Source organism: Bacillus sp. SYZHCR11 (genome assembly GCF_057196865.1).
Window position 1 is genome coordinate 458,186 of sequence record NZ_JBXUND010000003.1, and the last position, 55,579, is coordinate 513,764.

Annotated in this window: 68 protein-coding genes and 1 riboswitch (2 of these 69 cut by a window edge); of the genes, 53 read left to right on the plus strand and 15 right to left on the minus strand. The window is 46.7% G+C overall.

The annotated features are described in order from the left end of the window. Positions 1-753 carry the 3' portion of an STAS domain-containing protein gene (locus tag AC2CGA_RS14165; protein ID WP_032856863.1) on the plus strand. Its footprint begins 78 nt before the window's first position, so only the last 753 of its 831 coding nucleotides appear in the window; the start codon falls outside the window, past its left edge; its stop codon occupies positions 751-753. A 37-nt stretch (positions 754-790) separates the two neighbouring features. Here the strand turns inward: AC2CGA_RS14165 and AC2CGA_RS14170 are convergent, their stop codons facing one another. Next, positions 791-2,092 carry a hemolysin family protein gene (locus AC2CGA_RS14170; protein WP_043867288.1) on the minus strand — a complete coding sequence of 434 codons (1,302 nt, stop codon included), beginning with the start codon at positions 2,090-2,092 and terminating at the stop codon, positions 791-793. A 145-nt stretch (positions 2,093-2,237) separates the two neighbouring features. Here AC2CGA_RS14170 and AC2CGA_RS14175 point away from each other — a divergent pair, with 145 nt between their 5' ends. The 9 genes from AC2CGA_RS14175 to AC2CGA_RS14215 all read left to right on the plus strand — a co-directional run bounded on the left by AC2CGA_RS14175 (position 2,238) and on the right by AC2CGA_RS14215 (position 7,541). Continuing rightward, positions 2,238-3,188, plus strand: coding sequence for a magnesium transporter CorA family protein (locus AC2CGA_RS14175; RefSeq protein ID WP_003153082.1), 951 nt, complete (start codon positions 2,238-2,240; stop codon positions 3,186-3,188). Between the two features lie 197 nt (positions 3,189-3,385). Continuing rightward, on the plus strand, positions 3,386-4,456 hold the full coding sequence (comGA, locus tag AC2CGA_RS14180) for a competence type IV pilus ATPase ComGA (protein ID WP_043867287.1): 1,071 nt from the start codon (positions 3,386-3,388) through the stop codon (positions 4,454-4,456). Then, positions 4,443-5,480, plus strand: coding sequence for a competence type IV pilus assembly protein ComGB (gene comGB, locus AC2CGA_RS14185; RefSeq protein ID WP_043867286.1), 1,038 nt, complete (start codon positions 4,443-4,445; stop codon positions 5,478-5,480). The genes comGA and comGB overlap by 14 nt, the downstream gene beginning before the upstream one ends. Positions 5,481-5,484: 4 nt before the next feature. Further along, a complete protein-coding gene (gene comGC, locus AC2CGA_RS14190) occupies positions 5,485-5,793 on the plus strand; it encodes a competence type IV pilus major pilin ComGC (protein ID WP_003153087.1) in 309 nt (102 codons plus the stop codon). Next, entirely contained in the window at positions 5,783-6,220 is a 438-nt protein-coding gene (comGD, locus tag AC2CGA_RS14195; RefSeq protein ID WP_043867285.1) for a competence type IV pilus minor pilin ComGD, read from the plus strand. The genes comGC and comGD overlap by 11 nt, the downstream gene beginning before the upstream one ends. Then, a complete protein-coding gene (gene comGE / locus AC2CGA_RS14200; RefSeq protein ID WP_015388003.1) occupies positions 6,204-6,518 on the plus strand; it encodes a competence type IV pilus minor pilin ComGE in 315 nt (104 codons plus the stop codon). Before comGD ends, comGE begins: the two co-directional genes overlap by 17 nt. Positions 6,519-6,531: 13 nt before the next feature. After that, positions 6,532-6,927, plus strand: a complete 396-nt coding sequence (gene comGF / locus AC2CGA_RS14205; protein ID WP_015388004.1) for a competence type IV pilus minor pilin ComGF — start codon at positions 6,532-6,534, stop codon at positions 6,925-6,927. Beyond that, entirely contained in the window at positions 6,928-7,305 is a 378-nt protein-coding gene (comGG, locus tag AC2CGA_RS14210; RefSeq protein ID WP_015388005.1) for a competence type IV pilus minor pilin ComGG, read from the plus strand. It abuts the gene before it with no gap. A 56-nt stretch (positions 7,306-7,361) separates the two neighbouring features. After that, a complete protein-coding gene (locus tag AC2CGA_RS14215; RefSeq protein WP_003153093.1) occupies positions 7,362-7,541 on the plus strand; it encodes a YqzE family protein in 180 nt (59 codons plus the stop codon). Between the two features lie 39 nt (positions 7,542-7,580). On the opposite strand, the gene AC2CGA_RS14220 is transcribed toward AC2CGA_RS14215, so the two are convergent. After that, positions 7,581-7,910 carry a DUF3889 domain-containing protein gene (locus tag AC2CGA_RS14220; RefSeq protein WP_003153097.1) on the minus strand — a complete coding sequence of 110 codons (330 nt, stop codon included), beginning with the start codon at positions 7,908-7,910 and terminating at the stop codon, positions 7,581-7,583. A gap of 258 nt (positions 7,911-8,168) precedes the next feature. Here AC2CGA_RS14220 and tapA point away from each other — a divergent pair, with 258 nt between their 5' ends. The 3 genes from tapA (at position 8,169) to tasA (ending at position 10,245) form a co-directional block, all read left to right on the plus strand. Then, positions 8,169-8,840, plus strand: a complete 672-nt coding sequence (gene tapA / locus AC2CGA_RS14225) for an amyloid fiber anchoring/assembly protein TapA (protein WP_003153099.1) — start codon at positions 8,169-8,171, stop codon at positions 8,838-8,840. Next, on the plus strand, positions 8,812-9,396 hold the full coding sequence (gene sipW, locus AC2CGA_RS14230) for a signal peptidase I SipW (RefSeq protein ID WP_012117977.1): 585 nt from the start codon (positions 8,812-8,814) through the stop codon (positions 9,394-9,396). The genes tapA and sipW overlap by 29 nt, the downstream gene beginning before the upstream one ends. Before the next feature lie 63 nt (positions 9,397-9,459). After that, positions 9,460-10,245, plus strand: a complete 786-nt coding sequence (gene tasA / locus AC2CGA_RS14235) for a biofilm matrix protein TasA (RefSeq protein ID WP_003153102.1) — start codon at positions 9,460-9,462, stop codon at positions 10,243-10,245. Between the two features lie 47 nt (positions 10,246-10,292). On the opposite strand, the gene sinR is transcribed toward tasA, so the two are convergent. The 4 genes from sinR to AC2CGA_RS14255 all read right to left on the minus strand — a co-directional run bounded on the left by sinR (position 10,293) and on the right by AC2CGA_RS14255 (position 13,494). Beyond that, positions 10,293-10,628, minus strand: a complete 336-nt coding sequence (sinR, locus tag AC2CGA_RS14240) for a transcriptional regulator SinR (RefSeq protein WP_003153104.1) — start codon at positions 10,626-10,628, stop codon at positions 10,293-10,295. 33 nt (positions 10,629-10,661) lie between these two features. Beyond that, positions 10,662-10,835, minus strand: coding sequence for an anti-repressor SinI (gene sinI / locus AC2CGA_RS14245; RefSeq protein WP_003153105.1), 174 nt, complete (start codon positions 10,833-10,835; stop codon positions 10,662-10,664). 176 nt (positions 10,836-11,011) lie between these two features. Beyond that, entirely contained in the window at positions 11,012-11,806 is a 795-nt protein-coding gene (locus tag AC2CGA_RS14250; protein ID WP_003153106.1) for a YqhG family protein, read from the minus strand. 17 nt (positions 11,807-11,823) lie between these two features. Continuing rightward, complete coding sequence (locus tag AC2CGA_RS14255; protein WP_003153107.1) at positions 11,824-13,494, minus strand: DEAD/DEAH box helicase; 1,671 nt, start codon at positions 13,492-13,494, stop codon at positions 11,824-11,826. 144 nt (positions 13,495-13,638) lie between these two features. Further along, positions 13,639-13,739, plus strand: a riboswitch (glycine riboswitch). A 177-nt stretch (positions 13,740-13,916) separates the two neighbouring features. Here AC2CGA_RS14255 and gcvT point away from each other — a divergent pair. Genes gcvT through gcvPB form a run of 3 tightly spaced genes read left to right on the plus strand, consistent with a single transcriptional unit; the run spans position 13,917 to position 17,846 of the window. Then, positions 13,917-15,017, plus strand: coding sequence for a glycine cleavage system aminomethyltransferase GcvT (gcvT, locus tag AC2CGA_RS14260; protein ID WP_044053463.1), 1,101 nt, complete (start codon positions 13,917-13,919; stop codon positions 15,015-15,017). 14 nt (positions 15,018-15,031) lie between these two features. After that, positions 15,032-16,378: an aminomethyl-transferring glycine dehydrogenase subunit GcvPA gene (gene gcvPA, locus AC2CGA_RS14265; protein ID WP_032856854.1), complete on the plus strand. Its 1,347-nt coding sequence runs from the start codon at positions 15,032-15,034 to the stop codon at positions 16,376-16,378. Beyond that, positions 16,371-17,846 (plus strand): aminomethyl-transferring glycine dehydrogenase subunit GcvPB, encoded by a 1,476-nt coding sequence (gene gcvPB / locus AC2CGA_RS14270; RefSeq protein ID WP_014305403.1) that lies wholly within the window; start codon positions 16,371-16,373, stop codon positions 17,844-17,846. Before gcvPA ends, gcvPB begins: the two co-directional genes overlap by 8 nt. 52 nt (positions 17,847-17,898) lie before the next feature. Here the strand turns inward: gcvPB and AC2CGA_RS14275 are convergent, their stop codons facing one another. Continuing rightward, complete coding sequence (locus AC2CGA_RS14275; protein ID WP_007408335.1) at positions 17,899-18,279, minus strand: rhodanese-like domain-containing protein; 381 nt, start codon at positions 18,277-18,279, stop codon at positions 17,899-17,901. 193 nt (positions 18,280-18,472) lie between these two features. On the opposite strand from AC2CGA_RS14275, the gene AC2CGA_RS14280 reads away from it, so the two are divergent. The 3 genes from AC2CGA_RS14280 to AC2CGA_RS14290 all read left to right on the plus strand — a co-directional run bounded on the left by AC2CGA_RS14280 (position 18,473) and on the right by AC2CGA_RS14290 (position 20,827). After that, entirely contained in the window at positions 18,473-19,309 is an 837-nt protein-coding gene (locus tag AC2CGA_RS14280; protein WP_003153114.1) for a lipoate--protein ligase family protein, read from the plus strand. 99 nt (positions 19,310-19,408) lie between these two features. Further along, the gene (gene mntR / locus AC2CGA_RS14285; protein WP_007408338.1) at positions 19,409-19,837 is read left to right on the plus strand and encodes a transcriptional regulator MntR; all 429 of its coding nucleotides are present in this window, start codon (positions 19,409-19,411) and stop codon (positions 19,835-19,837) included. A gap of 114 nt (positions 19,838-19,951) precedes the next feature. Next, complete coding sequence (locus AC2CGA_RS14290) at positions 19,952-20,827, plus strand: patatin-like phospholipase family protein (RefSeq protein WP_003153118.1); 876 nt, start codon at positions 19,952-19,954, stop codon at positions 20,825-20,827. On the opposite strand, the gene AC2CGA_RS14295 is transcribed toward AC2CGA_RS14290, so the two are convergent. Together AC2CGA_RS14295 and AC2CGA_RS14300 are read right to left on the minus strand one after the other, a co-directional pair. Further along, positions 20,824-21,219 (minus strand): SA1362 family protein, encoded by a 396-nt coding sequence (locus AC2CGA_RS14295; RefSeq protein WP_003153119.1) that lies wholly within the window; start codon positions 21,217-21,219, stop codon positions 20,824-20,826. The two genes, AC2CGA_RS14290 and AC2CGA_RS14295, sit on opposite strands and share 4 nt — an antisense overlap. A 34-nt stretch (positions 21,220-21,253) precedes the next feature. Further along, on the minus strand, positions 21,254-22,210 hold the full coding sequence (locus AC2CGA_RS14300) for a DUF1385 domain-containing protein (protein WP_003153120.1): 957 nt from the start codon (positions 22,208-22,210) through the stop codon (positions 21,254-21,256). A gap of 221 nt (positions 22,211-22,431) precedes the next feature. Between AC2CGA_RS14300 and AC2CGA_RS14305 the strand changes: the two genes are divergently transcribed. The 26 genes from AC2CGA_RS14305 to spo0A all read left to right on the plus strand — a co-directional run bounded on the left by AC2CGA_RS14305 (position 22,432) and on the right by spo0A (position 44,793). Next, complete coding sequence (locus AC2CGA_RS14305) at positions 22,432-22,962, plus strand: YqhR family membrane protein (RefSeq protein ID WP_044053460.1); 531 nt, start codon at positions 22,432-22,434, stop codon at positions 22,960-22,962. Between the two features lie 131 nt (positions 22,963-23,093). Next, the gene (locus tag AC2CGA_RS14310) at positions 23,094-24,155 is read left to right on the plus strand and encodes a M24 family metallopeptidase (protein WP_139885315.1); all 1,062 of its coding nucleotides are present in this window, start codon (positions 23,094-23,096) and stop codon (positions 24,153-24,155) included. A 24-nt stretch (positions 24,156-24,179) separates the two neighbouring features. Continuing rightward, positions 24,180-24,737 carry an elongation factor P gene (gene efp / locus AC2CGA_RS14315; RefSeq protein WP_003153123.1) on the plus strand — a complete coding sequence of 186 codons (558 nt, stop codon included), beginning with the start codon at positions 24,180-24,182 and terminating at the stop codon, positions 24,735-24,737. 147 nt (positions 24,738-24,884) lie between these two features. Beyond that, complete coding sequence (locus AC2CGA_RS14320) at positions 24,885-25,166, plus strand: YqhV family protein (protein WP_003153124.1); 282 nt, start codon at positions 24,885-24,887, stop codon at positions 25,164-25,166. A 76-nt stretch (positions 25,167-25,242) separates the two neighbouring features. Continuing rightward, positions 25,243-26,166 (plus strand): stage III sporulation protein AA, encoded by a 924-nt coding sequence (gene spoIIIAA / locus AC2CGA_RS14325; protein WP_044053459.1) that lies wholly within the window; start codon positions 25,243-25,245, stop codon positions 26,164-26,166. Then, entirely contained in the window at positions 26,160-26,675 is a 516-nt protein-coding gene (spoIIIAB, locus tag AC2CGA_RS14330; RefSeq protein WP_003153126.1) for a stage III sporulation protein SpoIIIAB, read from the plus strand. The genes spoIIIAA and spoIIIAB overlap by 7 nt, the downstream gene beginning before the upstream one ends. 22 nt (positions 26,676-26,697) lie before the next feature. After that, entirely contained in the window at positions 26,698-26,904 is a 207-nt protein-coding gene (gene spoIIIAC / locus AC2CGA_RS14335; protein WP_003153142.1) for a stage III sporulation protein AC, read from the plus strand. Between the two features lie 12 nt (positions 26,905-26,916). Beyond that, positions 26,917-27,306, plus strand: a complete 390-nt coding sequence (gene spoIIIAD, locus AC2CGA_RS14340; RefSeq protein ID WP_071392571.1) for a stage III sporulation protein AD — start codon at positions 26,917-26,919, stop codon at positions 27,304-27,306. Between the two features lie 32 nt (positions 27,307-27,338). After that, positions 27,339-28,547 carry a stage III sporulation protein AE gene (spoIIIAE, locus tag AC2CGA_RS14345; protein ID WP_003153145.1) on the plus strand — a complete coding sequence of 403 codons (1,209 nt, stop codon included), beginning with the start codon at positions 27,339-27,341 and terminating at the stop codon, positions 28,545-28,547. A 16-nt stretch (positions 28,548-28,563) separates the two neighbouring features. Next, the gene (spoIIIAF, locus tag AC2CGA_RS14350; RefSeq protein ID WP_015388014.1) at positions 28,564-29,184 is read left to right on the plus strand and encodes a stage III sporulation protein AF; all 621 of its coding nucleotides are present in this window, start codon (positions 28,564-28,566) and stop codon (positions 29,182-29,184) included. Continuing rightward, positions 29,177-29,869, plus strand: coding sequence for a stage III sporulation protein AG (gene spoIIIAG, locus AC2CGA_RS14355; protein WP_003153148.1), 693 nt, complete (start codon positions 29,177-29,179; stop codon positions 29,867-29,869). The genes spoIIIAF and spoIIIAG overlap by 8 nt, the downstream gene beginning before the upstream one ends. A 3-nt stretch (positions 29,870-29,872) precedes the next feature. Continuing rightward, a complete protein-coding gene (locus tag AC2CGA_RS14360; protein WP_003153150.1) occupies positions 29,873-30,523 on the plus strand; it encodes a SpoIIIAH-like family protein in 651 nt (216 codons plus the stop codon). A 153-nt stretch (positions 30,524-30,676) separates the two neighbouring features. Continuing rightward, positions 30,677-31,156, plus strand: coding sequence for an acetyl-CoA carboxylase biotin carboxyl carrier protein (gene accB / locus AC2CGA_RS14365; protein WP_003153152.1), 480 nt, complete (start codon positions 30,677-30,679; stop codon positions 31,154-31,156). Between the two features lie 14 nt (positions 31,157-31,170). After that, positions 31,171-32,523 (plus strand): acetyl-CoA carboxylase biotin carboxylase subunit, encoded by a 1,353-nt coding sequence (gene accC / locus AC2CGA_RS14370; protein WP_003153154.1) that lies wholly within the window; start codon positions 31,171-31,173, stop codon positions 32,521-32,523. A gap of 21 nt (positions 32,524-32,544) precedes the next feature. After that, positions 32,545-32,952, plus strand: a complete 408-nt coding sequence (locus AC2CGA_RS14375) for an Asp23/Gls24 family envelope stress response protein (protein WP_003153156.1) — start codon at positions 32,545-32,547, stop codon at positions 32,950-32,952. Positions 32,953-33,216: 264 nt separating this feature from the next. Further along, positions 33,217-33,609, plus strand: coding sequence for a transcription antitermination factor NusB (gene nusB, locus AC2CGA_RS14380; RefSeq protein WP_003153163.1), 393 nt, complete (start codon positions 33,217-33,219; stop codon positions 33,607-33,609). An 11-nt stretch (positions 33,610-33,620) separates the two neighbouring features. Further along, positions 33,621-34,472 carry a bifunctional methylenetetrahydrofolate dehydrogenase/methenyltetrahydrofolate cyclohydrolase FolD gene (gene folD / locus AC2CGA_RS14385; RefSeq protein ID WP_007408350.1) on the plus strand — a complete coding sequence of 284 codons (852 nt, stop codon included), beginning with the start codon at positions 33,621-33,623 and terminating at the stop codon, positions 34,470-34,472. Positions 34,473-34,595: 123 nt separating this feature from the next. Next, on the plus strand, positions 34,596-35,942 hold the full coding sequence (gene xseA / locus AC2CGA_RS14390; protein WP_003153166.1) for an exodeoxyribonuclease VII large subunit: 1,347 nt from the start codon (positions 34,596-34,598) through the stop codon (positions 35,940-35,942). Beyond that, positions 35,939-36,193, plus strand: coding sequence for an exodeoxyribonuclease VII small subunit (locus AC2CGA_RS14395; RefSeq protein ID WP_007408352.1), 255 nt, complete (start codon positions 35,939-35,941; stop codon positions 36,191-36,193). The genes xseA and AC2CGA_RS14395 overlap by 4 nt, the downstream gene beginning before the upstream one ends. After that, a complete protein-coding gene (locus AC2CGA_RS14400) occupies positions 36,183-37,073 on the plus strand; it encodes a polyprenyl synthetase family protein (protein ID WP_043867281.1) in 891 nt (296 codons plus the stop codon). Before AC2CGA_RS14395 ends, AC2CGA_RS14400 begins: the two co-directional genes overlap by 11 nt. A gap of 143 nt (positions 37,074-37,216) precedes the next feature. After that, positions 37,217-39,118, plus strand: coding sequence for a 1-deoxy-D-xylulose-5-phosphate synthase (dxs, locus tag AC2CGA_RS14405; protein ID WP_063174757.1), 1,902 nt, complete (start codon positions 37,217-37,219; stop codon positions 39,116-39,118). Beyond that, a complete protein-coding gene (locus AC2CGA_RS14410) occupies positions 39,115-39,960 on the plus strand; it encodes a TlyA family RNA methyltransferase (protein WP_015388017.1) in 846 nt (281 codons plus the stop codon). The genes dxs and AC2CGA_RS14410 overlap by 4 nt, the downstream gene beginning before the upstream one ends. 96 nt (positions 39,961-40,056) lie before the next feature. Beyond that, positions 40,057-40,506, plus strand: coding sequence for a transcriptional regulator AhrC/ArgR (ahrC, locus tag AC2CGA_RS14415; RefSeq protein WP_003153173.1), 450 nt, complete (start codon positions 40,057-40,059; stop codon positions 40,504-40,506). 31 nt (positions 40,507-40,537) lie between these two features. Next, positions 40,538-42,268 carry a DNA repair protein RecN gene (gene recN, locus AC2CGA_RS14420; RefSeq protein ID WP_003153174.1) on the plus strand — a complete coding sequence of 577 codons (1,731 nt, stop codon included), beginning with the start codon at positions 40,538-40,540 and terminating at the stop codon, positions 42,266-42,268. Between the two features lie 163 nt (positions 42,269-42,431). Then, positions 42,432-43,712, plus strand: coding sequence for a SpoIVB peptidase (gene spoIVB / locus AC2CGA_RS14425; RefSeq protein ID WP_007408360.1), 1,281 nt, complete (start codon positions 42,432-42,434; stop codon positions 43,710-43,712). Between the two features lie 280 nt (positions 43,713-43,992). Further along, positions 43,993-44,793 carry a sporulation transcription factor Spo0A gene (gene spo0A / locus AC2CGA_RS14430; RefSeq protein WP_003153177.1) on the plus strand — a complete coding sequence of 267 codons (801 nt, stop codon included), beginning with the start codon at positions 43,993-43,995 and terminating at the stop codon, positions 44,791-44,793. A 145-nt stretch (positions 44,794-44,938) separates the two neighbouring features. Here spo0A and alr read toward each other — a convergent pair whose 3' ends face one another. From alr to AC2CGA_RS14460, 6 genes are all read right to left on the minus strand, one after another. Next, positions 44,939-46,120 (minus strand): alanine racemase, encoded by a 1,182-nt coding sequence (alr, locus tag AC2CGA_RS14435; protein ID WP_044053454.1) that lies wholly within the window; start codon positions 46,118-46,120, stop codon positions 44,939-44,941. Positions 46,121-46,294: 174 nt separating this feature from the next. Then, positions 46,295-46,507, minus strand: coding sequence for a spore germination protein (locus AC2CGA_RS14440; protein WP_014305392.1), 213 nt, complete (start codon positions 46,505-46,507; stop codon positions 46,295-46,297). Between the two features lie 125 nt (positions 46,508-46,632). Further along, on the minus strand, positions 46,633-46,845 hold the full coding sequence (locus tag AC2CGA_RS14445) for a spore germination protein (protein WP_003153183.1): 213 nt from the start codon (positions 46,843-46,845) through the stop codon (positions 46,633-46,635). A 125-nt stretch (positions 46,846-46,970) separates the two neighbouring features. After that, positions 46,971-48,089 (minus strand): NADH-dependent flavin oxidoreductase, encoded by a 1,119-nt coding sequence (locus AC2CGA_RS14450; protein ID WP_139885314.1) that lies wholly within the window; start codon positions 48,087-48,089, stop codon positions 46,971-46,973. 93 nt (positions 48,090-48,182) lie between these two features. Then, positions 48,183-48,320: a hypothetical protein gene (locus AC2CGA_RS14455; protein ID WP_014470646.1), complete on the minus strand. Its 138-nt coding sequence runs from the start codon at positions 48,318-48,320 to the stop codon at positions 48,183-48,185. Positions 48,321-48,610: 290 nt separating this feature from the next. Further along, the gene (locus tag AC2CGA_RS14460; RefSeq protein WP_014418348.1) at positions 48,611-49,243 is read right to left on the minus strand and encodes a helix-turn-helix domain-containing protein; all 633 of its coding nucleotides are present in this window, start codon (positions 49,241-49,243) and stop codon (positions 48,611-48,613) included. A gap of 146 nt (positions 49,244-49,389) precedes the next feature. On the opposite strand from AC2CGA_RS14460, the gene ytaF reads away from it, so the two are divergent. The 8 genes from ytaF to mmgD form a co-directional block, all read left to right on the plus strand. Next, positions 49,390-50,013, plus strand: coding sequence for a sporulation membrane protein YtaF (gene ytaF / locus AC2CGA_RS14465; protein ID WP_046341382.1), 624 nt, complete (start codon positions 49,390-49,392; stop codon positions 50,011-50,013). A 307-nt stretch (positions 50,014-50,320) separates the two neighbouring features. Continuing rightward, positions 50,321-50,638, plus strand: a complete 318-nt coding sequence (locus AC2CGA_RS14470) for a hypothetical protein (protein ID WP_041481880.1) — start codon at positions 50,321-50,323, stop codon at positions 50,636-50,638. 19 nt (positions 50,639-50,657) lie between these two features. Further along, entirely contained in the window at positions 50,658-51,284 is a 627-nt protein-coding gene (locus tag AC2CGA_RS14475; RefSeq protein WP_015388023.1) for an N-acetylmuramoyl-L-alanine amidase family protein, read from the plus strand. Between the two features lie 87 nt (positions 51,285-51,371). Further along, positions 51,372-52,109, plus strand: coding sequence for a glycerophosphodiester phosphodiesterase (locus tag AC2CGA_RS14480; protein ID WP_003153194.1), 738 nt, complete (start codon positions 51,372-51,374; stop codon positions 52,107-52,109). Between the two features lie 140 nt (positions 52,110-52,249). Continuing rightward, positions 52,250-53,431 (plus strand): acetyl-CoA C-acetyltransferase, encoded by a 1,182-nt coding sequence (locus tag AC2CGA_RS14485; protein WP_058906176.1) that lies wholly within the window; start codon positions 52,250-52,252, stop codon positions 53,429-53,431. 19 nt (positions 53,432-53,450) lie between these two features. Beyond that, positions 53,451-54,302 carry a 3-hydroxybutyryl-CoA dehydrogenase gene (locus tag AC2CGA_RS14490; RefSeq protein WP_024085587.1) on the plus strand — a complete coding sequence of 284 codons (852 nt, stop codon included), beginning with the start codon at positions 53,451-53,453 and terminating at the stop codon, positions 54,300-54,302. A gap of 29 nt (positions 54,303-54,331) precedes the next feature. Further along, a complete protein-coding gene (locus tag AC2CGA_RS14495) occupies positions 54,332-55,465 on the plus strand; it encodes an acyl-CoA dehydrogenase (RefSeq protein WP_044053450.1) in 1,134 nt (377 codons plus the stop codon). 23 nt (positions 55,466-55,488) lie between these two features. Then, positions 55,489-55,579 carry the start of a citrate synthase gene (mmgD, locus tag AC2CGA_RS14500; RefSeq protein ID WP_003153198.1) on the plus strand. 1,007 nt of this gene lie beyond the right edge of the window, so the window shows 91 of its 1,098 coding nt (coding positions 1-91); it begins with the start codon at positions 55,489-55,491; its stop codon lies beyond the right edge, outside the window.

Sequence of the window (55,579 nt, forward strand, 5' to 3'; positions counted from 1 at the left end):
CCAAAATCGGGGCGGCCTTCAGATGATCAGAAAGCGGAAATGCAGCACCGTCTGTTAATTGAAATCGTTGCCGGCATTTTATCGGAAAAAGAAGGCGGAGAAGAGGAGCTGACAAAGTGGGCGCTTCAGTTCGCAAGGGACCGGGCCGTCCATGAAGTACCGGTCTATGAAAGCGTCACGAGCTTTAAAGAATTCCGGAGATTGGTCTGGAACCGCATACAGACATGCTGCGAAACGATGTCTGAGAAGCCCGAGGCGAATGCGGTATTCCATTGGGGAGAGAAGCTGAACAAAGCAATTGACCATATGATTGAAGTATTTACAGAGGAATATTATAAAGTGACGGTTACACAATTAAACGCCCAAAAGGAAATGATTAACGAACTGAGCGCGCCGATTATGCCGATTGCCGCCGGTATTGGAATTTTGCCGCTTGTCGGCGAAATTGATACCTACCGGGCAAAAATGATTTTGGAATCGGTGCTTGACCAATGTTCTTCACTCCGGCTTTCTTATTTATTTTTAGATATATCAGGTGTGCCGATTGTGGATACGATGGTCGCTTATCAGATTTTCAAAGTGATTGACAGCACAAAACTTCTCGGCATAGAAACGACAATCTCAGGCATCAGGCCGGAAATCGCGCAGACCGTCGTGAAGCTCGGCATCGATTTTTCTCAGGTGAAAACGGAGCAGAGTCTGGCGAAGGCGCTGGCAAAAAACGGATTTATCGTAAAAGAATCATTAAGATGATAAAAAGCTGAATGGCCGGGAGGGATTTCTCCCTCAGCTATTCAGCTTTGTCAGCTTCAATCGTCATGATATGATGGCTGTCGATTTCTTTTACCGTAAATGTGTAGCCTTCAAAATCAATGGTGCTCCCGGGCTTCGCGTCAATATGCTGAGTAAGAAACCAGCCCCCCAGTGTATCGACTTGATCAGCCGTAATCTCTGTTCCGAGTAAATCATTGACGTCACTGATCAGCAATTTGGCGTTCAGGAGATAGCGGTTCTTCCCAAGCTTTTGAACGGAAGGTGTTTCGTCCGTATCAAATTCGTCGCGGATTTCGCCGACGATCTCTTCAATGATATCTTCCGCCGTTACTAATCCCGCGGTTCCGCCGTACTCATCAATGAGAATGGCCATATGGGCGTGTTCCCGCTGCATTTTAACGAACAATTGATAAATCGGAATCGTCTCAATCACATGGATCGCCGGCTGAATGTAAGGGCTGAGTTCGTGTTTTGCAAACGCCGCTCCTTCTGACAGGAATCTGAATAAAACTTCTTTTATATTGATGATGCCGACTACATGATCTTTATCTCCTTTTACGACGGGATACCGGGTATATTTATTTGTTTTGATAATGTCCCGGAGCATATGTCCCGATCCGCTGTCTAACGGCAGGCTCACCATTTCATTCCGGGGCACCATAATTTCTTTGGCAGTGCGCTTATCAAATGTGAAAATGTTATTTACGTAATGCAGCTCACTTTTTTTGATCATGCCGCTTCGATAGCTTTCGGCAAGGAGCACCCGCAATTCCTCTTCCGTATAAGCCATTTCATGTTCGGAAGCAGGCTTCAAGCCGAACATGGCTGTAATCAGGCGGGCGGAATGATTGAGCAGCCAGATGAACGGAAACATTAACTTATAAAACAAAATCATCGGTCTGGCAGACAAAAGTGTAATCCGCTCGGCTTTTTGGATAGCAAAACTTTTCGGGGCGAGTTCGCCGATGACGACATTCACATATGTAACCAGCAGAAAGGCGATGATCAATGACAGTACTTGGGCAACCGCTTCGTGAACTCCGGTCTTTAAAAATAACGGCTGAAGCATTGCTTTGACTGTCGGTTCACCCAGCCAGCCGATCCCCAAAGCGGTGACGGTGATGCCCAATTGGCACGCCGATAAATATTCATCGAGGTGTGTAATGACATGCTTGGCTGCTTTTGCTCCTTTTACATCTTCCTCAATGAGCTGATTAATACGGGAGCGCCTTGCTTTAACGATTGAAAACTCTATGGCGACAAAACACGCCGTTAATAATATAAATAGTACGATGGCGGATAGTTTGATGATATACAATGTAACGCCTTCCGCGAAGGAAGGCTTGCACCTCCCTTTTTTCGGAATAATACCACTGTAGAAAGCTGCTCAAACATCGAACCTGGTTTAGCCCGCCTCATTTACGGTAATAAAACAAGAAAGCGATACTGGAGGATGACAAGAGATGAAGGTACATTCGGGTGCGGACTGGCTGTGGTACCAGCTCGGTCCGCATGAAAAAACGGAAGCGAAAAAAATGATCCATCACAATCACTGGCCGCAATGCGAAAAGTGGTTTGAACATGAAAATCATATAAACTTTCTGCGCTCAGATACAAATGATCAGAATAATGAAGCGGTTTTCGGATCTTTAATCTATCATCAAGGATTAGATGATGAAAAAAACCATACCGTATTTCACTTTTATATTACGAGAGACTTCTTTTTTACGATTAATTTTGATTTTTCGCTGCTGCGCGGTGTAAAAGAAAAGCATGCCACACAGCAGATTCAAACCTGTGAAAATCCGATTGAAGGCTTTTTTGTTCTGTTGGGAGAGCTGATGAATTCCTATCTGATCGGACTGGATGAATTTGAAGTCAAGCAGCGGACGCTGAAATGGCAGATTCATGATGACAACAGCAAAGGAATCTTGGAAAATGTGCATAAACTGCGCCATGAGCTGTTCATTTGGAAAGGCCTTACACTGGGGGCTAAAAAAGTGGAAATGGCTTTAAAAGAAGCGTTTCTTCCGAAAAATGACAGGCAGAAAGATTACCTCAGAGCTCATCATAAAATGGAAAGAGGGATTACATATATCAATGAGTTTGATCAGGAACTGAGCAATCTGCTGCACGCCGAGGAAGTCATTACTTCCCAAAGAGGAAATGAAATTGTGAAAGCCTTGACGATCTTTACAACTCTCTTTACACCGATGACGGCGCTTGGAGCTCTCTGGGGGATGAACTTTGATAACATGCCGGAGCTTCATTGGAAATATGCGTATATCTGTTCCATCGTGCTCATTATTGTATCAACCCTGCTGATTTATATTTATCTGCGGCAGAAAGGCTGGACAGGGGACATTTTGAGGGAGCATCAAAAAAAATATTTGCGGAAAGAAAAGAAACGCTAAGAAGAGCAGGCACAGGCATACGCCTGCTTTTTTGATGGCTGAAAATGGCCGAATGGTTCCGGATTTGATTCAGTAAATCAATGTCAGGGGGCTTATTTTTTATTTTTTTGCGTTTTACACAGTGTAAAACGCATAATCTCTCCTTTGCCGGCTTTTGTGTATCTGATTTACAATACGTGCGGAAGGAGGGAAGTCTTGTGAAAAATATTGAAACATACAGCAGGAACATCATAAACGAGGCCTATACGGCAAGGGCTTCAGATATACACATTGTGCCGAGAGAAAAGGATGCTTTCATTCATTTTCGCATCGGCCATGCTCTTGTGAAAAAAAGAGTCTTAAAAAAAGAGGAATGCGTAAGGCTTATTTCTCATTTCAAGTTTTTATCGGCCATGGATATAGGAGAAAGACGTAAGCCGCAAAACGGGTCATTGTCTCTGCCGCTTCCGACGGAAACCGTTCATTTGAGAATGTCAACCTTGCCGACAATGAATGATGAAAGTCTTGTCATCAGGCTTTTGCCTAAGCGGCAGATTCCCCCTCTGGATAAACTGTCCTTATTTCGGGGGGCGGGCGCCGCACTATTGTCCTTTCTGAAGCATTCGCACGGCCTGCTTCTCTTTACCGGCCCGACCGGCTCTGGAAAAACGACCACTCTTTACTCGCTTGTCAACTATGCAAAACGGCATTTCAACCGGCGGATTGTCACGCTTGAAGACCCCGTAGAAACAAGAGATGAGGATGTGTTGCAAGTTCAGGTGAATGAAAAAGCCGGAGTCACATATTCCGCCGGTTTAAAAGCGATTTTAAGACATGATCCCGATATGATCATACTAGGGGAAATCAGGGATGCCGAGACGGCTGAAATCGCAGTCCGCGCGGCCATGACGGGACACCTCGTTCTTTCAAGCCTGCATACAAGAGATGCTAAGGGCGCCATATACAGGCTGCTGGAGTTTGGGGTGAACATGACAGAAATTGAACAAACCGTCATTGCCATTGCCGCTCAGCGTCTGGTTGATTTAACATGTCCGTTCTGCAAAGAGGAAAGCTGTTCCGTGTACTGCCGGATGTACAGGCAGACCCGCCGTGCGGGCATTTATGAACTGCTCTACGGGAAAAACCTCACCCAATGCTTTCAGGAAGCAAAGGGAGAGCACGCCAATTTTCAATATCAGACGCTCCGCAGGCTGATCAGAAAAGGAATCGCGCTCGGCTATGTCACAACCGACAATTACGATCGGTGGGTGTATCATGAAGCGGATTAAACGAACCTGGCCGTTGAAGGATCAAGCGGCTTTTTTGAAAAGGCTCGGTGAAATGACGGAAAAAGGATACAGTCTGATTGAAGGGCTCAGACTGCTGAAACTCCAGCTGCATAAACTTCAGCTTGCAGAGCTGACGGACGGAATCCGCCGGCTGAGGGAAGGTGATGCGTTTTACGAAGTGCTTGAGGCACTGTCTTTTCATAAAGAAGCCGTCTCTATCTGCTATTTCGCAGAGAAACACGGAGAATTGCCGGGGGCGATGAAACAAAGCGGCGAATTATTACAGAGAAAGCTCATGCAGACGAATCAAATCAAAAAAATGCTCCGGTATCCGATGTTTTTAATTTCTTCCGTCTGTGTCATGTTTTATATCCTGCAAAGTTTAATTATTCCGCAGTTTTCTGGGATTTATCAATCAATGAATATGAATACATCCGGTGCGACTGCTTTCATCTTTGCATTTTTTCGGCATTTTCATGAAGCCTGCGCACTGGCGCTGTCCGCCGCTTTCTGCTTGTTTTTGTACGTTTGGTTCTTATGTAAGAAAAAATCCCCGCAAGATAAAATGCTCATTGTTGTGAAAATACCCCTCTTGGGAAAAGCGGCCGTTCTTTTTAACAGCTACTTTTTCTCTTTACAGCTCAGCAGTCTTCTGAAATCCGGCCTTTCTATCTATGACAGCTTAACAGCTTTTAAAGAACAATCTTTTCTGCCTTTTTATCGTGAAGAAGCAGAGATGCTCATTACACGTCTGAAAGCCGGAGAAACCATAGAATCCGCTCTTTCCGGGCATCCGTATTATGAAAAAGATCTTGCGGCTGCAGTCAGCCACGGACAGGCAAACGGCCTGCTTCACCGCGAACTTTATACGTACAGCCAGTTTATGATGGAGCGTCTTGAACAAAACGCGGCGAAGTATACCGGCATTCTCCAGCCTGTCATTTACGGTGTTGTGGCCGGTATGATTTTAATTGTCTACATGTCAATGCTGATGCCGATGTACCAGATGATGAACCAAATGTAAGGGAGTGCTTCGTCTGAAAAATCAAGATGGATTTACTTTAATTGAAATGCTGATCGTTTTATTTATCGTTTCCATTCTGCTTTTAATCACCATTCCTAACGTTACAAAACATAATCAAAGCATTCAGCATAAAGGCTGTGAAGGACTGCAGAATATGGTGAAAGCCCAAGTGACGGCGTACGAAATCGACCATGAAGGTAAAATGCCGGATATGAACGATTTACAATCAGAGGGGTATATCAAAAAGAATACAGCCTGCCCGAATGGTAAACAGATCTTAATTAGTGGCGGAGAAGTTACAGTTGAACAATAACAGGCGGACAGAAAACGGGTTTACCCTTCTTGAAAGCCTGGTTGTGTTAAGCCTGGCGTCCGTCCTGCTGACGGTTTTGTTCACGACGGTTCCGCCGGTCTGCACCCACCTTGCCGTGCGGCAAAAAACAGAACAGCTTCAAAAAGATATTCAGCTTGCGCAGGAAACGGCTATCGCAGAACATAAAAGAACAAAAATCACTTTTCTTCCAAAAGAGCATAAATACAAACTGCAGTCAGGCGGTAGGATTGTTGAGCGTTCTTTTGATTCGCTTCACATTACACTTGTGACTTTACCGGAGAGCCTTGAATTTAACGAAAAAGGCCATCCGAATTCGGGAGGAAAGATTCGATTGAAGAGCGCCGGGTTCACCTATGAGATCACAGTTTACTTAGGGAGCGGAAATGTCCATGCTAAACGGAAATAAAGGGTTCTCTACTATTGAAACACTATCAGCAATGGCCATTTGGCTGTTCCTTATGACGTCTATCATTCCGGTCTGGACGGGCATGCTGACAGATGGTCTGAAAATAGAAGATCGCCAGGAAGCGTACCAGCTTCTTCAGAAACATATCAGCACTTATATGATGACCGGAAAAAAGCCGCCGTCTCCCGGTGTGAAGTGGAAGGAGGATGGTGAGTATTACAAAGTGTGTGCGGCTGACCGCGGCGAAAAAGAAATGTGCCTCAGCATTCTCAAAACAGACTGGCTTTACGCTTCTTAATGTTTTGTTCTCCTTGGCAGTCTGTCTTTTCCTATCAGGCACCCTGGGCCCGATTTTACATCTGTTTTTATCAAACCGGACCGATAACGGCGGATTAGACAGCCGGGAGCATCAAATTGCCGTTCAGCAGATCATGAACGAATGTAAACAGGCTGAGACTGTGAAGCCGGCCGACGGCGGGCGGGCGTTAGCATGCCGGAAAACAGGGGGCGAAGAAGTGCGTTTTGAAATTTATCATAAGATGATAAGGAAAAGAGTAAACGGAAAAGGCCACGTGCCGATCCTGCAAAACGCGGCATCATTAACGGCTGATGTGAAAAACGGCCTGCTCTTATTAGAGATCTTAAGCGTTACAGGTAAAAAGAATCAGGCGGTCATTCCGGTTTACAGCTCTTTAAAAGGTGATTAAATGTACAAATCTGACGGTTTTATCTATCCCGCGGTTCTGTTTGTTTCTGCCGCAGTTTTACTTGTCATCAGCTATACTTCATCTGATTTCATCACCCGAAAAACATTTGCGAAAGAGGCCGGGGAGTACTGGATCGGAGAGAATCTGCTCCAAAACGGCGCGCTGCTGTCAAGCCGCCATATGACACAGGGACAAAAGGTCCAAACTGGTATACAGCGTTTTCCGTACGGAACTGTTTCCTTCCGCATCACCGGGAGTGATCGCCGGGAAACGGTTCAGGTTACAATTCAGGCCGAAACAGTGTCAGGCACGAGACGGGAGGCTCACCTTTTGTTCGATCAGAAGAAGAAACAGCTGATTCAATGGACGGAAGTATAAAAAAGAGGCGGCGGGACAACACTTCATAGTAAAGACAGCACTATGAGGTGAGAGCCGTGAAAACAAATGATTATGTAAAATATATGACTGAGCAATTCGTTAAATATTTCGATACGCCGAAACAGGAACGGAGAGAGCGAAAAGAAGTGCGGAAAGAAAAGAAAGTGCCGGCTTCTCAGCACTGGTTCGGAATATTGCCGTACAGTTTTAAGCTGTGGATGCAGCGGAAAAAATAAAGCGAATCACACGAAAGGTCCTCCTGTATCAGGAGGGCCTTATTGGTATTCCTCAATGACGGCAATTTTATTTACCTTTTGACTGTAGGGATTAAAAGAAATCGTAACAAACACACCAAATTCTTTTGCGCCATCCCGCAATGTCAAGTGGTATTGTTTGACTGCTTCGTCCGTTCTTTTCCGGTCCCACACCTTTTGAATAAATAACGTTTGGGCGAGCGGATATCTTTTTTTAGCTTCTTTTTCTGCTAACTTTTCCCATTTTGATTTATGGTGAACAGCATAATAAGGCACCGTTTCCGCCTGAGCTGTTCCTGAAACCCCGAAAACAAGAAGAGAAAGGCAAATCAGACTTTGTGTGATCATCATTCTTCGTCCTTTCGCTGTATATACTTTCCATTTTGTGCTAGGCACCTCGTTATTTTCTCACGTTTTATTAAAAAAATTCCAAAAAGGTGTGTAATTTGAAGCAAAACGATGTTTTTGAAAGATACCATTCTCAAAAACGAACAAATTGACCGATTTTGACATTTTTCAAGACGATAATCCTTGATTATACTTTGTTCATGAAGTTCTTTAAAGAGAACGGTTGTCATATTTATTAACAGTTTTTACAGGGGGTAAGGCATGTTCCGATTGTTGCGAATGGAAAAAAAGGGAAAGGTGAGATGGCGGATGATGCTATTTTTACGGCTTTCGTTCATTTTTTGCCTGTCCGTGACGATATGTGCTCAGTTCACAGGTGATACAAGTTCCTCCTTCAATGATGTGAAAAGCTTCAGTCTCCCGGTTCAAACGTGCGGAGATTTTCAATATACGGATGACGATTGCCGTTATGACGAACGCTGGGATCAGAGTGATTTACATATAACAAATCAAACTGATACGTCAGGCACCGTGTGTGCGCCGCTTCAACTCTATGCCGAGCTGGAGAATAAGGGAAAAGAGCGGACTGTTTCTGACTGGAAATGGGAGCTCCATAAAATCACTTCTCAGCAGCAGCCTTTACGAAACGGCAATGTTGTGGATAAAGGGCTTATTACTGATAAAAAAAGCAAAACGATTTATAAAATTGAGTCAAAGCGGTCTTTGCAGCCGGGCATATACGCATTCAAGATTTACAAGCCTGAAGGGTATCCGGCGGACGAAGAACAATTTGAGTGGTCAAAACCGATGAAACTCGTCAAATGCCGGGAACAGGCAACCGTTTCCGATCTGAAGAAAACGGAGAAAGAGCCGGCTGAGCCGGTAAAAGAAAGCGGGGAAGAACATGAAAAAAACGCTGAAACTGATCAGTAATATTTTGTATGCCGTCATCTTCAGCCTGATTATTGTGCTGACGTTAACGGTGATTTCGACCCGGGCTTCCGGGGGGGAGCCGGCCATCTTCGGCTATACGCTGAAATCCGTGCTGTCGGGTTCAATGGACCCGGAATTTAAGACGGGTTCGCTCATAGCGGTAAAGAAAATTTCTGACGTAAATGACTTAAAAAAAGGGGATGTGATCACCTTTACGCAAGATGACGGAACAGCCGTCACACACAGAATAATCGGGATCACAAAAAAGGACGGGAACCTGCTGTTTGAGACAAAAGGGGACCATAATGCCGCCCCGGATGCCGCCCCCGTTCAAGCTGAAAAAGTGGCGGCCCAGTATACGGGATATCAGCTTCCGTATGCGGGGTATGTCATACATTTGGCAAGCCAGCCGATCGGAACGGCGATTCTGTTAATCGTTCCCGGCGTCATGCTTTTGATTTACTCAATAACAGTCATCGTCAGCGCCCTCCGCGATATTGAGCGGAAAACGAAAGCGCTGGAAGAACATGCGAAAAAGGGAACCATCTCCACATGAATACGGTTGCAACCTGGCGACAGGATTTGATAACAAAAAATAAAAAGTAAGGGGAGTACAAACATGGGTATGAAAAAGAAATTAAGCTTGGGCGTTGCCTCTGCCGCACTCGGTTTAGCATTAGTAGGAGGAGGCACATGGGCCGCATTTAATGATGTGAAGTCGACGGACGCTACATTTGCGTCAGGAACACTTGATTTATCGGCTAAAGAACAATCAGCCAATGTCAATTTGTCAAACTTAAAACCAGGTGATAAATTGACGAAAGATTTTGAATTCAGAAACAACGGTTCACTTGCCATTAAAGAAGTGCTGATGGCTTTGAATTTTACTGACTTTAAAGGAGCTAAGAAAGGAAATGAATCTGCGGAAGATTTCCTCAGCCAGTTTGAAATTACGGTTCTGACAGTCGGTAAAGAAGGGGGCAACGGCTATCCTAAAAATATCATTTTAAAGGCGGCCAGCCTGAAAGACTTATACTTAATGTCAACAAAGCAGGATAAAGCAGCTGCCGAAGCGATCAGCAAGCACATTGATCCGAAATTCCTGAGCGAGAGCGGAAAAGTCAATGTGGCAACCATTAACGGCAAAACAGCTCCTGAGTACGACGGAGTTCCGAAAACGCCTGCTGATTATGACCAGGTGAGAATGGAAATCCAATTTAAAAATGACACCGCAAAAACTGCGGACGGATTAAGTGTGCAAAACAAGTTCCAAGGCAATGCGATTTCTCTTCAATTCTCTTTTGAAGCCACGCAATGGAACGGCTTGACCATTAAGAAAGATCATACGGATAAAGACGGTTACGTCAAGGAAAATGAAAAGGCTCACAGTGAGGATAAAAACTAATCCGAAAGTCGGACAGTTAAAAGAGGAGTTGTGCACATATGGCGGCACTACTCCTCTTTTTGCGCTTTTCTCCATTTTTGATAATCTAAAAATTCACGAAATTGTTTTTTTGATACCCCGGATGTCATCGCATCGCGAACTAATTTCTCCCATTCACTATCTAATTGACCATCGTATTCGGTTTCATGTTTTTCATCAAGTAAAGTATGAACCGAGACGTCCAGAACAGCGGAGACTTTTTCGAGAAATTGAATGGAGGGGTTCGTCTGTAAATTTCGTTCTATTGAGCTTAAATAAGACTTCGCTACCCCAGCTTTTTCAGCTAGTTCTGATAGTGAGTAGCCTTTTTCTTTTCGGTATTGTTTAATACGCTGGCCAATCAATGTCATCACCTTCCTTGTGATATTATAGCACATTCAGAAAGGATTTACGGTATGACTTCTGGCTGCCTGGATATGTTGAGAAGACTTTTTATGCGAAAGCAGGTATTTGCGTATTTCTTCTAGGCTGATATTTGCTTTTTGGGCTTCTAATATCAGCTCAACCCATTCCTTATCTAATTGCGAAAATTCCATTTTTGCATTTTTCATGCATTTTCTCCTCCTAAAATACTTGTTTATGTATTTCAGCCAATCCGCCCATGACCTTATCTTTACATGTCTGGAAGTGATTCATCGCATGCGAAACGCCAGAAATTTTTTCTATATACTTTTATTATAATATAGAATTTCCAGAAAAAACGGGAAAGGTGTCGAATGGATAACGCTTATCCAGAAAAATTACTTTGCAGGAAAAATAAACCGCCGTTTTCAATCTGAATGTGAATTTTCGGCTGATATAAGGCTTTCAGCGCTTGTTTTTCCAAATGGTATTCCTCAGGTTTTTCTTCTGTCTGCTCATAAAACTGATCGAGCAGCCTGAGGTCCTTTTTCCATCTGGCGATCGCGCTGTCAGCCCAGTCTGACGGCTCTTTGGAGGCAGCGTCTTTTAAGTAATGCTCCATCCTTTTAATCCCGCTTTCCGGCTTAATCATCGGCGATATGGTAAAGCAATAGTCTGATATTTGCGAGGTCAGCGGAAGCGGTGCAAGCTTCTGCTGAAACCCTTCTATAATTGTTCCAGAAACAAGATGCAGGCCTAAAGACAAAAGTCTGTCTTTTTTCATGTCGGATTGGTATGAAATCACTACATTTAATCCAAGCCAGGGCTGAAGCGGCACTCTGGCTCCGGCTGATACAATTTTCTCATATATTCTTGTAAATCTCCCATTTTGTTTAACTGCTTGAAAGATTTGAAAGAGGCGCGGGGCTCCAAAGTAAATAAACTCGCCGTCCATATCCTCCGGAGCCGTTTCTTTATCAGTGATGAACGTAATCTTCATCGGGTTCGGTTCGCCGCCCGTTTTTTCACGCCAATGCCAATAAAACGGGCGGTTCATAATTTGTTTGTCCATCTCGACCGTCAACTGAACCGTCATAAAACCCGGCCCGTGTTCTGTAATCGGGCAGTGGTTCGCTTCAAAAAAGCGCAGTAAAAATTGGTGAACCTCCTGCTGTCTCATGTCGCGCTTCCTCCTTTTTAAGAGCCTTTTTTTCTGGCGGGTTTTTCCGTACCGTACGACAGAAAAGAGGTGAGATTGTCCATTTTGATTCTCATTTCCTCCTCTGTCAGCGAATGGCATAAAATATCATGCAAATGGTCTTCAAAATTGCTCACTTTGATTTTTGTTAAAATGTCATCTAATTCTCCGACGACATTTTCAAATAAATGAATTTTGTCATACAGAAGTTTTAAGATATGCTCTTCCACCGTATGTTTTGTCGCCATATTGTAGATATGGACATCTCTTTCCTGACCGAGTCTGTGAATCCTTCCGATTCTTTGTTCAAGCCGCATCGGGTTCCACGGGAGGTCATAATTGATAATATGGTTGCAGAATTGCAGGTTGATCCCTTCGCCTCCGGCTTCTGTAGCGATCAGCACCTGCACTTTGCCGCGGAAGAGATCCTTCATCCAGTCTTTTTTTCCGCGTTTAAATCCGCCTCTGAACGGAACGGAGCTTATGCCGTTCTGCTGAAGGAACCATTGCAGGTAAATCTGTGTCGCCCTGTATTCAGTAAAAATAATGACTTTATCATTAATCTTTTGGATCAAGTCAACAACTTGAATCGCTTTTGAGTTTTGCGTGACTTGATTGATGCGGTCCATTAAATTAGCGATCGTCTGTTCATCGAATGCGGGCGCTTGTTTGTCTTTTTGGTCAAGCATTTTTTTGAGCGTCATATACACGGCTTCCCTGCTTGAACAGCACTCTCTTTGCAGCGTCATAATGGAAAATGCGCTGGCGGGCTTTTCCGTGCCGTTTTTCAGTGCGGCAATGTCATCGTAAAGCGCCTGTTCCGTCGGTGAAAAGGTGATCGGCACTGTTTCCACGTGGCGCTTCGTCCATGTAAGGCCGGTGTCGCTCCGCGTGTTGCGGATCATCACCTTATTGACGAGTTCTTTCAAATGCTCATGAGCGTCAATCCCGTCCTTCTGATTGAAGGTTTCTTGAAATCCGCTTTCATTTCCTAAATGGCCGGGCTTTAACAGTGACACTAAATTGAAGATTTCTTCGATCCGGTTTTGAATCGGCGTCGCCGTCAGAAGCAGGCAGTATTTCTTCACAAGACTTCTCGCAAATTCATAATTTTTCGTTTTGCTGTTTTTGAGCTTGTGCGCCTCGTCAATAATGACGAGATCATACGGAATAGAAAGGACAATGTCTTTGTGAGGGGAGCGTTTGGCCGTATCAATAGAAGAAACGACGATATCGCACTGTTCCCACACATAGCTTTTCTTCTGTTCAACAGCGGGTATTAAAAACTTCTCCTGAAGCTCTTTCACCCACTGGGAAACGAGTGATGCCGGCACAAGAATCAGGATTTTTTTGGCCAGCCCGCGAATCATATATTCTTTTAAAATCAGGCCCGCTTCCACCGTTTTTCCGAGCCCCACTTCATCAGCCAAAATCGCCTTGCCGTTCATTTTTTCAACGACTTTCTGCGCGACCTCAAGCTGATGGGGAAGCGGAGTGAAATCGGGCAGGTATAAAGGAGCTCTCAACCCTTCAAATTCAGGAATGGCAAGGGTCTGCTGGACTTCAGCCGACAGTTTGTACAGCTCCCAATTTGACCAGGGACCGTCCGTTTTCAGCCGCTCAGAAAACTCTCCCGGCCAGTTTGCATCAAATATGATCTCTGCTGTCATATGTAACAAAACCGCCTTTCTTTTAAAAAACTGATTTATCATAATTTTTGTTGCCGGACGTAAATGAGGGTGGTAGGATATAAGTAATGATTTCACTAAAAGATATTGCTTTAGTATGTCCATAAAATTGGTAAATATGAGCGAATGACAGCAAGGGGAGAGACTCGGACGAAAGATGGGCGTCCGGGCGCCGAAGGAGCAAACTGCGGAGTGAATCTCTCAGGCAAAAGAACTCTTGCTCGACGCAACTCTGGAGAGTGTCTGCACTTAGAAGAAGCAGGCCACCAAAGGGGACGTCTTTATGATATGTTCATAAAGTAAACTTTCAGGTGCCGGGACAGAGAAACCTTCATTTTCATGAGGTGTTTCTCTGTCCTTTTTTATATGTTTTTACAAGCGCCAATGACTGAAGGGGGAAGATGATGCTGAAACGAACACCGCTTTATGATGTGTATAAAGAATACGGCGGAAAAACGATTGATTTTGGAGGATGGGAGCTGCCGGTTCAATTTTCTTCTATTAAAGAGGAGCATGAAGCCGTCCGCACAAAAGCGGGCCTGTTTGATGTGTCTCATATGGGGGAAGTTGAAGTATCCGGTAAAGACGCCCTGTCTTTTCTGCAAAAAATGATGACAAATGACGTTGCCGATTTAAAGCCGGGAAACGCGCTTTATACCGCCATGTGCTATCCTGACGGCGGTACGGTCGATGATTTGCTGATCTATCAGAAAAGCGAGAGCTGCTATCTGCTCGTGATAAACGCGTCTAATATTGAAAAAGACATCGCCTGGCTGACAGAACATGCGGAAGGAGATGTCACGCTGACGAATCAGTCTGACGGGATTTCACTGCTTGCCGTTCAGGGGCCGAATGCTCAGTCGGTTCTTGCGAAGCTGACTGAATGTGATCTGTCCTCCTTAAAGCCGTTTGCATTTATTGACGAGGCGGACGTTGCCGGACGCCAAGTCCTGCTTTCAAGAACGGGCTATACCGGTGAAGACGGGTTTGAGTTATATTGCCGCAATGAAGATGCGGTTCATCTATTTAAGGAGATACTTGCAGCGGGAGAGCATGAAGGCCTCGTTCCGTGCGGCCTCGGCGCCCGTGATACGCTGAGATTTGAAGCGAAGCTTGCTTTATACGGTCAGGAATTGACGAAAGATATTACACCGATTGAAGCCGGAATCGGATTTGCCGTGAAACACAAGAAAGATTCCGATTTTTTCGGGAAATCTGTATTGTGTGAACAGAAAGAAAAAGGAGCCCCGCGAAAGCTGGTCGGACTTGAGATGATTGAAAAAGGGATTCCGAGACACGGGTACGCCGTGAAAAAAGACGGTGTTCCGATCGGGGAAGTCACGACAGGCACGCAATCTCCGACTTTAAAGAAAAATATCGGCCTTGCCTTAATCAAAACGGAATTCAGTGAAGTCGGAACGGAAGTAGAAGTGGAAATCCGTAAAAAAACGGTAAAAGCGAAGATTGTCCGCACACCGTTTTATAAACGTCCAAAACAGAGCTGAAAAAGGAGAGTCATATGAAGCATCGATATTTGCCCGCGACAGAACAGGATAAAAAAGAAATGCTGAAAGCCATCGGCGCAGAAACAATTGATGAACTGTTTGCCGATATTCCGGAAGATGTGAGGTTTCAAAAAGACTACCAAATTAAAAAAGCAAAATCTGAAACGGAGCTGACGAGAGAGCTGACAAAGCTTGCGGCGAAAAATAAGGACGCTGTTACATATGCGTCTTTTCTGGGCGCAGGAGTGTACGATCACTACCAGCCGGTCATCGTCGATCATGTGATATCCCGATCAGAGTTTTACACGGCATATACGCCTTACCAGCCTGAAATCTCACAAGGGGAGCTGCAGGCGATTTTTGAATTTCAAACGATGATCTGTGAATTAACGGGAATGGATATCGCAAACTCCTCTATGTACGACGGGGGAACGGCGCTTGCGGAAGCGGCGATGCTTGCGTCGGGACATACGAAAAAGAAAAAAATCGTCATTTCCGCAGCCGTTCATCCGGAATCACGGGATGTTTTGAAAACATACGCAAAGGGCCAATATATTGAGGTTGTAGAGGTGCCCGCGAAAAACGGCGTCACAGATCTTGAAGCATTGGAACATGCCGTTTGTGATGAGACGGCCGCCGTGATCGTTCAGTATCCGAACTTCTTCGGACAAATCGAGCCGTTAAAGGACATTGAGCCGCTCGCACATAAAGGAAACAGCCAGCTGATTGTTTCTTCAAACCCGCTCGCGCTCGGCATTTTGACACCGCCCGGGGCATACGGAGCTGATATTGTCGTCGGAGACGCGCAGCCTTTCGGCATACCTGCGGCGTTCGGCGGCCCGCACTGCGGCTATTTTGCAGTAACGAAAAAACTGATGAGAAAGGTGCCGGGCCGGCTTGTCGGCCAAACGGAGGATGAAAATGGGCGAAGAGGTTTTGTTCTCACCCTTCAGGCGCGCGAGCAGCATATCAGAAGAGACAAAGCCACGTCTAACATTTGTTCAAATCAGGCGCTGAATGCTTTAGCGGCTTCAGTCGCGATGACGGCGCTCGGAAAAAACGGCGTCAAAGACATGGCCCGCCAAAATATATTGAAAGCTGATTACGCGAGACGCCAAGCGGAAAAAGCCGGCTTGCACGTAGCATTTGACGGCCCGATATTTAATGAATTTGCCGTCAGGCTGAATCTTCCCGTCAAGGAAGCAAACCGGCGGCTCCTGCAAGACGGCATCATCGGCGGATATGACTTAGGTCTTGCGTATCCGGAACTGGATCAGCATATGCTGATTGCCGTCACAGAGCTGAGAACGAAAGAAGAGATCGATTCGCTTATTGCGGGATTGGGGGATCAACATGAATAATCAAGATCAGGCGCTTATTTTTGAAATGTCCCGCGAAGGGCGTGTCGGTTACAGCCTTCCGGAGCTTGATGTGCCGGAAACAGAGCTTGAAAGCCTTCTTCCCGGTGACTATATCCGCGATGAAGACGCAAAGCTGCCGGAAGTATCAGAGCTTGATATTATGCGGCATTATACCGCTCTTTCTAAGAGAAACCACGGAGTTGATTCAGGCTTTTATCCGCTCGGCTCCTGTACGATGAAATACAATCCGAAATTAAATGAAAAAATTGCCCGGTTCGCAGGTTTCTCCGCTATTCATCCGCTTCAGGACGAGGACACGGTTCAGGGGGCGCTTGAGCTTTTATACGATTTAAGCGGACACTTGGAGGAGATTACGGGCATGGACGAGGTGACGCTGCAGCCTGCGGCGGGCGCTCACGGCGAATGGACCGGCCTGATGATGATCCGCGCCTACCACGAAGCGCGGGGAGACTTCGGACGGACGAAGGTGATTGTCCCTGATTCAGCCCACGGTACGAATCCGGCATCCGCCACGGTCGCCGGTTTTGAAACGATTACCGTTAAGTCAAATGAGCACGGGCTGGTTGACATTGAAGATTTGAAAAGAGCGGTAAACGAAGAAACAGCGGCGCTGATGCTGACGAATCCGAACACCCTCGGGTTATTTGAAGAAAACATTACGGAAATGGCTGAAATCGTCCATCAGGCCGGCGGAAAGCTTTATTATGACGGAGCGAATTTAAATGCCGTTTTAAGTAAAGCAAGACCGGGAGATATGGGATTTGACGTCGTTCACCTTAATCTGCATAAAACATTTACCGGGCCGCACGGCGGGGGAGGACCGGGCTCAGGGCCAGTCGGAGTGAAAAAAGAATTCATTCCGTATCTGCCGAAACCCGTTCTCACGAAAAAAGAGGGCCGTTTGACTTTTGACTATGACCGGCCGCAGTCGATCGGGCGCGTAAAACCTTATTACGGCAACTTCGGCATTAATGTCAGAGCCTACACGTATATCCGTTCCATGGGGCCTGACGGCTTAAAAGCTGTGACCGAAAACGCGGTTTTAAATGCAAATTATATGATGAGAAGACTCGCGCCTTATTATGATCTCCCGTTTGACCGTCATTGCAAGCATGAATTTGTGTTATCGGGAAGAAGGCAGAAAAAGCTCGGCGTAAGAACGCTTGATATTGCCAAACGGCTTTTGGATTTCGGCTATCATCCGCCGACTGTGTATTTTCCTCTCAATGTTGAAGAAAGCATCATGATCGAACCGACGGAAACGGAATCGAAGGAAACGCTTGATGCGTTTATAGATGCCATGATTCAAATTGCGCGGGAAGCGGAGGAATCGCCTGAAATCGTTCAGGAGGCGCCGCATACAACAGTTGTCAAAAGAATGGATGAAACCAAGGCGGCTAGAAAGCCGGTTTTAAAATACGAACGTACACCTGACGTCAGCCGCTGACACGGTATAAAAAAAGAGCTTCCGTATAAAACGGACAGCTCTTTTTTCATGATTAGTTTTTTGCTTTAATTTTTCCGCCCCATTTTTTAAATCCGCCTTTCAGGTTGTAAATATCTTTGCAGCCGTGTTTGCGGAGCGTCTGTGCCGCGCGTCCGCTGCGGACATTGTTTTGGCAGTACAGATAAACGGGTTTATCAGGACGGATTTCACTTTTGCGCTGTTTCAGCTGTGACAGCGGAATGTTGCGCGCGCCGAGAATATGACCGCCTTCAAATTCATTCGGTTCACGGACGTCAATCAGCTGCGCTTTTCTGTAGCCCGCGCGGAATTCCTCTTCCGTAAGTGTTTTCATTAAACGCTGCTGGTAAAAATACGAAACGATCATATAAACGATAAACGCCGCAACAATAATTAAAGCAATCATATTAGACAATGCAATTCTACTCCTTTAGCTTATAAAATCAAAACCCTGCTTCCTGAAAACAAGGCTTACCGGACGTTTTGGGACAAATACTATTATAGTAAAGCATGAAGCGATTGTCATCCTTAATGAAACGAAATATTTTTCATTTTCAAGGCAGTTTGTTAAACTGATTTTATTAAAACGATAAAGAAGGGTTCAGTGTATGGAAAAAGAAACATGGCGGTTTATTGACTCAGGGAATGAAAGCCCGGCATTTAACATGGCGCTGGATGAAGCGCTTTTATATTGGCACAGCCAAAAAAAAATTCCTCCGGTGATCCGTTTTTACGGCTGGAATCCGGCAACTTTGTCTGTCGGGTATTTTCAAAATATTAAGAAGGAAATTAACTTTGACGCAGTACATAAACACGGCCTCGGGTTTGTCAGAAGACCGACAGGCGGACGGGGTGTTCTGCATGATAAAGAATTGACATACAGCGTAATCGTTTCAGAGGATCACCCGGAAATGCCGGCCACGGTGACAGAGGCGTACCGGGTGATTTCAGAAGGTATTCTGCAGGGATTCAGAAACCTTGGACTTGATGCCTGCTTTGCGATTCCGCGAACGGAGAAAGAAAAAGAAAGCTTGAAAAATCCGCGCTCGTCCGTCTGCTTTGATGCCCCTTCGTGGTATGAGCTGGTCGTCGAAGGACGGAAAGTTGCCGGAAGCGCGCAGACACGCCAAAAAGGCGTCATTCTTCAGCACGGTTCCATCCTGCTTGACATTGATGAGGATAAGCTGTTTGATCTGTTTTTATATCCGAGCGACAGAGTCCGTGAGCGCATGCAGCGGAATTTCAAAAACAAAGCGGTAGCCATCAACGCCTTAGCGCCGAAACGGGTAACGATGGATGAGGCCAGAATCGCTTTTAAAGCTGGTTTTGAGGAAGGGCTGAACATTCATCTTGAGCCTTATACACTCACGTCTGAAGAGCTTGCATTTGTCAATGAGCTGGCTGAGACGAAATACGCGTCTGATGAATGGAATTATAAGCGCTGATAAGGCTTGACAGACCGGAAGCATCCTTGTTTTTTCATGACCGTTAGTGTAAACTTGTAATGGTTTATAAAGTTAAGGTGCTTTTTGGGAGGGTTACTTATGACAACACCAAGTATGGAAGATTATATTGAACAGATTTATATGCTGATAGAAGAAAAAGGATATGCACGGGTTTCTGATATCGCGGAAGCTTTGGCAGTCCACCCCTCCTCTGTAACGAAAATGGTTCAAAAACTAGATAAAGACGAGTATTTGATTTATGAAAAATATCGCGGGCTCGTATTGACGTCAAAAGGCAAAAAGATCGGCAAACGGCTCGTATACAGACACGAATTGCTTGAGCAGTTTTTAAGAATCATTGGTGTTGATGAAGAGAAGATTTACAATGATGTTGAAGGAATCGAACATCATCTGAGCTGGAACAGCATTGACCGCATCGGCGACCTCGTTCAGTATTTTGAAGATGACGAAAGCCGGAAAAAAGAATTGAAATCCGTACAGAAAAAAACCGAAAATCCCGGTGAATAAAGGGCAGCCCGAAATGGGGCGCCCTTTTTTTAATGTCTTCATTCTTTGGTCTATTTCGCCCAGCCGTTTCTTAAAATAATAATACACCTTGAGATGGAAGGGAGAGGGCGCGCTATGCAGATTGACGGCGTATTTTCGGGCGGGGGGATAAAAGGGGTGGCGCTTGCCGGCGCTTATGAAGCGCTGGAAGAAAAGGGCTTTCGCTTTGAAAGGCTCGCCGGAACAAGCGCCGGCGCGATTATTGCCGCATTTATCGCTGCGGGCTATACGAGCAGAGAGGTTCATTCCATCATAGATGAGGTGGACGGAAGGCAATTGCTTGATCAGAGATACTCATTTCTCCCGCTGAAAATCCTGCAGTGGGTGTCGATATATTGGCGCCTCGGACTATACAGAGGCGATATGCTGGAAAAGTGGATTGCGGATAAATTAAAAGCGAAGGGCATCATCGCGTTCGGCGATTTGAAAAAAGGCTCGCTCCGTCTCATCGCTTCAGATCTGACGAACGGAACGATGATCGTGCTTCCTGACGATCTTCCCCGCTACGGATTAAATCCGGAGATGTTCCCGGTTGCCAGAGCCGTCAGAATGAGCTGCAGCATTCCTTATTTTTTTGAACCGATAAAACTGAAGACCGAAAAAGGCACCTCAACGGTCGTTGACGGCGGCGTGTTAAGCAATTTCCCGATTTGGCTGTATTCAAAAGAACGCAAACGGCCGGTCATCGGAATTTCGCTTTCGCCCAACGAAAAAGAGCGCCCGAAAAAATCAATCCGCAACGCTTTTGAGCTGTTCGGGGCTTTGTTTGAAACGATGAAAGACGCTCATGATGCCAGGCATATCGCGACAAAGTACGAACAGAATATTATTTTTATTCCGGTGGAACATGTGATGGCGACGGAGTTTCATCTCACACCGCAAAAAAAACTAGCTCTCATTGAGCTAGGAAAAAGCAGAACAGAGCAATTTTTGAAGCAATGGAGCTATTAAAAAAGCGCTCTGTTTTTCTTTTTATTCTTTTTGCCTTCTATGACGGTAAGCTGGGTCTGGCTTTTTTTCTTAAGAATCATCGGCTTCGGTCTGCTGCTGCTCGGCACGCTCCGCAAATGGCTGACCCGGCCTCTGTGTCCGGCGCGGTGCTTCGCTTTTTGCTCCTTCATTCGGAGCCGCGATTGTCTGGCCGCTTTTTTGAAAGCGGTTCCGTCACGGCCGGTGCGTCGGTTCAGGACCGTCCTCACGATAAAATAAATAATAATGCCTGCGATAATAACGGTGATTGCTCTTGAAATCATCTGCCCGGGGTTGGTTACCGCCGCATAAATGAAACCGAATGCGCCAAGCGCTATCAATACAGCAAAAAAAGGTTGTACACGATGATTCATAACTGCCCACCTCCAAAATAATAACGGTAACGGTTCAGATTACGTTGTGAGACGGCTTTTCGCTCTGTTCTGAAATGTCTTCCAGTCTGAGAAGCTCGTTAAAGCTTTCTATGGCAACCTCGACCTGGTCATCCGCCGGTTCCTTTGTCGTTAAAAGCTGCAGCCACAGGCCGGGATAACCGAGCACTTTCAAAACGGGGATATTCCGTACTCTGTTCGTCAGCTGGAGCACTTCAAAGGAGATGCCGAGAACGACCGGTATAAGCGCAATCCTGTCTAAAATCCGCACCCAAAGCGGATCTGTCGGAACGAGTAAATAGACGAACATGCCGACAATGATCGTAAATAAAATAAAGCTTGAACCGCAACGGTAATGAAGCCGTGACTGTTTCTGAACATTTTCTATTGTAATTGGCAAATTCTGTTCATAACAGTTTATGACCTTATGTTCGGCTCCATGATATTGAAACACTCTTTTAATTAACGGCGTCATTGATAAAAAATAAATGTAGCCGAGAAGCAGAATCAGCTTAAACAGACTTTCGATTCCGATCTGCGCGGCGTCTGAGGAAAATACGGGCCTTACAAGCTCCGCTAAGAAGACCGGGACGAGCGTAAAAACGAATTTGCTGAACAAAAACGACAAAACGCCGATCACCGCCAGGCTGAAAAACATCGATAAGCCGGAACCCTTCTTATCTTCCTGCTCCAGCTTGGCGTCATCCTGAGGATCAAGCCCGTAACGTTCGCTGGAAAAGTTTAAATGCTTTGTGCCGTTGGCGCTCGCCTCAATGATGGCGACGATTCCCCGCAAAAAAGGAATCTTTTTTAAAGCCGAAAGCTTGGCGTTCGGCACTCTCGGAAGCTTGAAAAAATCAATGCTTCCGTCATTCCTGCGGATGGCGGTAACATAATTTTTTCTGCCGCCGAACATTACCCCTTCAACGACAGCCTGCCCGCCGTATGCAGGGGGCGTTTTTTGTTTGGACATTGTTTATCAACCTGCCTGTTTTCTTAGGATTTACTAACCATTTCCTTTCACTCTATTGTACAGGAAACCGCGGTAAACCTCTAGTTAGACAGCCGGAAAATCAATGCTTTTTCTACATGCAGTATACCCCGTTTCTTTAGATTTTACTCATTGAATGAAAATATGGCGCAGCTTTTTATGACTTTTCAATTTTTGGGCAGTCTATGACTGGAGGTGCCATGATGACAAGCGAAAAACATTCAGAACAGGAAGAAAAAAAGAAGCGGGATGATGATCAGCAGCCTGTTTCATTTACCGGCAGAATTTGCGGTATCGGATTTGCCGGCGGTGTATTTTGGAGTTTGATCGGCTATCTCGGGTATGTCTTTCATTTTTCAGAGATCAGCCCCAACATGATTCTTCAGCCGTTTATGATCGGAGAATGGAAAAAACAATGGCTGGGCACGATGGTCAGCATCGTTGTCATCGGATTCATTTCAATTGCCGGGGCGTTTATTTATTTCGTCTGCCTGAAGCGTTTTAAAACCATGTGGCCGGGGATGGTGTACGGCGTCATTTTATGGTGTGCGGTTTTTTTCTTATTCAATCCGATTTTCGAAGATGTGAAATCCGTCACTGAATTGAAATCAGATACAATCGTGACGACGCTTTGCCTTTACATTCTGTACGGTTTGTTTGTCGGCTACTCAATTTCCTTCAACTACAATGAACTTACGTCAGACAAGCTTGCAAGGGCGCTCGGCAACAAGTGAATAAGTGTATAATCCCTGTCCGGTATGGTAAAATGTTCACGAGAAGTGAACATTTTTTATGCTGAAAACCGGGCGGGGATGCTCCCGCGTTGTCAGGCGGCAGTCAAGAATCGGCGAGGAGGAGAAAGGGAATGAAACTTGAGAAATTGCGAAATCTTTTCGGTCAGCTGGATATAGACGGAATGTTGGTGACAAGCTCCGCCAATCTGCAGTATATGACGGGATTTACGGGTTCGTCAGGCCTTGCGGTCATATCGAAAGAACGTGCGGCATTTATCACGGATTTCCGTTACACCGAGCAGGCGAAGACGCAAGTGAAGGGTTTTGACATTATCGAGCACGGCGGAAGCTTAATCCAAACGGCTGCGGATACGATTCTTGAGTACGGCATTAAAAAACTCGGCTTCGAGCAAAACAGCATGACGTACGGAACATATGCATCCTACCAAGCGGTGCTGCAGGAAGCGGAGATGGTTCCCGTCGCGGATTCCGTTGAAAAGTTGCGCTTGATTAAGTCAAGTGAAGAGATTAAGATATTAGAGGAAGCTGCGAAGATTGCGGATGATGCGTTTGAACATATTCTGACGTTTATCAAACCGGGCATCTCAGAGATTTCAGTTGCAAACGAGCTTGAATTTTATATGAGACGTCAAGGAGCAGACGGCTCTTCCTTTGATATGATCGTCGCCTCGGGAGTCAGATCCAGCCTTCCCCACGGAGTGGCAAGCGGCAAATTGATTGAAAAGGGAGACTTGGTCACGCTCGATTTCGGCGCTTATTATAAAGGCTATTGTTCTGATATCACACGCACCGTCGCGGTCGGAGAGCCATGTGATAAACTGAAAGAGATTTATCAGGTCGTATACGATGCCCAAGCGCTTGGTGTCCTGCATATTAAACCCGGCATGACGGGAAAAGAAGCGGATGCCCTGACGAGGGATCATATCACCGCAAAAGGCTACGGACAGTATTTCGGCCATTCGACAGGACACGGGTTCGGAATGGAAGTCCATGAATCACCGGGGCTGTCTTTCAGGTCATCGGCCGTTCTTGAGCCGGGCATGGCGGTAACGGTTGAGCCGGGCATATACATACCGGAAGTCGGGGGCGCAAGAATCGAAGATGATATCATCATCACTGAGGACGGCAACCGGACAATTACGCATTCCCCTAAAGAATTAATTATTTTGTGATCGGAATATAGGAGGACATCAAACATGATTTCAGTTAACGATTTTCGTACAGGACTAACGATTGAAGTAGACGGCGGCATTTGGCGCGTCGTTGACTTTCAGCACGTAAAACCGGGAAAAGGAGCGGCATTTGTCCGTTCTAAATTGCGTAACCTGCGCACGGGCGCTATTCAGGAGAAAACATTCCGTGCAGGTGAAAAAGTCGCGAAAGCTCAAATCGAAACAAAAACGATGCAGTATCTTTATGCCAACGGCGATCAGCACGTGTTCATGGATACAAGCTCATATGAACAGCTTGAATTGAACGAAAACCAAATCGAAGAAGAATTGAAATACCTTCTGGAAAATATGTCTGTGCATATCATGATGTATCAGTCTGAAACGCTCGGTATTGAACTGCCGAACACAGTTGAACTGAAAGTTGTTGAAACAGAGCCGGGAATTAAAGGCGACACGGCGTCAGGCGGTACGAAACCTGCCAAAACGGAAACAGGCCTTGTCGTAAACGTACCGTTCTTCGTGAACGAAGGCGATACGCTGGTTGTAAATACATCAGACGGTTCTTACGTGTCAAGAGCGTAGTTAAAGAAATTCGGAGTCTGCTCCTTTTACGGGGCAGGCTTTTTTTGCGTTCTGCCTCAGAATCTTTCTTCTATATGAAAATAGTGAGACTACTTCCGTCAGCTAGAGCATATAGTGTAACAAAATGCTTGAAGTTGGGGGATTGCAATGAAATTTTTGTTCGGTTCAATCAATTCTACTGTTTTAACGATGGCCGGTTTACGAGTTTTGTCCTCGCTCATTGAATTATCGGCCGCTATTATCATGCTTTTGACAAACGACATCAGAAAAGCGGTTGTGGTGAATAGTATTTTGGCAATCGTCGGCCCTCTGATCTTTATCATCACAATGACGATCGGCATTTATCAGATTGCCGGACAGCTCTCATATGCAAAATTAATATTGATTTTTGCGGGGGTGGTGCTGATTTTGGCCGGTGTGCATAAATAGAGGGCCGGGGTGTCATAAAGTCTGTCCCGGATCATACATTTTAAAGAAGCCAATCGGTAAAAAGGAGGGGACTCTATTGAATGAAATTACAGAGGTTCTCCCTGAATTATTGAGAGATGCCATCTCCGCCGTGCCCGAAGAAGCGAGGCGGGATACAGAAGAAATCAGAATCCGTGTCGACAGGCCGGTTGAACTGATCCAAAAAGGACAACCTTTGTATTTGTCATATGTGTGTACGGCCGGCGACGCACAGCTGATCCTCAGCCGGCTCAGCAACTACAGTATGTACACGCTGGAAGAAGAGCTGAAAAAAGGATACATCACAATCAGAGGAGGCCACCGTGTGGGGCTGGCCGGAAGAGTCATCGTCGAAAACGGAGCCGTCAAAGGACTCCGGGATATTACTTCTTTTAATATCCGAATCGCCCGGGAGAAGCTGGGGATCGCAGAACCGCTCATTCCTTTCTTATGGAAAGAAAACTGGCTGAACACGCTGATCATCGGTCCTCCGCAAACGGGGAAAACGACCTTGCTTCGTGATTTGGCCCGGCTTTCCAGCACCGGATCAAAACGCATTCCGGCAAAAAAGACAGGTATCGTAGATGAACGGTCGGAAATTGCCGGCTGCCTGCGGGGCATTCCCCAGCACAGTTTCGGCCGCAGAGTCGATGTCCTTGATGCCTGTCCGAAGGCGGAAGGGCTGATGATGATGATCCGTTCTATGAGTCCTGATGTCATAATTGTGGATGAAATCGGGAGAATGGAAGACTCACAAGCGCTGCTGGAGGCGCTCCATGCGGGCGTATCCGTTATCGTCTCTGCGCACGGATGGAATATGAAAGATTTGGTCAAGAGGCCGTCGCTGAAAATGCTTTGGGAGGAAAACGTGTTTGACCGGTATGTTGAACTGTCAAGACGCCGCGGTCCGGGAACGATCAGCAGGATGTACGGAAAGGACGGGGAACCTGTTCCGCATGCTGAAAGCGTGATGACATGCTGAAGCTTTTGGGTGCCGTGTTCATTCTGACGGCGACGACATGGACGGGATTTGAGATCGCCAAAATGTATATTGAAAGGCCGAGACAGATCCGTCAGCTGCGCGCGGCGCTCCAATCGCTTGAAGCGGAAATCATGTTCGGGCATACGCCGCTGCACATAGCTTCGGGACAAATCGCCGCACAGCTTTCCAAGCCTGTATCGTCATTGTTTCAAGCTTTCAGCAGGAGGCTTGAGCAGGGAAGCGATTCCGCCAAAACGGCCTGGGAACAGAGCTTGAAACATAACTGGCCCTCCATGGCGATGAAAAAAAGCGAATACGATGTGCTGAAGCAATTCGGAGAGACGCTCGGGCTCCATGACCGTGTTTCTCAGCAGAAACATATCAAGCTTGCGCTTACACATTTGGAAGCGGCGGAAGCGGATGCCGGACGGGCGCAGGCGAAAAATGAAAAAATGGTGAAAAGCTTAGGATTTTTAGCCGGACTGTTACTCATTCTTCTATTGATGTAAACATGAGGGGAGCAAACATAAAATGGGAGTCGACGTAAATGTCATTTTTCAAATCGCCGGAGTCGGTATCGTGGTTGCGTTTCTGCACACCATACTTGACCAAATGGGAAAAAAAGAATACGCCCAATGGGTGACGCTGCTTGGCTTTATCTATATTTTATTTATGGTGGCGACGATTGTCGATGACCTGTTCAAAAAGATCAAAGCTGTGTTTCTATTCCAAGGATAGGGGGGCTTACAGATTGAGATTGTTCAAATTGTAGGTTTAGGCCTGATCGCCACATTTCTCTCCCTGATCGTAAAAGAACAGAAACCGACTTTCGCGTTTATGATTGTCGTCTTCAGCGGCTGCGTGATCTTTCTCTATCTCATCGATCAGATTTACGACATTATCAGAATGATAGAAAAAATAGCCGTCAATGCAAATGTCAATATGGTCTATGTGGAAACCATTTTAAAAATTATCGGCATCGCCTACATCGCTGAATTCGGTGCGCAGCTGACAAAGGATGCGGGCCAGGGAGCGATTGCTTCGAAAATAGAGCTGGCCGGAAAAATTTTGATACTGGTAATGGCCGTACCGATACTCACCGTCATTATTGAAACGATTCTCGGACTTATTCCTTCTTGATCATCAATAAAATAGAAAGGGGGGCACAAAAAATGAAGCGCTTTCGGTGGGCGGGGGCTTTTTTGTTCATCCTCTTATTTTTTCAGACTGAATGTGTACAAGCTGCCGGAACAGACGGTGCGTCGCAGGAAACCGCAGTTCACCAAGAATCCGCTGATGAAGTGGCGAAAAAGCAGGCCGAAGCGCTGAAAACAGAAGGCATCGGAAAGTTTTGGGACGACATCATGACAGAATACGGCGGTCTTCTGCCTGAAAGCCAAAAGGGAAGCATCATCGACTTTATTAACGGTGAAAAAACGTTCTCGCCGGAGGCATGGCTGAAGGCTTTATTTTCATACTTGTTTCATGAAGTGCTCGCAAACGGAAAGCTTCTGGGAACTTTGATTCTTCTCACCATTTTTTGTGTCATTCTGCAGCTTTTGCAAAATGCGTTTCAGCAGAGCACTGTCAGCAAAGTGGCTTATGCAATCGTCTACATGGTGCTGATTATTCTCGCTTTAAACAGCTTTCATGTTGCCGTCAATTATGCCAGTGAAGCGATCCAGACGATGACAAGTTTCATTCTCGCGCTCATCCCGCTTTTACTCGCGCTTTTGGCGTCTTCCGGGGGAGCCGTCTCCGCAGCTTTTTTTCACCCCGTTATTTTATTTCTGATGAATACGAGCGGCCTTCTCATTCAAAACATTGTCATGCCGCTTATTTTCCTGTCAGCGATTTTAAGCATCGTCAGCACGATGACGGATCAATATAAAGTCACGCAGCTTGCCAATCTGCTCAGAAATATCGCGATCGGCGCGCTTGCCGTATTTCTCACCGTGTTTCTCGGCGTCATCTCCGTACAGGGGGCTTCGGCTGCCGTGACGGACGGGATTACGCTCAGGACTGCAAAATTTATCACAGGCAATTTTATTCCCGTGCTCGGCCGGATGTTTACGGATGCGACGGATACGGTCATCAGCGCATCGCTCCTATTAAAAAACACCGTGGGAATCCTAGGAGTCGGAATTTTGATCTGCATCTCCGCGTTTCCGGCGATCAAAGTGCTCTCGCTCGCTTTTATTTATAAGCTCGCGGCCGCTATTCTGCAGCCGCTCGGAGGCGGGCCCGTCATTACGTGCCTCGGCGTCATCAGCCGAAGCGTGCTGTATATTTTCGCGGCGCTCGCCATCGTCTCTCTCATGTTTTTCCTCAGTATTACAGTCATTATTACAGCAGGCAACCTCACCATGATGATGAAATAAAGGAGGCCCATTGGATATGAGCTTTTTAACAGAATGGCTGACAAGCATTATTTTGTTTATCTTATTCGCCATCGTCATCGACATGCTGCTGCCCAGCTCCAGTATGCAAAAATACGCCAAGATGGTTGTCAGCCTGCTGTTAATCATTGTCATGCTCAACCCGATCTTCAAACTTTTCAAAACAGACCCGGAAATCATCTTCGATTATTTGACAAAACAAGAGCAATCTCAATCCGCTGATATAAAAAATCAAATCAAATCAGAAAAAAAAGAAATACAAGCATCAAACCGCGCATATGTTTTAGAAGAAATGGCTGTCCAACTAAAAAAGAAAGCGGAGGAGATGTTCAGTCATGACGAATACAAAATAGACGACATCCGCCTTACAGCGGAAGAACAGGTTCGTTCAGAAGAAGATGTAAAAACGATCAGCGTGTATATGGCCCCATCTTCTGAAAAAACCGTGCAAACCGTCGCACCGATCGACATCCGCACAGACCGCAAATACGAACCGGAAGGCGCAGCCGAAAAAAAAGAGGCCGCAGACATCAAAGAAAAACTTGCGGATATATGGGAAATCGGCAGTGAGAAAATTACGGTTTATATGGAAGGCGGGGAGAAAAACGGCCATGAATAAAAACGGACTATGGACCATACTCAAAAAACAGCTGATGATCGGACAGGCGAAAGACGGAGAAAAACCAAAACTGACAAAATATCATTACTTTCTGTTCGTGTTTGTGCTCGGAGTTTCTTTTATGCTGGTGAGCCAGCTGTTCTCTTCACCGGAGAAAACCGGGAAGGACCAAGCGGCGCAGACCGTCATGTCCGGCCGAACGGAAGACAAAAGCGGGCAAAAAAGCGCACCCGTTTTTAAGGCATCGAAAGACAGCAGCGCCAAAAACACGATCGATGATTATGAAAGAGACTATGAAAACCAGCTGAAAGAAATCCTTGAAACGATTATCGGCGTGGAGGATGTATCAATTGTCGTGAACGTAGACGCAACATCTTTGAAAGTGTTTGAGAAAAATAAAACGAAAAAAGACACCACCACCGAAGAAACCGATAAAGAAGGCGGCAAAAGAAGCGTAACCGATCAAACCTCTGAAGAACAAATTGTCATGATTCGAAACGGGGATCAGGAAACCCCGGTCGTCGTCCAGACGAAAAAGCCCGATATCCGCGGTGTACTCGTTGTCGCTCAGGGAGTGGACAACGTTCAAATAAAAAAAACCATCATTGATGCCGTCACAAGGGTGCTTGATGTTCCGAGCTACCGTGTAGCGGTTGCCCCTAAAAAAATCAAGGAGGATTCATAAATCATGCTGAAAAAACAAACGGTTTGGCTTTTAACAATGCTCAGTCTCGTCGTGGTATTAAGTGTTTATTATATTATGTCGCCGGAAAGCAAAAATGCCGTGCAGATGAAAAGCGAAAAAAGCAGCGGAGAAGTGGCAACTGAAAAAACGCCGGCTCCTGAAACGAAAGATAAGAACGGAAGCGGCACGGATAAAGAAGACGGAACAAAAGGAACGAAAGATTCTAAAGGCACAAAAGAGGATAAAGAAACATCAGCCGAAGCATCGGACAAAGACGGATCGGTCGCTACAGAAACAGCTGATGAAAACTTATTTACCGCATACCGCATGGAACTTGAAGACGCAAGAAGCAAAGAAAGGGAACAGTTAAACAGCATTGTTTCAAGCGATGATGCGACCGCAAAGGAAAAAAGCGAAGCCTACGATAAAATGACGGCGCTGAGCAATGCTGAAGGGACGGAAAAACAGCTGGAAACGCTGATTAAAACACAAGGCTACAAAGATGCGCTCGTGGATGCTGAAGGAGACAAAATCAACATTACGGTCATGTCTGACAAACATTCAAACGCAAAAGCTTCCGCTATCATTGACCTGGTGGAAAAAGAAATCAAGACGATGAAAGACGTCGCCGTCACGTTTGAACCGACAAAATAAGAGATCTCCACAGCCCGCACCCGCTGCGGGCTTTTCTGATGTCATTTTAGATCAGTGTTGAATTTACACAAGCGCTCCTGTAAGATAAACATAGTATGTACTTTTAGTAGCAACCCATAAATTTCTATTTTTTATACATAGGAGTGGAAACTGATGTTAAAAATCAACGAAATTCATGAACTGATAAAAAGAATCGATGAATCTTCCATCGACGAATTCGTTTACGAAATCGAAGGCGTAAGCCTCAAACTGAAAAAAAATGAAGCGCCGGCAGTGAATGTAACGGGACAAGCTCAAGCCGTTCCCGCCGCTTACGCACCTGCTCCGCAGGCTGCAAAACCGGAAGCGCATGAAGCCGCTCCTGTTCAGGAAGCGCCGAAACAAGACGAAAACCTGCACAAAATTACGTCTCCGATGGTCGGAACGTTTTATGCTTCTTCATCGCCGGAAGCCGGCCCTTACGTAAACCAAGGTTCAAAAGTGAGCGAAAATACAGTTGTTTGTATCGTAGAAGCAATGAAACTCTTTAACGAGATTGAAGCCGAAGTAAAAGGAGAAATCGTTGAAGTGTTAGTTGAAAACGGCCAGCTGGTCGAATACGGACAACCTCTATTTCTTGTAAAAGCTGAGTAAGGAGACCTGCTATTATGATTAAAAAGCTATTGATCGCCAACCGAGGAGAAATCGCCGTCAGAATCATCCGGGCCTGCAAAGAGCTGGGCATTGAAACTGTAGCCGTTTATTCTGAGGCAGATAAAGACGCCCTGCATGTCCAAATGGCCGATGAGGCTTTTTGTATCGGGCCGAAAACATCAAAAGAAAGCTATTTAAATGTAACGAACATCGTCAGCGTCGCAAAGCTGACCGGCACGGATGCGATTCATCCGGGATACGGGTTTTTAGCTGAAAACGCCGACTTTGCCGAGCTGTGCGAGGAATTGAACATAACGTTTGTCGGCCCTACGGCTGACGCCATTTCAAAAATGGGAACAAAAGATATCGCGCGCGACACGATGCAGCTGGCGGGCGTGCCGATTGTGCCCGGTTCAAAAGGAATCATAAAAAATACCGAAGAAGCGGTTTCGCTTGCAGGTGAAATTGGGTATCCTGTGATTATAAAAGCCACTGCGGGCGGAGGCGGAAAAGGCATCCGGGTCGCACGCACAGAAGAAGAACTGATCAAAGGCATTGAGATTACCCAGCAGGAAGCCGCTACGGCATTCGGAAATCCGGGTGTGTACATCGAGAAGTACATAGAAGATTTCCGCCATGTTGAAATTCAGGTGCTTGCGGATAATTACGGAAACACGATCCATCTCGGAGAGCGTGACTGTTCTATCCAAAGACGTCTGCAAAAACTTCTTGAAGAGTCACCGTCACCTGCGCTTGATTCTGAAATCAGGGAGCAGATGGGCGAAGCTGCGGTAAAAGCAGCGAAGGCCGTCGGTTACACGGGAGCCGGCACAGTAGAATTCATTTATGACTACAGAGAACAGCGCTACTACTTCATGGAAATGAACACGCGTATTCAAGTAGAGCACCCTGTCACAGAAATGGTGACGGGAACGGATCTGATCAAAGAACAGATCAAAGTGGCATCCGGACAGGAGCTTTCGCTCAGACAGGAAGACGTTGAATTTAACGGCTGGGCGATTGAATGCCGCATCAATGCTGAAAATCCTGCGAAAAACTTCATGCCTTCACCCGGTAAAATTAACATGTACCTGCCGCCGGGCGGACTCGGCGTACGCGTGGATTCAGCCGCATATCCCGGCTATTCGATCCCGCCGTACTATGACAGTATGATTGCTAAAGTCATCACATACGGAACAACGCGTGATGAGGCAGTCGCACGGATGAAACGCGCGCTGAGCGAATTCGTGATTGAAGGTATTGAAACGACGATTCCGTTCCATCTGAAACTGCTTGAACACGAAACATTTGTCAGCGGAGAGTTTAATACAAAGTTTTTAGAAACATATGATGTAATGGGCTCATAATTTTTGCGGGAGGTGAATTGAATGGAAGACAACAGTGTGCTTAAAATGGATCATGACGAGGCTCATTTAGGCAAGGTTGAAATTGCTCCTGAGGTCATTGAAGTCATTGCCGGCATCGCCGCTTCCGAAGTTGAAGGAGTTGCTGAAATGCGCGGCAATTTCGCCACCGGCGTCGTAGAACGCTTCGGCAAAATCAATCACGGTAAAGGCGTAAAGGTCGATTTAGCCGATGACGGGATTACCATCGACGTCTATTGCGTCGTTCAATTCGGGATCTCGATCCCGAAAGTGGCGGCAAGCGTTCAGGAGAATATCCGCCAAACCTTATTAAACATGACGTCTCTGACCATTAATGAAATCAATATTCATATCGTCGGCATTCAATTTGACACGAAAGCCCAAGAAGTCGAAATCGACGAAGAAATGTAATGAGCGTATAAAAACCAAGGGGATGGGCAGCCCTTTGGTTTTTTATACGTTTCCCGTCATTTCAGGCATGAAGAAAGCCGGCTTACAAACGGCAGCCGAGTTTCTTCATGCTGTGAAATCCGAATGAAATTAATACGGTTTGTGAAAATATTCGGCATTAGGGTGAAAAAACCTAAATTTCGACATGCGATTGAGAAAAAAATATGTTATGATCTCTTTAAGCTTAACGACAAGCGGATAAAGCGGATCTGAAGGAGAAAGAAAATGAAAAGAAGAACAGCTAGAGAAAAAGCTTTGCAGGCACTTTTTCAGATTGATGTCAGCGATATTGCACCGAACGAGGCCATTGAGCACGCGCTTGATGGTGAAAAAACAGATGCCTTCTTTGAACAGCTGGTGTACGGAGTGATCGAACATCAGGTTCAGCTTGATGAAATGATTTCCGGCCATCTCGTCAATTGGAAGCTTGACCGGATTGCAAACGTAGACCGCGCGATCCTGCGTCTGGCGGTGTATGAAATGGTTTATACTGACGACATTCCTGCTAACGTGTCATTAAACGAAGCAATCGAGCTGGCAAAACGGTTCGGCGACGATAAAGCTGCAAAATTCGTAAACGGGGTTCTTTCTAACATTAAAACTGATATCGAATCATAGGAGGAAAGAAAATGACTGCAACAATCATCGACGGAAAAGAAACGGCTAAAGAAAAACGCGAACAATTGGCAAAAGAAGTAGAAGAGCTGAAAGCACAAGGCGTAGTGCCCGGTTTGGCGGTCATTTTAATCGGAGACGATCCCGCTTCTGTTTCATATGTGACAGGCAAGAAAAAAGCCGCTGAAACAATGGGAATGAAATTTAAACTTGACCGCTTTGACTCAAGCTTAACCGAGGCGGAGCTTTTAACAGTGATTGATCAGTATAATCAAAATCCGGAATTCCACGGCATTCTCGTCCAGCTGCCGCTTCCGGATCATATTTCTGAAAAAGCCGTAATCGAGCGGATCTCTCCCGATAAGGATGTTGACGGTTTCCACCCTCTCAACGTCGGGAAAATGCTGCTTGGCGAAGATACATTTCTACCATGCACGCCGCACGGAATTGTCGAGTTATTGAAAAAGACGAACGTAGATCTTTCCGGCAAAGAAGTTGTTGTAGTCGGACGAAGCAATATTGTCGGTAAACCGGTCGGCCAGCTGCTGCTGAACGAAAACGCGACCGTCACATATTGCCATTCCCGTACGAAAAATATGTCTGAGCATACGAAAAAAGCAGATATTCTTGTGGTAGCGGTCGGTAAAGCGAATTTCATCAAAGCCGATCAAATCAAAGAGGGCGCCATTGTCATTGATGTCGGCGTCAACCGTCTCGAAAGCGGAAAACTCTGCGGAGACGTTCAGTTTGATGAAGCGAAAGAAAAAGCATCTTTCATTACGCCGGTGCCGGGCGGAGTAGGTCCGATGACCATCACAATGCTTGCGCATAATACTGTTAAATCTGCCAGACGTACGTTATCATAGATAACCGGAGACAGTCACAAAAAGTGTGACAATGAGCACGATACCCGCTTCTTAAGGCTCCTTTCAGCCAGAGCGGGTTTTCTTAGTTTAGGGCAAAAAGCCTTTATGAAAGGAGTGCAGGATGTGAGTGAAGCGGCATATGTCACGGTTTCCGCGCTGACCAAATACATTAAACGAAAATTCGATGTGGACCCTCATCTTGAAGACATTTGGATTAAGGGTGAGCTCTCCAATGTTAAAATTCATACGAGAGGCCACATCTATTTTACATTAAAAGATGAGCATGCCCGCATGCAGGCCGTCATGTTTCAAAGACAAAGTTCGAGGCTTGCGTTTAAGCCCGAGGACGGAATGAAGGTCATCGTAAGAGGCGGCATTTCCGTCTATGAACCGAGCGGAAGCTATCAGCTGTACGCGAAAGAAATGCAGCCGGACGGTGTGGGGGCGCTCTACTTAGCATATGAAGAATTAAAGAAAAAACTTGCCGGCGAAGGGTTGTTTGATGACCGGCATAAGCAGGCCATCCCCGCTTTTCCGGCTACGATCGGGGTCGTCACGTCACCGACGGGAGCAGCCGTCAGAGACGTCATTACCACACTCAAAAGAAGATACCCCCTTGTGAAAGTCATTGTGCTTCCCGCGCTCGTTCAAGGTGAAAATGCCAGCAGATCGATTGTGAAGCGCATTGAAGAAGCCAATGCACAAAAAATGTGTGACGTCCTGATCGTCGGAAGGGGAGGGGGCTCGATCGAAGAATTGTGGGCATTTAACGAAGAAATCGTAGCCCGGGCGATTTTTGCTTCCGCCATTCCGATTATATCAGCCGTCGGACATGAAACGGATTTTACAATCAGTGATTTCGTCGCGGATATCCGGGCGGCAACGCCGACAGGAGCGGCAGAAATCGCCGTCCCCCACACGACGGACTTAATGGAACGGACAAAAACGGCGGAAGTCCGCCTGACAAGAGCGATGCAGCAGCATATCAGCAAGAAAAAAGAACGGGTTCAATCGCTTCAGTCATCCTACGCGTTCCGTTTTCCGAAACGATTGTATACCCAAAAGGAACAGCAGTTTGATCTTTTGTATCAGCAGTTCCAATCACAGCTCACAGGGCTTACGGACAGGAAACAAAGGCAGCTGGAGCGGAATACGTACAGATTAACGGCGCTCCACCCTGAAACCCAGCTGAAACAGGCGAAAAAACGGTACGAGGAGCGCTCAAATCAGCTCGCCCGAAGCATGAATGTCCAGCTGAAGCAGCTTCATTCGCAGTTTCAGACGGTTCTTGGTAAACTGAATGCATTAAGTCCCCTTCAGGTGATGGAGAGAGGATACAGTCTGGCCTATAAAGATAAAGAGCTGATCAAAAGCGTTGATCAAGTCGAACAAAATGATACGCTTGAAGTAAAGATGACAGACGGCGTTCTGACGTGTGAAGTATTGCAAAAGAGAGGCGAACGAAAATGACAGAAACCAAAAAAAGTGAAGAGCTGACATTTGAAGAGGCGATGAAAGGCCTTGAAGGCATTGTGGCAAAACTTGAAGAAGGAGACGTGCCGCTTGAGCAGGCGATTAATTATTTTCAGGAAGGGATGGCCCTTTCAAAAATGTGCCATGAAAAGCTTCAGCATGTCGAAAAGCAAATGGACTTTATTTTAAAAGATAACGGCGAACTTGCACCTTTCAGCGTTCAGGAGGAAGACGAAGGTGACAAATAAACTGGACGCATTTTTAGCATCGCGCAAACAACTGATTGAACAGCAGCTTTCTTTGTATACGGAACGGCTTGCGATGCCTGAAATCCTCAAAAAATCTATGCTGTATTCTTTGGAAGCGGGCGGAAAGAGGCTGCGCCCCCTCGTCGTCTTAGCCGTTCTGAATGCTTACGGAAAAGATGAAAAAGACGGGATTCCGGTCGGATGCGCTGTCGAAATGATTCATACGTATTCCTTAATCCATGATGATCTTCCTTGCATGGACGATGATGATCTGCGCCGGGGAAAGCCCACAAACCATAAAGTCTTCGGAGAAGCGGCAGCCGTATTGGCCGGAGACGGGCTTCTGACAGAAAGCTTTAAATTGATCACATCCCACGTGTCTGAGGCGGTTTCAGCAGAAAAACGGCTCCGTCTCGTCGATGAGCTGATCAGCGCGGCAGGAACGGAAGGAATGGTCGGCGGGCAGGCTGCCGACATGGAAGCGGAACAAAAGCGGATAACGCTTGAGGAGCTGGAATCCATCCACGAGCGGAAAACGGCCAAGCTCCTCGGTTTTTCTGTGACGGCGGGCGCCATTTTGGCAGATGCGCCGGAGGATGAAGTCGAAAAGCTGCGTCTGTTCAGCAGCCATATCGGCATCGGATTTCAAATCAGAGATGACATCCTTGATATTGAAGGGCATGAGGAGAAGATCGGCAAACCGGTCGGCTCAGACACGTCGAATGAAAAGTCAACGTATCCGTCGCTTTTAACGCTTGAAGGCGCGAAAGAGAAGCTGGCGTATCATATCAGCGAGGCGAAACGGATCATCAGCGGCCTTTCTCTTCAGAAAGAACTGCTGCATGACCTCTGTGATTTAATCGCGGCGAGAGATCATTAAAAACGGTCCTGATTTGAAGGGGCTGCCGCTCCTATGGTAAAATGTAAGCAGTTTCGATGAAAATACAAAGGGAGTCTTTTTCTTTTTTCAAAAAGACACTGTTTAATTTGCAGAAATTCATGCTGAAAGTGAGTTGATCCGCTTTGGATCTTTTATCAATACAGGACCCGTCATTTCTTAAAAAGATGTCAATTGAACAGCTGGAAGAGCTGAGTGAGGAAATCCGCAATTTCCTCATCACATCGCTGTCTGCCTCTGGCGGCCATATCGGGCCGAACCTCGGGGTTGTCGAGCTGACAATTGCGCTTCACAAAGAATTTGACAGTCCGAAAGATAAATTTTTATGGGATGTCGGACATCAGTCCTATGTTCATAAACTGTTAACCGGGCGCGGCAAGGAGTTTGAAACCTTGCGCCAATATAAAGGGCTTTGCGGTTTCCCGAAGCGCAGCGAAAGCGAACATGACGTATGGGAAACAGGCCACAGCTCAACATCGCTCTCAGGCGCGATGGGAATGGCAGCCGCCCGTGATATTAAAGGATCGAAAGAATATATCATCCCGATTATCGGAGACGGCGCTTTAACCGGAGGAATGGCGCTCGAAGCGCTGAACCATATCGGTGATGAGAAAAAAGATATGATCGTCATCCTGAATGATAATGAGATGAGCATTGCGCCGAATGTCGGGGCAATTCATTCTATGCTGGGACGGCTTCGCACGGCCGGCAAATATCAATGGGTAAAAGACGAGCTTGAATATTTATTTAAGCGCATCCCGGCCGTCGGCGGAAAATTGGCCGCCACAGCGGAACGGATAAAAGACAGCTTAAAATATATGCTTGTGTCAGGCATGTTTTTTGAAGAGCTGGGCTTTACGTATCTAGGCCCTGTTGACGGTCATTCCTACCATGAACTGTTTGAAAACCTGCAATACGCCAAAAAAACGAAAGGTCCTGTCCTTTTGCATGTCATTACGAAAAAGGGCAAAGGCTATAAACCGGCTGAGACCGACACAATCGGCACATGGCACGGAACGGGTCCTTATAAAATCAATACGGGTGATTTCGTCAAGCCGAAAGCCGCGGCGCCTTCATGGAGCGGACTTGTCAGCGGCACCGTGCAGGAGCTGGCGCGCGAGGATGACAGAATTGTCGCGATTACACCGGCTATGCCGGTCGGCTCTAAGCTTGAAGGATTTGCGAAAGAATTTCCTGAGCGCATGTTTGACGTCGGAATCGCAGAACAGCATGCGGCGACAATGGCCGCGGGAATGGCGCTTCAGGGTATGAAGCCGTTTCTTGCGATTTATTCGACCTTTTTGCAGCGGGCGTACGATCAGGTCGTCCATGATATCTGCCGTCAAAACGCGAATGTATTTATCGGCATTGACCGCGCCGGTTTGGTCGGCGCTGACGGGGAGACGCATCAAGGCGTCTTTGACATCGCCTTTTTGCGGCATATACCGAACCTCGTTTTAATGATGCCGAAGGATGAAAATGAAGGCCGCCATATGGTCAATACAGCCCTTAATTATGAGGACGGTCCGATTGCGATGCGCTTCCCGCGCGGAAACGGGCTCGGCGTTAAGATGGATAAAGAGCTGCAAACCATTCCGATCGGAACATGGGAAGTGCTCCGTCCCGGAAAAGACGCGGTCATTTTAACATTCGGTACGACCATTGAAATGGCGCTGGAAGCGGCTGAAGAACTGCAAAAAGAAGGCCTGTCCGTGCGTGTCGTGAATGCGAGGTTCATAAAGCCGATTGATAAACAAATGATGAAGGCCGTTCTTAATGAAGGTCTGCCGATTTTAACGATAGAAGAAGCCGTGCTTGAAGGCGGATTCGGCAGCACGATTCTTGAATACGCTCATGACCTCGGCATGTATCATACACCGATTGACAGAATGGGCATCCCAGACCGGTTTATTGAACACGGCAGCGTAACCGCCCTGCTTGAAGAAATCGGTCTCACGAAGGCTGAGGTTATGAACCGGATAAAACTGCTGATGCCGCCGAAGACACATAAAGGAATTGGATCATGACAGCAAAAAAAGAACGATTAGATGTACTTCTTGTAGAAAAAGGCCTTGCGGAAACGCGGGAAAAAGCGAAACGCGCCATTATGGCGGGCATCGTATACTCAAATGAAAACCGATTGGACAAACCGGGTGAAAAAATCGCCCGGGATCTTCCGTTAACGGTAAAAGGAAACCCTCTTAAATACGTCAGCAGAGGCGGATTAAAACTTGAAAAAGCCTTGGAAGTGTTTCCTGTCTCGGTAAAAGGCAAAACGATGATTGACATCGGCTCGTCTACAGGGGGATTCACGGATTGCGCCCTCCAAAACGGAGCTGAGCGGTCCTACGCAGTGGATGTCGGCTATAATCAGCTTGCTTGGAAGCTCAGACAGGACGAGAGGGTCGTCGTCATGGAACGGACGAATTTCCGCTATTCCGAGCCTTCCGATTTCACAGAGGGTTTGCCGGAATTTGCGACAATCGATGTTTCTTTCATCTCACTCCGCCTCATTCTGCCGGTTTTAAAAACGCTGCTTGTACCGGGGAGCGATTGTATCGCACTGGTGAAGCCGCAATTTGAAGCCGGACGGGAATCCGTCGGAAAAAAAGGCATTGTCAGAGATCCCGGCGTTCATGCTGACGTTCTCCGCCGCATGAATCAATTTGCAGCTTCTGAAGGATATACAGTGAAAGGACTGTCCTTCTCACCGATTACAGGGGGAGACGGCAATATTGAGTTTCTGCTTCATCTGGAATGGGGCGGAGAAGACGGAAACGGCGCTGAACTGCCGGAAGAAGATATTCTCCGTATCGTCCGCGAAGCACATGAGACATTAAAAGCCAAAAAGACAGATGTACCGGAATAATAGGGGGCTATTATTCCTTTTTTCTGCCATCATGTACTTTTTATCAAGAAGCGGTTAACATAATGACAAGAACAGCTTGAAAACAGAGGTGCTTACATGACAAAAGGCCAAAGGCATATAAAAATCAGAGAGCTTATTACAAGCCATGAGATTGAAACGCAGGATGACTTAGTTGACATGCTGAGAGAAGAAGGATATAAGGTAACCCAGGCGACTGTCTCCAGAGACATTAAAGAGCTGCATCTCGTAAAGGTGCCGACGAACAACGGCTCCTACAAATACAGCCTGCCGGCGGATCAGCGGTTCAATCCGCTGTCAAAATTGAAGCGTTCATTAATGGATGCGTTCGTAAAAATTGACTCAGCAAGCCATATGATCGTATTAAAAACGATGCCGGGGAATGCTCAGGCAATCGGCGCTCTGATGGATAATCTCGAATGGGAAGAAATCATGGGCACGATCTGCGGAGATGACACGATCTTAATCATCTGCAGGACGCCTGAAGATACGGAAGGCGTACAAAGCCGTCTTTTGGAGCTGCTGTAGCGTAATTATCAGATAAAAGGTGGAATGCTGTTTGTTAGCTGAACTATCAATAAAAAACTTTGCCATTATAGAGGAACTGACGATTTCGTTTGAACGGGGGCTCACCGTCCTGACGGGAGAAACAGGGGCCGGCAAGTCAATTATTATAGACGCCGTTTCCCTATTAGTCGGCGGACGCGGCTCGTCCGAATTTGTCCGTTACGGTGAAACAAAGGCCGAGCTTGAAGGACTGTTTCTATTGGACAGCGGTCATCCCGTTTTTGAAGTATGCCGTGAGCAGGGAATAGACGCATCTGACGACATGATTGTCATGAGAAGGGACATCAATGCCGGAGGAAAAAGCGTCTGCCGTGTCAACGGAAAATTAGTGACGATTGCGGCTTTAAGGGAAATCGGCAGACTTTTATTAGATATTCACGGACAGCATGATAACCAGCTGTTAATGGAGGACGACAAACACTTGGAGCTTTTGGATAAATTTGCGGGCGCTGAGGCCGAATCCGCGCTTCAGGCTTACCATGAAGGCTATGAGCGTTATATGAAGCTGCTCAAAAAAGTGAAGAAGCTGTCAGAAAGCGAGCAGGAAATGGCGCATCGGTTAGACCTGATTCAATTTCAGCTTGAAGAAATCGAGTCGGCGAAGCTTGAATTGAATGAAGACGAACTTCTTCAGGAAGAGCGGAAGCAGATATCCAACTTTGAAAAAATTTATGAATCATTGCAAAACGCCTATAATGCGCTCCGCAGCGAGCAGGGGGGGCTTGACTGGGTCGGAATGGCCTCTGCCCAGCTTGAAGATATTTCGGATATCAATGAACCGCTGCAAAAGCTGTCTGAAAGTGTGTCAAGTTCCTATTATCTGCTGGAGGATGCAACCTTTCAAATGCGCAATCTGTTAGATGATCTGGAATATGACCCGGAACGGCTGAATTTTATTGAAACCCGTTTAAATGAGATCAAACAGCTGAAGCGCAAATACGGAGCGACGGTAGAAGACATTTTGGAATACGGTTCCAAAATAGAAGAGGAAATCGATCAAATCGAGAACCGCGACAGCCACCTTGAAGCCCTGAAGAAGGAATTGGAGTCGGTCGGCAAAGATGTGGCCGTAGAAGCCGCCAATTTATCAAAAATCAGAAAAGCATGGGCCAAGAAACTGGCGGAAGCGATTCATCAGGAATTACAAAGTCTGTATATGGGCAAATCAACGTTTGATACGGAATTTCTCGTGAAAACCGATCCGTCAGCCAGTGAAGCACCGGTTGTTAACGGGCAGCCCGTGCAGCTTACCCAAAAGGGGATTGACCTTGTGAAGTTTTTAATTTCAACAAACACCGGTGAGCCTTTAAAACCGCTGTCAAAGGTCGCTTCCGGAGGCGAGCTTTCAAGGGTGATGCTGGCGATGAAGAGTATTTTTTCTTCCCAGCAGGATGTCACCTCCATCATCTTTGACGAAGTGGACACCGGTGTAAGCGGGCGGGTTGCCCAAGCCATCGCGGAAAAAATCCATAAAGTATCGACCGGTTCACAGGTGCTCTGCATTACACACCTGCCGCAGGTTGCCGCTATGGCGGATACGCACCTTCTGATCGCAAAAGAATTCAAAGACGGACGGACGACAACGCATGTCACGCCGCTTTCCAAGCAGGATAAGGTAGCGGAAATCGGCCGCATGATTGCGGGTGTTGAAGTGACCGATCTGACAAAACGGCATGCACAAGAGCTTTTAAAACAGGCCGGACAGGTAAAAACGACAGGATAAGCTGCTGATACAGGCAGCTTATTTTTTTGTTCCATTTCTCTAACAGTGTATCCAATGTTTTTCTTCGTATGCCGGTTATAAATCAAGCGCAGGAAGGCAAAAGTATAGATGTAGCAGAAAAAGAAAGTGGTGTGGGATAGGAGCGAGGAGAGTGAAGGAATGAATGCACGATAACATGAGGAAAGCAATAGGTGTAATTCTCCTTGTTTCTTTACTAAGTGTAGGCTTTTTTAAGCCGTTTAAAGAATATTTACTGATACCGTCAGAAATGAGCGTCTTTGAAAACCAGACACAGGCCGTTCCGGTCAATGCATCAATAAGCGCTGAAAAGGGCGAATTATCAGAAGCCTTTACGCTGAAAGAAGAGCACGGTCATGCAAACATAACAGGGCAAACACAAGGCAGGTCAGAAGTAGTATATGATCTTGCCGGATTTCCCATTAAAAAAACGAAAGTGCGTGTCCTTCCTGAATTGAAGGTCATTCCGGGCGGACAGTCCATCGGTGTAAAACTGCATTCAGTCGGTGTTTTGGTCGTCGGTTTTCACCAGGTGATGACAAAGGATGGGAAAAAGTCTCCGGGAGAACAAGCGGGTATTGAATCTGGCGACATCATTATTAAAATGAACGGACATAAAATTGAAAAAATGAGCGACATCGCCCCGTTTATTCAAAAAGCGGGCAAAACCGGTGAATCTCTGGATTTATTGGTGAAACGCGATAAGCAAAAAATCAAAACAAAGCTGATTCCGACAAAGGACGAAGCCGAGGGGAAATATCGAATCGGCCTTTATATCCGTGATTCGGCAGCCGGCATCGGCACCATGACATTTTTTGAACCGAAAACAAAAAAATACGGCGCATTGGGCCACGTCATCTCTGATATGGATACAAAAAAACCGATTGTTGTAGAAGACGGAGAAATCGTCCGTTCTACTGTAACATCGATTGAAAAAGGAAAAGGCGGCAATCCAGGCGAAAAACTGGCAAGGTTTTCGTCAGAACGGAAAACGATCGGCGATATTAACCGCAACAGCCCGTTCGGCATTTTTGGGACACTGCATCAGCCGATTAAAAACAACATTTCCGACAAAGCGCTTCCGATTGCTTTGTCAAATGAAGTAAAAAAAGGACCTGCGCAAATGCTGACGGTTATCGAAAACGATAAAGTAGAGAAATTTGATATTGAAATCGTCAGCACCACGCCGCAAAAATTTCCGGCGACAAAGGGAATGGTATTGAAAGTGACAGATCCGAAACTGCTGAAAAGAACCGGCGGAATCGTTCAGGGGATGAGCGGGAGCCCGATCATCCAGAACGGAAAGGTCGTCGGAGCCGTAACCCACGTATTTGTCAATGATCCGACAAGCGGCTATGGCGTTCATATCGAATGGATGCTGTCTGAAGCGGGTGTTGATGTTTACGGGAAAGACAAAGCAAGCTGACTGCCGGATGATCCGGCAGTTTTTTTATGTGATGCGTTCTTCACTTCTTTCCGGGATTCATGTAAAATAAGACATGAAGATTTTTCGACAAATTCACGTTTCCTGATTTGTCAAACTTAATTTTTAGTCGAAAAACCTAGAAAATGCTAGAAAAACAAAGATATACCACTATTATTGGTAAATATGGATTTTTTAAAAGGGGAAGTAGTGGTTTTGTCGAATGTAACATATAGCAGTCAAATGGGTTGCGTCCTGTTAATACATTGGGGGAGGAAGAAACGTGGAGAAAATTAAAGTTTGTGTTGCTGATGATAATCGAGAGCTTGTAAGCCTGTTGAGTGAATATATAGAGGGACAGGATGATATGGAAGTGATCGGCGTTGCTTATAACGGACAGGAATGTCTTTCTTTGTTTAAAGATAAGAATCCCGATGTGCTCGTGTTAGACATTATCATGCCGCATCTGGACGGACTTGCGGTTTTGGAGCGTCTGCGTGAATCAGAGCTCGAGAAGCAGCCGAACGTCATCATGCTGACGGCATTCGGTCAGGAAGACGTTACGAAAAAAGCCGTCGATTTAGGCGCATCCTATTTCATCCTGAAGCCGTTTGATATGGAAAACCTTGTCGGCCATATCCGCCAGGTAAGCGGAAATGTCAGCAGTGTCACACACCGTGCGCCGTCTGCGCAAAGCAGCATTATCCGCAGCCAGCCGGAGCCGAAGCGGAAAAATCTCGATGCCAGCATTACAAGCATTATCCATGAGATCGGTGTGCCTGCCCATATCAAAGGCTATCTTTATTTGCGTGAAGCCATTTCCATGGTGTATAACGATATTGAACTCCTCGGCAGCATCACAAAAGTCCTTTATCCCGACATCGCCAAAAAATTCAACACGACCGCAAGCCGTGTAGAACGGGCCATCCGCCACGCCATTGAAGTCGCATGGAGCAGGGGAAATATTGATTCCATTTCTTCACTGTTCGGATATACGGTAAGCATGACAAAAGCAAAACCAACCAACTCGGAATTCATCGCGATGGTTGCTGACAAGCTGAGATTGGAGCATAAAGCTTCGTAACGCAAGCCTTTGGCTAAATGTCTTTTTGCGCCTTCTATTCCGTGCATGAACGCGGAAGAGAAGGCGTTTTGAGATTTTGCTGACGAAAACAATGGGAACCACTCACGCCGGTACTTGTTCTATACATAAATACGGGAACTGCCGTCTATACGTATAATACCGGAGCTGATATTTTAATGATTTTGCCGTCTCTGAAATAAAAGCGGGGGATGCGGCGGCTTAACACAGACAGGACTTCGTAGCTGATCGTACCGAGCATTTCGGCAATTTCATCAACGGAAATCTCGGCTCCTTGTTGTTTGCCGTAGATGACGACTTCTTCTCCTTGTTTGCCCTCATTCTCACCTAAACTGACCATTATCATATCCATTGTCACTCTCCCCGCCACCGGCACCCGTCTGCCGCGGTGCAGAATAAACCCGCGGTTGGACAGGGCGCGGGAGTAACCGTCAGCATAGCCGATCGGAATCGTCGCGATGATTTCACCCGGTTCGGCGATAAATGTGGCGCCGTAACTGACGGTCCGGGGATCTGTCACCATAGCTTTCACATAAGCGATACGCGCCTTTAAACTTAGTGCGGGCGTGAGATCCACGAGGTTCAGTTCCTTTATCGAGGCGGACGGATATAAACCATATAACCCAATACCTAAACGGATCATGTCGGCGCTGAATTCCGGGAATGCGATAGCGGCGGCTGTATTGCACATATGCACGGTAGGCAGCGTAATGTCTTGATTTTTTAAAAAGCGGAGAAAGCTGATAAACTTTTCGTGCTGCAGCATCGTCAGCTCAGTGTCCGGTTCATCCGCTGTTGAAAAATGTGTAAAGATGCCATCCCATGACAGGTATGTACTCGACTTGAGCGCTTTCACCACTGCTAAAAGATCTTCTTCTGTGCGCACACCCAGCCGGCCCATTCCGGTATCCACATTGATATGAATGGACAGCCGTTTCGACTCTGCTTCTTTTTCCAATATCCGATTCGCTTTTTTGATCCAGCTGACCTGAAACGCTGATAATGTGATGTTCCAAACGGCAGATTTTTTCACACAGCTTAGAGCTGTGAAGCCGAGCACAAGAATAGGCGCCTTAATTCCCGCTCTCCGTAACACAATTCCCTCTTCGACGCTGGCGACAGCAAGCTCGCTCGCCCCGCTTTCCAGTGCCTGCCGCGCTACTTCCACAGAGCCGTGGCCATAAGCGTTCGCTTTTACGACGGCCATAATTTTAGACGTATTCGGAATATGGCGGCGGATCGCCCGTACGTTCTTTTTTATCGCATCAAGGTCAACTTCAATCCAAACTTCCCGGCAAAGTTTTTTCATCACGATTCCTTCTTTCCTTAATGAGATTCAGTACTCATGCTTTCAATCTGCATTCTATTCATCTTTAACTGAAATCATTCAAAACATGAGAAGGTGACCGCTGATGTTTAAAATCAAGTTTTCGGGAAAGCATGCGCCTGCTTTATTTATGCAGTAAGGGCAGCATGGCGGCCCTTACAATGACTTTACAATATTCTGATCTGAAAATTGATGTTCAAACATTTTGGACTGGCTTACAGCATTGTTTTGAATGACAATGCCGATATTTCCCCCTCCGGCACCGAAAACGGTTTTTGATGCAGTCAGCGGACTGATGGATATGGCGCCGCCAACATTGACAACTCCGTTTCCTGATACGTTGTTTATCGTAATCGGGCAACCGCTCATTCTATTTTTTCTCCTTTCTCTCACAGTCTACTAACTATATGTACGCTGTGATATGGAATAAGATTAAACAAAACGGCAAAAAGAATCCGGCTGCTGCCAGCCGGAAAGGGAGGGAAATACGGATATCATAATGTTTTCGTTACATTTTGATCAGAGTATTGAGAGTTTGAAGATTGAGATGTGCTGGATTGATTCATTTGCAGGACCATACCTGTATTTCCCCCTCCTGAGCCGTAGACGGTTTTTGATACGGTTAAAGGACTTATCGAAAACGCACCGCCGACATTGACAACCCCGTTTCCGGAAAGACTGTTAATCGTAATAGGGAAACCAGCCATCATATACGGTCTCCTTTCTATTAATCTATTTACTATATGTACGCTGTGTGTTGGAAATAGGAGTAAACAAAGCGGTAAAAACTTGTGAATCAAAAAAACTGCCGGACATCCGGCAGTTTTTTAGTCTACTTTTCAAACGGCACCCAGCCGCCTGTATTCTGAATCATTTCCCATAACGGTTCAGGAAGTCGGTATTTCTCAATTTCAGATGCCTGAATGGCTTTTTCAATTTCCTGTTCGCGGCCTTCTTTGACCAGCACCGCCCATTCGGGGTTAATCAAAATGACACGTCCCAGAGCCACCAGCGGAATTCCGCTTTCTAATACGGCAAGCGCTTCGTCCGCGGTATAGATGGAACCGACGGCCATCAGCGGCACTTTATGGCCGACGCGTTCGTTTAATAAATCCATCCGGGTCCGTGAAGTATCCGCGCCGCGGCGGGCTTTGGAATTGACATCCATCAGTGAAATATGCAGATAATCCAAGTTCTCTTCCGCAAGCGCGTCGGCGAGCATGAATGTTTCTTTCATTGTAAGCCCCGGTGTTTCCGGCTCTTCCGGTGACAGGCGGTAGCCGAGAACGAATGGATTTTCAGCGTGTGTATCAATCGCCTGTTTGACAGCGTCAACGACTGCAAGCGGGAACGCAAGGCGCTTTTCATCGCTTCCGCCCCAGCGGTCTGTGCGCCGGTTTGTTTTCGGTGAATAAAATTGGTGAATCAGGTACCCGTTTGCCCCGTGAATTTCAACACCGTCAAAGCCGGCTTCAATCGCTCTGCGTGTCGCTTCGCCGAATGCTTTCACGATGTGCTCAATTTCTTGTTCTGTGAGAGCACGGGACGTTTGTCTGCCGTCTTCTTCTGAGCCGCTCGGACTGACGACGTCGTTGTTTGGCACGAGTTCAGGAGGGCATTCCAAGCCTCCGTGGTGAATCTGCACAACGGCTTTCGCTCCTTGAGACTGGATCGCCTGAGCGAGTTTTTTCAAGCCGGGAATGTGAGAATCATCATAGATGCCGGGCTGGCCTGGAAACGCTTTGCCGTCCGGCGTTACGTTTGCACATGCCGTAATGACCATGCTCATTTCTTTTGAACGGGGAGTAATGTAGCTTAATTCACGGTCGGAAATCGTTCCGTCATCATTTGATGAATAGTGTGTCATCGGTGCGACTGAAATACGGTTTGGTATAGTGACACCGCTTTCGAACGTAAAAGGTTCAAACAGCGGTTTATAAGTTTGCTTCATCATTTCGCCTTCTTCCTTAGGAGTTTAACTCGTCCGTATTCTAGCTTATGTTTTCATTGTGTGCAATTATTTTGCTTGTTCTTCTTCCTGAGGTTATGACCGGCTGAACCATTTAAACGAATGAAACGGTTTTCTCCGTTCCTTTTCAGGATCTTTATATCCTCCTGAAATTTGATGGCCGATCGAGCTGAATATGACAGCGGCGGCGAAGAGGAGAATGATTTTTTTCATATGCATATCTTCTTTCTTATCTTTTACAAGGTTATTTATAAGCATACGCTTGTGCGAAAAAACCGTCAATTTGTTTATTCTTTTTTCCACTTTCCTGCGGCGAATATCGTTCCGATCTGAATCACAACACTTAACAGAGCGCACACTGCCACAACTGTGTTGCTGTCCATAGAAGACACCCTCCTTTTTGTTAGGTTGATGTATCATATGACAGCTGTCTCTGTTTTGACAAAACCGTAATGCGGTGTTTCATATTTTTCAACACAAAAAGGGCGCTTTTTTAAGCGCCTTTACTTTTTTTTCAGCCGGTTCAAAGCGATTTGAACGGCGATGGCGTCATCCAGGTAGCCGATCGGAAACATGTAATCCGGGATAACGTCGGTCGCTAAAATATAATACAGCAGCGCGCTCCCGAGAATCGCGCGGTCTTCAGCCGGTGTTGATTCATCCATATACTGATGATGCATGTTTTTCAAATGATCAATAAAAGGGCCGACGCTTTCTTCATTGTCCATTTTCTTTTGAAACTCATCGCAAATCAGGCGATGGCCCTGCTGGGTTTTGGCGTATTGTTCATATCTGGTCAGTTCGCGCTCAATTTGCTCCCGGGAAAAAGGCTGATCAAACATCTCGGCCATATTCAGCATATCCTGAATCGCGTGCATCGGGTCTTGCGGCGCAGCTTCTTTTTCATGGCCGATGTCTATGCCTGACGCCTCAAGCAATTCCTCCAGCGGGGTGCGGAGGTGTTTTGAAAATTCCTGAAGATGCTTTAAATTGGCCTTCTGTTTGCCGTTGATAATCCGGGAGATAGTGGCCGTATCAATGTTTGTTAAGGCGCCGAGTTTTCTCATGGAGAGCGAGTGCTTATCAAGCAGTGATTTTAAAAGGGGTCCCAGTGTCTTATTTTTATTTTCTGTCAAGGGTGTCACCTCGTTTCCGCCGGAATGATGATCGTCAATCAATAATTTTTGCAGAAAAGGTACCTTTTCTGTGCTGCTGAATAGGATAGTGTAGATTCAACGGCACAACATGTTGAAAAGACATCAAAGAATGGAGAGAAACGAACATGGCTTGGTTATTGGTTTTAGGTTTGGCAGTGTCCTCAAGCATTGATAATTTAGGAGTGGGGATGTCATACGGCATCAGAAAAATCAAAATAGCGCATGCGTCAAATATGATGATCGCTTTTATCTGTTTTGTATTCAGTTATATCGGAATTTATTTCGGCAAATGGATTTCAGCCGTTTTACCGGGCTTTCTTCCTGTATTGCTGGCGGCGTTTATTTTATCTGTCATCGGTATCCGCATCATTCTGCTGGCTGTGCCGAGAAAAACAGCGCGTGTTGGCGCGTCAGGAAAAAAAGGCCGTTTTGCCGGTCTGCTGCAAAATCCGGAGGCAGCGGATGCCGACGGTTCGGGAGAAATCGGTATATTGGAATCCATGGTTCTCGGGGTGGCCGTATCCGCAAATGCGCTGACCAACGGATTAAGCGCGGGGTTGATCGGGCTTTCTCCCGCTGCCATTTCTATTACTGCGGCGGTCGGAAGCTTTCTGACCATATGGATCGGCTGCTCGCTTGGAAAAAAAGCCGCTTCATTGCGCATCGGTTCTTTTCACGTCGGACAGTTCAGCACGGTGCTGAGCGGAGTGATTATTCTCATCATTGCCGCCAATACGCTGCTCTTTTAAGTTGTCCCGTTCATTTTATGAAAAGCTCAAAATAAATATGAATGTTTCTATTCGGGAGAGTGCATGACGCGGCTCTCTTTTTTGCCGATCTGATATTTTTTCAAAATGAACAGAAAGTCGTCCGTTTCCGTTAAATTCTGCATATTCGGCCTTCAGACAGAACCTTTTTCATAGACTGATCAGCTTGTTTTCTTTCTAAGTTCAGGTAAACAGCAGGTCAGATAGCCTTCATTCCAAATATGGAAAAACGCTGGAGGAATGGAGGCTCCCTTTACAAATCGGCCATTCTGTTCAAAGATAAAGCCGAATGAGAAAACGTGAGGTGATCTGTGTGAAGTCTGCCATACTTCTGATCTTCACCGCATGGCTGTTATCAGGCTGCGAGTATACCGCGGAGGCTGATGCGGCGCCGTCATTTACACAGGAAGGAACATTTATAAAAGCGGCCGGAAACGATACGATCGCGGTCGAAATTGACGGAGAAAGGCAAGAGGTGAAGGTGCCTTTCGCTAAGCGGTTTGAATGTCAGTCGCTGCCTGAACATACGGCGGTGCAAATCACCTATAAAAAAGAGAGCAACGGACAATTACGGCTTGAGAAACTGAAAAAAGAAACAGATATGTGAAAACGGGGAGGAAAAAAACGTGGGTTTACTGACAAAAAGCGCTGCTGCCTTCGGTGCCGCTCTGCTTCTGCTTGCGCCGTCCGCTTATGCAGCCGAACCTTTGCAAGGGAAAACCATCTATATAGATGCCGGACATGGCGGAGAAGACAGCGGGGCCGGCGGAAATGGACTGCTTGAGAAAAACATCAATTTAGCGGTGTCAAACAAGGTGATCGCCAAATTGGAGACAGAAGGCGCAAAACCTGTAGCTTCAAGGACTGATGATACTTTTTTACGTTTGGACGAGCGGGTGGCGAAAGCGAGCGCCAGCCAATCCGATTTATTCGTCAGCCTCCATACCAATTCAGCCGTATCAACGGCATCGGGCGCGGAAACGTATTTTAATTCGACATATGAAGGAGCGGACAGCGAAAGGCTTGCTTCCGACATTCAGCAGCAGCTTGTCACGTCTTTAGGGATGAGGGACAGAGGCGTAAAAGAAGCTCCTTTTTATGTTATTACATATTCAAAGATGCCGAGTGTGCTGGCTGAATTAGGTTTTATCACAAATCCTCAAGATGCGGACAAGCTGAAAAGCGATAACGGACAAGAGCACGCCGCGGACGCCGTTGTAAACGGAATCGAAACCTATTACAGCGGACGGTAATGATAAAATATGTGTAAATAGCGCCCTCCTGATGTGCATAACGATTATAATAGAGAAAACCGATGACAAACATCTGAGGTGACACATATGACGAATATTTTTGCCCACCGGGGGGCGTCGGGCGACTGCCCTGAAAATACGATGCCCGCATTCAAAAAAGCGATTGAGGACGGGGCTGACGGAATCGAACTTGATGTACAGATGACAAAAGACGGCCGGATCGTGGTCATTCACGATGAAACCCTCGACCGCACGACATCTTTGAAAGGATTTGTGAAAGATACGGCGTATGACAAAATCAGAACCGCCGATGCCGCCGGAAAATGGAAAGATTCTTTTAAAGGTGTCAGAATTCCGCTTTTGTCAGATGTGCTGCGTTTTGCGGAACGTGCTGATTTTCTGATAAACATTGAGCTGAAAAACAGTGTATTCCGTTACGAAGGAATGGAAGAAGAAGTGATCAAAAAAGTCAGATATTACGGACTGGAAAAGCGCGTTATTTTTTCTTCATTTAATCATGAGAGTCTCGCGGTGTGCCACGCCCTGGCGCCTGAAATTGAACGGGCGGTGCTGACAATGGATGTGCTGTACCGGCCTGAACGGTATCTTGCCGCCATTCCCGCTTCGGGTTATCATCCGAAGCTCGGCACGCCGGCGGTCAGCGCTGAAGTGATCACACATCTTGCAAAACACCAAGCGGCGCTCCGTCCGTTCACCGTCAATCGTCCTGAGGATATGAAGCGGCTGATGAAAGCGGGGATAGACGCAATTTTTACCGACTATCCAAAGCTGGCTGTTTCTATAAAAGAAGAATGCCGCAGCTGAGAAGACTGGTCAGACAGTCTTCTTTTTTTATGGGCGGGAAAAAGGCGGTGCACTCATAACTCGGTCAGCCGGTTCATATATTGTAACAGGGCGTTTTGTGTAAGCGTTATCTTTTATCTTATTGAAAGTGAGGCAAAATTGTGGGAAAAACGGTTATCGTCAGTGCGGCAAGAACGCCGTTCGGAAAATTCGGCGGCGCATTAAAAGAGGTAAAGGCATCCGAGCTTGGCGGCATTGCCATAAAAGAAGCAATCAAGCGCGCCGCTATCAGTGAAAGCGAAGCGGAAGGAGCGGTGATGGGGATGGTCGTCCAGGCGGGTGCCGGGCAGATTCCGGCACGGCAGGCTGCAAGATATGCCGGGCTTCCGTGGTCTGTTCCGGCTGAAACCATTAATAAAGTCTGTGCATCAGGGCTCAGAGCCGTTACCATCTGTGATCAAATGATCCGGGCGAAAGACGCGGACGTGCTGATTGCAGGCGGAATGGAAAGCATGAGCAACATCCCGTACGCCATTCCGGCCGGCCGCTGGGGTGTGAGGATGGGGGACGGGGTTTTTCAGGATTTAATGGTTCATGACGGGCTGACCTGTGCGTTCGACCAGGTGCATATGGCTGTCCACGGAAGCACTGCAGCCAAAAAGTACGGCATTTCCCGGGATGAACAGGATCATTACGCTCTTTTGAGTCAGAAACGCGCGGCTGAGGCGGCTGAGACGGGCAAATTGCGTGAAGAAATTGTCCCCGTCACCTGGACCGGCAAAAAGGGCAAACAGCATATCGTTGAAGCGGATGAGGGGATGCGTCCTGATACAAGCCTTGAGCAGCTCGCAGCGCTCAAGCCGATTTTCACAGCCGACGGAACGGTTACAGCCGGAAACGCTCCCGGTGTAAATGACGGGGCCGGAGCATTTGTGCTGATGTCAGAGGAAAAAGCAGCAAAGCAGCATGTCAGGCCGCTCGCAGCGATACTTGGCTTTGCGTCCGTCGGACTGGAAGCGTCCGAGCTGGCAAGCGCGCCGGGAGAGGCCATCAGCCGGCTCTTGAAAAAAACCGGACTGTCCGTTGACGATATTGATTTGTTTGAAGTAAATGAAGCATTTGCGTCCGTCGTGCTCGTGAGTGAAAAAATAGCCGGGTTCAGCCGGGAGAAAGTGAATGTAAACGGAGGGGCAATCGCGTTCGGCCACCCGATCGGCGCAAGCGGAGCGAGAATCGTCATGAGTTTAATATACGAATTAAAGCGTCGCGGAGGGGGGTTAGGCATAGCGGCTATATGCAGCGGAGCGGCTCAAGGAGATGCCGTCCTGCTGGAGGTGTACTGATCAAAGGAGGGAGCGCCGGATGAAGATGAAAACAATCATGGTCGCAGGTGCCGGTCAGATGGGGGCAGGCATCGCTCAGACGGCTGCAGAAGCCGGGTTTGCCGTCAAGTTATACGATTGGGAGCCGGAAACGGTAACAAAAGGTCTTCACCGCATAAAGACAAACCTGGAGAAAGAGCAGGCAAAAGGACGGAAGTCACAGCAGGAGACAGATGCCGTTTTCAGCCGTATTTCCCCGGCGGAGCTCACAGAAGCGGGAGATGCTGATTTTATCATTGAAGCCATTGCCGAAAACAAAAAAGCAAAAGCGGAATTGTTTGACACACTTGATAAAATCTGTCCCCCTCATGCCGTATTGGCAAGCAATACGTCTTCTCTTCCTATTACGGAGCTTGCCGCGGCCACAAAAAGGCCTGAAAAAGTAATCGGCATGCATTTTATGAATCCGGTTCCGGTCATGGAGCTTGTCGAAGTCATCAGAGGACTCGCCACATCGGAAGAAACGGCGGAAACAGTAAAGAAGCTTGCCGTCCGGATGAATAAAACCCCTGTCGAAGTCAATGACTTCCCGGGCTTTATATCTAATCGCATATTAATGCCGATGATTAACGAAGCCGTTTATTGCCTTTACGAAGGAGCAGCTTCAAAGGAAGCGATTGATGAGGTGATGAAGCTCGGCATGCGTCATCCGATGGGTCCTTTAACATTAGCTGACTTCATCGGGCTGGATACGTGCCTTTCCATTATGGAGGTTCTCTACGCGGGGCTCGGAGATCCGAAATACCGCCCATGCCCTCTGCTCAGAAAATATGTCAGCGCCGGCTGGCTCGGCAAAAAAAGCGGGCGCGGTTTTTATGAGTACGGCAGATGACGTAAAGATCATGAGGGGAGACGGCAGCCATGCATTTTACTGAAGAGCACATCATGATGAGGAAAATGGTGCGTGATTTTGCCCGCAAGGAAATCGCGCCGATGGTTGAGCTCATGGAATCAACAGATGAATTTCCGGAGCGGCTGATTAAAAAAATGGGCGAAGCGGGATTGATGGGCATTCCCGTCCCGGAAGCTTACGGCGGGGCGGGTGCTGATACAACATCTTACATTTTAGCGATTCATGAAATATCAAAAGTCAGCGCGGCCGTCGGCGTCATTTTGTCCGTCCACACATCGGTAGGGACAATCCCGATTTTGCATTTCGGGACAGAAGCCCAAAAACAAACGTATATTCCGAAGCTGGCAGCGGGCGAATATATTGGAGCTTTTGCGCTTACTGAGCCTCACTCCGGATCTGATGCGGGAAGCCTGAGAACAACAGCCGTGCGAAAAGGCGGTTCATATATTCTGAACGGTTCAAAAATCTTTATTACAAACGGCGGAGCGGCAGATCTGTATCTGACATTTGCCATAACCGATCCGGGTAAAGGGAGAAAGGGAATTTCAGCGTTTATTGTTGAAAAAAACACACCCGGTTTTTCTGTCGGAAAAAAAGAAAAAAAGCTCGGATTGTTAGGTTCCAATACTGCCGAATTGCAGTTTGATCAAGCGGAAATTCCGATTGAAAACCGGCTCGGCGAAGAGGGCGAGGGTTTTTCAATCGCCATGAAAAACCTTGACGTCGGACGGATCGGCATAGCGGCTCAGGCGCTCGGGATTATCGAAGCGGCGCTCGGCTGCTCGGCGGAGTACGCCAAAACCCGCAGCCAGTTCGGCAGACCCATCGCTTCAAATCAGGCCGTTTCATTTAAATTATCTGACATGGCAACGAATGCGGAAGCTGCCAAATTATTGGTCTATCATGCGGCTGATCTGTATCAGCGAGGGCTTCCGTGCGGAAAAGAAGCATCTATGGCGAAGCAATTCGCGTCCGATGCGGCGATGAAAGCGGCGGTGGAGGCTGTGCAGATTCACGGCGGCTACGGCTATATGAAAGAGTATCCCGCGGAGCGTTTATTTCGGGATGCGAAAGTCACGCAAATCTATGAAGGAACCAATGAGATTCAAAGGCTGATTATTTCTAAGTATCTTCTTCAATAAAAAGTGCGCAAAGGAGCGAAACTATGGAATCTTATTCTCCCGGTTTAGATGGCGTCATTGCGGTGGAAACGGGGATTTCTTTCCTGGATACACAGCAGGGCAGTATTTTAATCA

What these genes read in the sequence shown, in the direction of transcription:
- AC2CGA_RS14175 (WP_003153082.1), top strand. Translation starts at nt 2,238, where the DNA reads ATGAAGGTACATTCGGGTGCGGACTGGCTGTGGTACCAGCTCGGTCCG.
- comGB (WP_043867286.1), top strand. Translation starts at nt 4,443, where the DNA reads ATGAAGCGGATTAAACGAACCTGGCCGTTGAAGGATCAAGCGGCTTTT.
- comGE (WP_015388003.1), top strand. Translation starts at nt 6,204, where the DNA reads ATGCTAAACGGAAATAAAGGGTTCTCTACTATTGAAACACTATCAGCA.
- comGG (WP_015388005.1), top strand. Translation starts at nt 6,928, where the DNA reads ATGTACAAATCTGACGGTTTTATCTATCCCGCGGTTCTGTTTGTTTCT.
- AC2CGA_RS14220 (WP_003153097.1), bottom strand. Translation starts at nt 7,910, where the DNA reads ATGATGATCACACAAAGTCTGATTTGCCTTTCTCTTCTTGTTTTCGGG.
- tapA (WP_003153099.1), top strand. Translation starts at nt 8,169, where the DNA reads ATGTTCCGATTGTTGCGAATGGAAAAAAAGGGAAAGGTGAGATGGCGG.
- sipW (WP_012117977.1), top strand. Translation starts at nt 8,812, where the DNA reads ATGAAAAAAACGCTGAAACTGATCAGTAATATTTTGTATGCCGTCATC.
- tasA (WP_003153102.1), top strand. Translation starts at nt 9,460, where the DNA reads ATGGGTATGAAAAAGAAATTAAGCTTGGGCGTTGCCTCTGCCGCACTC.
- sinI (WP_003153105.1), bottom strand. Translation starts at nt 10,835, where the DNA reads ATGAAAAATGCAAAAATGGAATTTTCGCAATTAGATAAGGAATGGGTT.
- AC2CGA_RS14250 (WP_003153106.1), bottom strand. Translation starts at nt 11,806, where the DNA reads ATGAGACAGCAGGAGGTTCACCAATTTTTACTGCGCTTTTTTGAAGCG.
- AC2CGA_RS14255 (WP_003153107.1), bottom strand. Translation starts at nt 13,494, where the DNA reads ATGACAGCAGAGATCATATTTGATGCAAACTGGCCGGGAGAGTTTTCT.
- gcvT (WP_044053463.1), top strand. Translation starts at nt 13,917, where the DNA reads ATGCTGAAACGAACACCGCTTTATGATGTGTATAAAGAATACGGCGGA.
- gcvPA (WP_032856854.1), top strand. Translation starts at nt 15,032, where the DNA reads ATGAAGCATCGATATTTGCCCGCGACAGAACAGGATAAAAAAGAAATG.
- gcvPB (WP_014305403.1), top strand. Translation starts at nt 16,371, where the DNA reads ATGAATAATCAAGATCAGGCGCTTATTTTTGAAATGTCCCGCGAAGGG.
- AC2CGA_RS14280 (WP_003153114.1), top strand. Translation starts at nt 18,473, where the DNA reads ATGGAAAAAGAAACATGGCGGTTTATTGACTCAGGGAATGAAAGCCCG.
- mntR (WP_007408338.1), top strand. Translation starts at nt 19,409, where the DNA reads ATGACAACACCAAGTATGGAAGATTATATTGAACAGATTTATATGCTG.
- AC2CGA_RS14290 (WP_003153118.1), top strand. Translation starts at nt 19,952, where the DNA reads ATGCAGATTGACGGCGTATTTTCGGGCGGGGGGATAAAAGGGGTGGCG.
- AC2CGA_RS14295 (WP_003153119.1), bottom strand. Translation starts at nt 21,219, where the DNA reads ATGAATCATCGTGTACAACCTTTTTTTGCTGTATTGATAGCGCTTGGC.
- AC2CGA_RS14300 (WP_003153120.1), bottom strand. Translation starts at nt 22,210, where the DNA reads ATGTCCAAACAAAAAACGCCCCCTGCATACGGCGGGCAGGCTGTCGTT.
- AC2CGA_RS14305 (WP_044053460.1), top strand. Translation starts at nt 22,432, where the DNA reads ATGACAAGCGAAAAACATTCAGAACAGGAAGAAAAAAAGAAGCGGGAT.
- AC2CGA_RS14310 (WP_139885315.1), top strand. Translation starts at nt 23,094, where the DNA reads ATGAAACTTGAGAAATTGCGAAATCTTTTCGGTCAGCTGGATATAGAC.
- efp (WP_003153123.1), top strand. Translation starts at nt 24,180, where the DNA reads ATGATTTCAGTTAACGATTTTCGTACAGGACTAACGATTGAAGTAGAC.
- AC2CGA_RS14320 (WP_003153124.1), top strand. Translation starts at nt 24,885, where the DNA reads ATGAAATTTTTGTTCGGTTCAATCAATTCTACTGTTTTAACGATGGCC.
- spoIIIAB (WP_003153126.1), top strand. Translation starts at nt 26,160, where the DNA reads ATGCTGAAGCTTTTGGGTGCCGTGTTCATTCTGACGGCGACGACATGG.
- spoIIIAC (WP_003153142.1), top strand. Translation starts at nt 26,698, where the DNA reads ATGGGAGTCGACGTAAATGTCATTTTTCAAATCGCCGGAGTCGGTATC.
- spoIIIAE (WP_003153145.1), top strand. Translation starts at nt 27,339, where the DNA reads ATGAAGCGCTTTCGGTGGGCGGGGGCTTTTTTGTTCATCCTCTTATTT.
- spoIIIAF (WP_015388014.1), top strand. Translation starts at nt 28,564, where the DNA reads ATGAGCTTTTTAACAGAATGGCTGACAAGCATTATTTTGTTTATCTTA.
- spoIIIAG (WP_003153148.1), top strand. Translation starts at nt 29,177, where the DNA reads ATGAATAAAAACGGACTATGGACCATACTCAAAAAACAGCTGATGATC.
- AC2CGA_RS14360 (WP_003153150.1), top strand. Translation starts at nt 29,873, where the DNA reads ATGCTGAAAAAACAAACGGTTTGGCTTTTAACAATGCTCAGTCTCGTC.
- accB (WP_003153152.1), top strand. Translation starts at nt 30,677, where the DNA reads ATGTTAAAAATCAACGAAATTCATGAACTGATAAAAAGAATCGATGAA.
- accC (WP_003153154.1), top strand. Translation starts at nt 31,171, where the DNA reads ATGATTAAAAAGCTATTGATCGCCAACCGAGGAGAAATCGCCGTCAGA.
- AC2CGA_RS14375 (WP_003153156.1), top strand. Translation starts at nt 32,545, where the DNA reads ATGGAAGACAACAGTGTGCTTAAAATGGATCATGACGAGGCTCATTTA.
- nusB (WP_003153163.1), top strand. Translation starts at nt 33,217, where the DNA reads ATGAAAAGAAGAACAGCTAGAGAAAAAGCTTTGCAGGCACTTTTTCAG.
- folD (WP_007408350.1), top strand. Translation starts at nt 33,621, where the DNA reads ATGACTGCAACAATCATCGACGGAAAAGAAACGGCTAAAGAAAAACGC.
- AC2CGA_RS14395 (WP_007408352.1), top strand. Translation starts at nt 35,939, where the DNA reads ATGACAGAAACCAAAAAAAGTGAAGAGCTGACATTTGAAGAGGCGATG.
- AC2CGA_RS14410 (WP_015388017.1), top strand. Translation starts at nt 39,115, where the DNA reads ATGACAGCAAAAAAAGAACGATTAGATGTACTTCTTGTAGAAAAAGGC.
- ahrC (WP_003153173.1), top strand. Translation starts at nt 40,057, where the DNA reads ATGACAAAAGGCCAAAGGCATATAAAAATCAGAGAGCTTATTACAAGC.
- spoIVB (WP_007408360.1), top strand. Translation starts at nt 42,432, where the DNA reads ATGCACGATAACATGAGGAAAGCAATAGGTGTAATTCTCCTTGTTTCT.
- alr (WP_044053454.1), bottom strand. Translation starts at nt 46,120, where the DNA reads ATGAAAAAACTTTGCCGGGAAGTTTGGATTGAAGTTGACCTTGATGCG.
- AC2CGA_RS14440 (WP_014305392.1), bottom strand. Translation starts at nt 46,507, where the DNA reads ATGAGCGGTTGCCCGATTACGATAAACAACGTATCAGGAAACGGAGTT.
- AC2CGA_RS14445 (WP_003153183.1), bottom strand. Translation starts at nt 46,845, where the DNA reads ATGGCTGGTTTCCCTATTACGATTAACAGTCTTTCCGGAAACGGGGTT.
- AC2CGA_RS14450 (WP_139885314.1), bottom strand. Translation starts at nt 48,089, where the DNA reads ATGAAGCAAACTTATAAACCGCTGTTTGAACCTTTTACGTTCGAAAGC.
- AC2CGA_RS14455 (WP_014470646.1), bottom strand. Translation starts at nt 48,320, where the DNA reads ATGAAAAAAATCATTCTCCTCTTCGCCGCCGCTGTCATATTCAGCTCG.
- ytaF (WP_046341382.1), top strand. Translation starts at nt 49,390, where the DNA reads ATGGCTTGGTTATTGGTTTTAGGTTTGGCAGTGTCCTCAAGCATTGAT.
- AC2CGA_RS14470 (WP_041481880.1), top strand. Translation starts at nt 50,321, where the DNA reads ATGAGAAAACGTGAGGTGATCTGTGTGAAGTCTGCCATACTTCTGATC.
- AC2CGA_RS14480 (WP_003153194.1), top strand. Translation starts at nt 51,372, where the DNA reads ATGACGAATATTTTTGCCCACCGGGGGGCGTCGGGCGACTGCCCTGAA.
- AC2CGA_RS14490 (WP_024085587.1), top strand. Translation starts at nt 53,451, where the DNA reads ATGAAGATGAAAACAATCATGGTCGCAGGTGCCGGTCAGATGGGGGCA.
- AC2CGA_RS14495 (WP_044053450.1), top strand. Translation starts at nt 54,332, where the DNA reads ATGCATTTTACTGAAGAGCACATCATGATGAGGAAAATGGTGCGTGAT.